The organism is Paenibacillus brevis, assembly GCF_018919145.1.
Classification (GTDB): Bacteria; Bacillota; Bacilli; order Paenibacillales; family Paenibacillaceae; genus Fontibacillus; species Fontibacillus brevis.
The window spans coordinates 346,030-403,700 of record NZ_JAHLQJ010000001.1; the positions used below are offsets into that span (position 1 = coordinate 346,030).

Sequence of the window (57,671 nt, forward strand, 5' to 3'; positions counted from 1 at the left end):
TTCCCGTCGATCTGCCCTTGCTCCAGGAACGTCGGAATGACATCCTCCTTATTGAAGGAGGAGTCCTGGGCAATAAACTCATCGATCTGCGCGAAGTATCCTTTGCTTGCCCAATCATGGTTCGATGACAAGACGGCTGCGGGGACTTTGCCCGACGCAATAGCCGCTTGCAGCTTTTGCTCCGTCTCAGGATAACTCGCCTGGACGATCGGCTTCACAATAACCTCATTCTGCGATGCATTAAATTTATCGATCAATAATTGCATATTCTCACCCAGCGTGCCGCCGAGCCCGTACCAGAACTCGATCGTTACCGGTACCTTAGCAGAGGTAATGCCGCCATTCTCAGCGGTGCCCGTTGCATTCTCATTGCCGCTTCCATTCGATCCCCCGTTTGATCCACAGGCCGTGATCAGCAGCAACGCGATGATCAGGACTGCAAAGCTGTTCCTCCGCGATCGTCTCTTGCGCGTATCCTCAAGAATTGTCTGAATTTTCGCCGTTTCATTCTTTTTCAACCGGATGACCTCCTTGAAATTGAATATCTTCTTTAAGCTTTGCAGCTACCCTTTGTTCACGCTTTGTGCGTTGCTCACCCCCTTGATAATCCATTTCTGCGCGGCGAAGAACAAGATCACCAGCGGAATGATGGTGAATGTGCTCGCAGCCATAATTAGCGGCCACTTCATTCCATAAGCTCCCCCTTCAACAAAGAAGCTTCTAAGGCCCGCCGATACAAGCTGCAGGTCGGGATTCTTCGTGATCAGCATCGGCCAGAAATAGTTATTGTATTGTCCGATGAAGGACAGCAGTGTCATAACAATCAAGGTCGAGCGGGAAAGCGGTATCATAATAGCCCATAAGATGCGCAAGTGTCCGCTTCCATCGATCTTCGCCGCTTCGAGCAATTCCTTCGGTATCTGCTGGAATGCTTGCCTTAAGAGGAAAATCCCAAAAATCGTGATCGAATTGGATAAAATCAAGCCTGTGTAGCTATCCAGCAGCCCCATTCGGGACAGGATGACATACCCTGATAAATAAGTGGAGGACACCGGAAGCATATAAGTGACCATGATGACCGCCATAAGCACGTGTTTCAGCGCGAAGCGCATATGGGTTAACGCGTAGCTCATCATGGATGAATTGATCAGCTGAATGATAACGACAGCGGCAGCCACGAATACACTATTGAATAAATATAAGCCGAAGGGCGCCGCTTGCCAGGCTTCCAAAAAGTTGCCCCACTTCGCCTCCGCCGGCCATAAGACTGGCGGCACGCTCCAGATTTCGTCATTGGTCTTAAGGGAGCTGCTGAACATCCAGAAAAAGGGGAAGGCCATCATTATGCTTATAAATCCGACCGTGATGTACAGCAATACATGGGAAGGCCATGATTTGATGCGATGTAGCATAGATGTTCACCTCCATTCGTTTTATAAATAGTGGATACGGCGTCTGGAGACATAGAGCGACACCAAGGAGATCATAGCGAGCAACAGGATAAGGACAATGGCTACGGCAGACGCCTCGCCGATTTCGAACCTCTCGAAAGCGGATTCATAAAAGAGATACAGCAAGGTTCTCGTAGATCCCGACGGTCCTCCTTGCGTCAGTACATTGATCTGATCGTAGGCCTGGATAGAGTCTATCGTCGTAATCAGGAACAGGAAAAAGGTGGTGGGAGAAATGAGCGGCAGCGTGATATGCATCAACCTTTGACGCCGATTCGCCCCTTCGATCATCGCCGCTTCATGCAGAGATTCCGGAATATTCTGAAGGGCTACCAAGTAGAACATCATCGTCCAGCCCAGCCCTTTCCAGATGGTAACGATCAAAATGGAAATCAAGGCGGTATCCGGGCTTTTGGTCCACTCCAGCCCTCCTGCCCCGAACCATCCGAGTATAGCGTTGGCGAGTCCCACCCTCGGTTCATAGATCCACGACCATACGATGGATACAGCAACCGTCGGCGTAACCCATGGAAGAAATATTACTGTCCGGAAAAAGGCCATCCCCCTAAGCTTCCGGTTGAGCAGCAATGCAAGGAACAGCCCGCCGACAAGACTTGGCAGAACATTGCCGAGCGCAAATAAGCAAGTCGTCGTCAGAGCTTGATAAAATTTTGCATCGGTCAGAAGACGGCTGTAGTTCTCCCAGCCAACAAAAGTCTTCACCGGATTCATGAAATCCCAATCCACAAAGCTCAAGTACACAACATAAACCATCGGAGCAAGCCAGAAGATTACATAGGGCACTAACGCAGGCAGGATAAATAAATAAGCCTGAGGCTCACCCAACTTTCTCAAATTCATAGTCTCCCCCCTAATCTTTATAGTCCCAAAATACCTACAAGTAAGATGCCGGCGAAGATGATGCCGGCCGATACGATGCGCAAAACCCCCTTTCCTTCCTTCAGGAACAGCACTCCTATCAAGGTGCCGAATACGGTTCCAATCTCCCGCAGCGGAGCAACGTATATCAATGGCGACATACTCATGGCAAATAAGAACAATAAATACGACCCCGGCGAAAGTATCGAGCCCGCCGCAAGCAATTTTCCGTGCTCCTTAAGCTCTTTTCCCCATCGCACTTCGCTGAAGCGGATCGAGGGAACCAGCCCCAGCATAAATCCGATGTTAGATATCTCCAGAAGCAAAGTCGGCGAGAAATACTGGAGATTCACTTTGTCCACCATCACATAAGACATCGTGCAGATTCCCACGGCTACGGTATAAAAAAGCACCATTCTTGGGACATCCAATCCGTGCTTTCTCAACGAGAGGCCGCTTGTCAGAAAGAATCCGATGGCGATCAGTCCGAGCCCCAGCCATCCCCATCCCGTCAACTGCTCGTTCAAGAGAAGGACCCCGGACAAGGGCAGCAGAAATGTCGATATTCCCCTCATCATGGGGTATACCTGGGACAGGTCTCCATAGGTTAAGGACTTGGACAAGAAATGAGCGTATCCCGCCTGAATAAGCAAGGACAGGAATAGCAGCAGATAGCCCTGCCAAGGCGGACGTGCAGCAACCATTTCTTTAATGAAGCCCGGTAAGAGCACCAATGTGGCGGGAACATAAATCATAAACAGGAACAACTGCTTATTCTCGCTCTGCTTTGCCAGCGTGTTCCATACCGCGTGTGCCATGCCAGAGCCCAGTACCAATAAAACCGCAAGTGAAATCATTTCATTCTCTCCCTACAAACACAACATTTAACACATAAACACTTACAAACACACATTTTTACTTGATTTCGATATTAGCATGAGACTTTCCCGCTGTCAATTTAAATGTGAACAAAAAAAGAACCTTTTTCAAAGGTTCTTTTTGCTCTAAATTTTAGCCGCAATCGATGGTGACTCCGGCCTGCCTATATTTCTCAATGACATCCCGGCCTGCCCCGCAATCGGTCACAATCCGGTCGATCTTATCCAGTCCGCATACCTTCGTAAGCGAAACCGTATCCAACTTGCTGCTGTCTGCGAGCACGATGACCTTCTGCGAACGCTCCAGCATTTTCTTCTTTAATTGAATCTCTCCTATACCGTAATCCGTCAAACCTTCGGCCAAGGATATGCCGCTCACACTCATAAAAAAAAGATCGGCATGGAACTGGGAGACGAACGATTCGGCAAAATCGCCGACCACGCAATGCTCCGAGTTGCGAACCACTCCCCCGATAAAGATAATCGAGAATTGGGGCTTCCCCATAAGGAGCGATGCGATCGGAAAGGAATTGGTTACGATCGTCAACCGGTCAAAGCGAGCCATTAATGCTTTCGCGAATTCGGTATTGGTGGTGCTTACGTCCAAGAACAATGACTGGCCTTCCTCGACGAAGCGGAGGGCGGTCTGGGCCAGTTCGCGTTTCTCTTGAAGCTGCTTCATCTCCCGCACCGTGAAAGGGAGCTCCTTCTGATAATCCGACACAGGCAAGGTTGCCCCGCCATGCACCCTTTTTAAGAAACCTTCCTGCTCCAGGTATTCCAGATCCCTTCGAATCGTTTCGAAGGAGACCCCGAACCTCTGAATTAATTCGGTTGTCCTGACCGACTGGACCTCATGAATCAATTGAATGATTTGTTGATGCCGATCATGTACGAGCATTCCTTATTCCCCCAATAATTCAACCACAGTACTAGTCATTTACTAATACAGGATACCATAAAAGACACAAAAACACACATCCAGGAACTATTACTGAGCAATGAACTTCTGTCCAGGCGAAAAAGACCGACTTCTCCGGAAGCAAGAAATCAGCCTTTATCCATAATGTGATCGTTACAAAGAAAGCTTCCGCCTGGATCGCAGCCACCTTCTTGTGCCCGGTTGAAGTGCAGCGGCGAAGAGACTCTGCAGTAGTTGACCTCCCTACTGGATATCCCTCCGGTTATCGGCCTCTGCTTCCAGTTCAATTCCCTGGTCCGAGCATACCTTCAATCGGAATATCTGCTCCGGCAGCGACCATAATCCTGATTTGTCCCTATAGCTGGGAACGGTCCCACATGTCACTCATGTTACAAGGCAATCATCAAGGCGGTATCATCAGCATGTTAATCTTCTGTAAAGGGTATGGAGTACAGGTAAAGGGGGTGTAATCTCCCATTCCCTCCCAGCCTCCCCTTCTGATACAATGGGAAAAGATGTAAGACATATGACATATAACAGGAGATATGCGGAGGAAATGATCATGCGAAATCGTTATGCGGCTCTGGTGTGGCTGTGTCTTATCCCCTTTTTGTTATCAGCTTGCACGGAGCATTACAAGACAGATTACATTCGAAAGTTTGATGATTATCTCGATTATTCGCTGGGTGACTACAAGGTCGTCGAGAAGGAACAGGTCGAGTGGAGAGCAGATCCTCTGCCTTTAAGGGGGACCGGATATCGGTGGGTTCTTGCTTTCACAGATGATCGGGGTATGGAGAGAAAATTTGAATTCCTCAATTACGGATACACCAAAGGCGGGGATGCAGCCAATTTCGGCTACGCAGTCAGGGATTATGCCGCCGAGCTAGGTCAAGAGCAAATTGTGTCGGAGATATTGCTTGCCCACTTTCAGCCGGAGGAGATCGGATGGGATGCCTACAAGACAAATTCATCGCATCTGTCTGTGGCCGTGCTCGATGAGTATATTCCGCAAGACAGTGAGTATTATGCCCGTTTTGTCGACCGCAAAAAGGGAATCTCCTTAAAGTCTGTGACCCCGGAACAGTTGGTGAATGACTGGGACATTCTTTATGAAATTGAATTCTTCACTTCTCTGGAAGATGAGGTGCAAATGAAACAGCTTATAGCTAAAGCTGAGGACGTATTACGGGACTATGCAAAATACGTCAATAACTACGAGCTTCTTCCGGTGGAAATAAACGGTGAAGAGACAAGCGACGGATACTATGGGACCTATGATCGGGAGACGGATACCTTCACCTGGATTACCATGGCGGAATACCTGGAATCATTAAGATATATCGATGGTCATTTGAAGGAAGTTGGAAAAGTGATCGTCAATGGCAAGGAATATGTGGTCCGGAAAGTTTACAAGGACGAGGGCTTCACTGGGTTTGCCAACAATGTGAGCTATTCCGCAGCAACCGGAGAGTATCATGTGGACCGATTCGAGCATATTCTGACCTTGCTTGGTTATGAGGTCTCTTTTCTCGGTGAAGGAACTTATGAGTGGAAGTCAGGAGCGGATACTTACCGTGTCCGAAAATATGGAGACTGGACGCTCAAAAAGAACGGAGGGGATAACCTTCTGCAGTACTCTGCCCATGAAAACGGCGGCCTGTCCCAGTCTGACCTTGAAATGGTGAGCAATGCCACCGTGTATATGGATGAGGAGCAAGAGGCGCTGATCGTCACAGGGAAATGACGGGAGCAGACGGAAGGGGACAGGTGGGGAATACAATCAAAAAAGGCTGTAGATCCTGTTCCATACCGAACGGTGTCTACAGCCTTTAGCGTACTGTTGCTAGGTCGCTTCAAGCTTCACTTCATCTTAAAACAAGCTGTGTCTAAGATTCTTCGTTTCTATTTATTCTACAGCCGCTCCAGAAAGGAAATCGCCATCGAGGCGATCCGCGCATGTCCCTGCGGGTTAGGATGAAGGCCGTCCTCCGTGAAGGCCGGAAGCGTCAGTCTGTTCAGTCCGCTCTCCGCATACAAGTCCAGCACAGGCAACGCATAACTGCGGCCCAGGCGGCGCACCGCCTCCGCATAGTCGTCCAGCCGATGTCCCAGACCATTGGGATGATCGATGCCATATCCATCCTTATTACGCTGCAGTGGGGTCCACAAATTCAGGCGGCAGGCGGGATTCTGAGACAAAATATGCTCGATCAGCGTCCTGTAGGCTCCGGTAAATGTTAGCGAGTCCGGGTCCTTCGCATCCTGTTCCCCGAGCGGCTTATCCAGGCGATAGTCATTCGTGCCTGCGAAAATCGTGATGCAGTCCAGCCCGGGGTCGATCTTGCGTCCGATATTCACTGTAGCCCCTTCATCTGTGGGGCCCCCTGCAGCCATCGGACATCCTCCGCGGCCGTAATTGCGCACGGCACTAAAGCCCAGTACAGCACTGACCAGCGGCTGATAGCCGTTCGCCGCAGTAATGCTGTCGCCCAAGGTCCCCCAGCTTCGCCCCTGCCATTTCATCGCGTCTTCTCCTCCGCGGCATCTGCAATGGAACTTCCTTCGTTATGGGCTTCGCCCAGCCAGGCGCCCTGTTCTAGCAGGATGCTCTGCAGCTCCGCTACGGAAATGCTCCGCGAACCGGCGCCCGGAGAACGAAGAGCCAATGCTGCGGCTGTACCCGCAGCCTGACCCATGGCGAAGCAGTTCGGCATCACCCGGAGCGAGCCTTGCACCGCGCGGTCGGAGGAAGCGGCTCTTCCCGGCACCCACAGGTTATCGATGCCAAGCGGAAGCAGAACACGGTAAGGCACGCCATGAGACTCTCCTGGTTTCAAGTGCGTGAAGGTCATATTGCTCTTGCTGGTAGCCAGGTGGATATCGATATAATAGGCGTTTCGGGCAATATCATCAGGGAAAGAGCGGGCGTTCACGAAATCCTCTACCGTCAGCACATAGTCTCCCTGAATGCGCCGTGTCTCCCGAATTCCAAGCTGCTCGCCGCTTGCCACAAGATGCGCCCGCTCAAATCCCGGCACCGAGCGCCGGAAAAATTCCAGCTGCCGCTGAATCAGCCTGCGCCCTTCGATTGCTCCGCGCGTCAAATCCTCGGCTTGGGTGCCGTCGACGCCGAATACATGGCCGAAATTGACGCCGACCAATTCGTCGTCAATCCAGGCGAACCCCGATACAGAAGCGCGTCCCTCAGGCAGCTGCCCCTCGGCAATTCCCCGTTCTACCGTTTTGTGCAATTGCCCGGTGTCCCCGGACTCCTTCAAGTACTGCAGAAATTTAGGCCGGTCCACCTTAGACAGCAAATAGCACATGCTTCCCGGTTGAAGCTCGCCGGCATCTCCGCCTTTCTGAAAAGGAACTCCCGCCATAGCGGCTACGTCGGCATCTCCCGTGGCATCGATAACGTATTTGCACCGGACCATCGAACGGCCCGATTTATTGACGATGGCAATCCCCTCGATACGCCGCCCATCCTCGGACCGCAGCACATCATAGATAAAGGTATGGAAGAGCGGCTGCACCCCCGCCTCCAGAATGGCGTCGTCATAAACCCGCTTAAGCACCTCGGGGTCGATAGGAACCCAATCCAGCGTCTGCTCATATTCCTTACGGAAATCTTCGCTGCATGACTGCTTCATCCGTTCCATCAGCTCAAGGCCGATGCCGCGAATGATCGGCTTTTCCTTATCCGTAAATGGGCAGAAAGCAGGGACAAGCGCCACGGTCCCCATCCCTCCTAGGAAACCCCTCTGTTCGATCAACAACGTGCTCGCCCCGTTCGATGCTGCGCTAATGGCAGCCCCAATACCGGACGGGCCTCCCCCGACAACAACGACATCCACATCATACGAGACCGGGATACGCGATTCCGGCAGCATTACCTCTCCAACACTCATATCCGACTCCTCCTGTCTATTTCCCGTTATTCTCCAGACAAAGTCTAACCAAATCATCTATATGGGCTGTTGCCAGGCACTCCCACGTGTCTGCCGCTCCATAATAAATTTTGACTTCCCCCGAATCCTCCAGAATCATCCCGCCCGGAAAAATCACATCATTGCGGAAGCCCCCGGCAGTTTCATAAGATGCCTCTGGAGCGATAAGCGGCGAATGAGACATACCGATGATTTTCCCCGGATCCTCCAGATCCAGCAGCATAATGCCTGCAGTATAGCGCTTCTTCCAGCTCTCCTCCCAGCCGTTCTTGCCGCGGGAAGGATCCAGATCCACGGCATGGAAAGTGGTTAGCCAGCCTCTGTCCGTCTTGACGGGCGGCGCCCCGGGGCCTACCTTGTCATTGGCAAAGGGAACCTGCTCCACGCCCAGCACCAATCGGGATCCTCCCCAGTATTTCAGGTCCGGCGAATCGCTCATCCACATATCGAAGCGGTCTCTCCCGCCCCGGCTGTACACCGGGAAGGGGCGTTCCAGGCGGACATAATTGCCGCTGATTTTCTCCGGAAAAAGAACCATATTGCGGTTATCCGGGACCGAGAGGCTGAGGACATCGAACTTGCGAAAATCCTCCGTTGCGGCAATACCGCCTCGAAGCCCATGCTTCGTATCGACGGCAAAGCACATATGGCATTTCCCGTCGATGACGGTCAACCTGGGGTCATATACCCGGGTCACTTCTTCGTCTTGCCAGCTCCAGCAAGGCTCCGGCTGGACTTCCCAGCGGATGCCGTCATCGCTGAAGGCGAGTCCCAGATTGGTCGTGCTATGCGGCTCGATCGTGCCCTGCTCCTCATTACCATAGTCATTCCGGAAGACCATAACATACTTGCCTTCATACTTAGCCACACCGGCATTAAATACCATGGCCGGGCCATACGGCACATCCTTCGGCCCCAGGATCGGATTGTCCGGATGCCGGACAATGACGGGACTGGATGCCAGGGATCCGATAATCGGTTCATTCATAAAGCTTCTACTCCCTCTCTGTAGGTTGCTGTACATACAGGGTAACGTATCTACCCTCTCTACGTAACCTTTTTAATTCAACGTATGATCAGCCCTTGATGGAGCCGGCTGTGACCTGCATGAATGATTTGTTCGCAAGCAGATAGACCAGCAGCATCGGCAGCATCGACAAGCACGCACCGGCCATCATCAGATTGGTCTGCATGGCTGCCGAGGAGCCGTACCTCAGGTTGGCCAATCCTACAGTCAGCGTCTGCAGATGAGGATCAGTCAAGGTGAATACCAGGGGCAGGATATACTCATTCCAGGCATGCCGGAAAGCGAACAGCCCCGACACCCCGAGCCCCGGCGCAAGCAGGGGAATAATGATTCGGAAGAAGGTACGGATGAAGCCTGAGCCATCCATCATCGCCGCTTCGTCGAGCTCGCGGGGAATCGACTTGTAGAACCCCGACAGAATAAAAAAGGTGCTGGCATGCCCGCTGATCAGGATCAGGATGACGCCCCATAGCGATGAATTCAGCCCCAGCAAGACCATCAGGTCAAATTGGGGTCTCAGCACGATGGCTCCCATCGATATGAACATCATTGAAGCCTGAAGCCCGACGAAGAGAGCCTTTCCGGGAAAGCTTCTCCGGTCGACCACATACGCAGCCATGGCTGCCACAAGGAGCGTGCCGACGGTCGAGGTGACGCTCATAAACAAACTGTTCCAGGTGTAACGGGCGAAATTGCTTTGCTGCCAAGCCTCCGCATAGTTTGCGAACTGCCATTTCGAAGGGATCAGGTTCCCGCCGCTCATCAGTTCCGCATTGGTCATCATAGATCCGGTAAATGTCATTAAAAGCGGGAACAAGGTAAACACGACGATCGCCAGCAAGAATGCCCACATAATCGCTCTTCCGGCAAATCTTCCCGGACGAAGCTTATCGCGAAGGCCATGCACCGGTTGTCTGACTGTAGGTACTGCTTCATTCTTCATCGCTGCATGCCTCCTAATACACCTTGTTCATTTTTTTGCTCATATATTGATAAATCAGAGTAATTCCTCCAACGATCAGCGCCGTGACGAAACCTACGGCACTTCCGTAACCGAACTGCTGCTCTACCGGCGTGCCTGAGGTTGCCATCGGGAACAGAAGCTTGTAAAGATACAGATACATGACCTCCGTCTTGCCGATCGGACCGCCCTCCGTCATGACCATGATGCTCTCGTAGCCCTTCAATGCCGCAATGATGGCCAGCATGATGATTACCTGCATCACCGGTCCCAGCATGGGCAGCGTGATATAACGGAAGCGATGTACCGGCCCTGCGCCGTCGATAGAAGCACTCTCGTATAAGTCCTTCGGGATGCTCTGCAGTCCGGCCAGAAAGAGCAGCATATAATTACCGATGGCCCCCCAGGTTGCGACCAGAATCACGGTGAGCATCGCATGCTTGGGTCCGAGCCACTCGAACGGCTGTCCGATGATGTGATACTTCATCAGCAGTTGATTGACCATCCCGTTGTAGGAATTAAAAATCAGATAAAATACCACCGAAATCACAGCCGTACTGATGACTGTCGGCATGAAGAATACGGCACGGAGCAGATTTCGGCCGCGCAGCTTGCCGTTCAGGATCACCGCCAGCAGGAGCGATAAAGGTACGGTGAGCAAAAGCTTGCCTCCCGCAAAGACGAAGGTATTTTTTACGGACGCCCAAAAGGCCTGATCCCTGAACAATCTGGCAAAGTTATCGAGCCCCACGAAGACCTCTTGCCCATACCCCGGATAATCGTAAAACATATACCGCAGTACCCATACTAGCGGGTACACACCTAGTGCCAAGGTCAATATGACGCTAGGGAATAATAGCAGGGAATTCTCCTGCAGCCGTTTCCACTGTGACATCTCCCTATCCCCCGTTCTTGAATAAACAAAGGGCTTTCGTTCAACCAACGAAAGCCCTTTGTATTCCTGTATTATTTGGCTTTCAGCTGTGACGGGTCAAAGGATGGATCCGGGCTGACCTTCACGTCGCCCTTTTCTACGGCCTTAGACAGTGCGTCATTATAGCGCGCGTTCAGATCAGATACCACCGCCTGAAGATCTCCGCCATCCAGCATGTATTTGAAGAATGCATCGCCATAGTTGGCTCCTTCAGGCGTGATGTTCGGCGTTACCGGCCAGAGCGAATCATGTTCGCCTACCAGGAAGCCTTCCATGCCGGGAGTATCCGGGTTTGTAGCCTTTTCTGCAATGGAAGGAACAATCGAAATTCCGAATCCCTTCTCATGGTAAGTCGTCAGAACGTCATCAGCATACATGTACTCCATGAATTTCCATGCCGCATCTTTATTGGACGATTTATCATTGATGCCGATCCAGGTTCCGGCAGACACGATTTCGGACGTACCGACCTGCTTGCCCTCCAGCGTTGGTGCCAGAGCTCCGGCCCAGTTAATGGTCGTAGGGAATTGATCCTTATATACCCCTGGCTCCGTCGAGAAGGAGAGGTACATGCCGATCTTGCCTGCGGCAAATTGAGCGCGCAGCGGATCGATATCAAGCGTTTCCGCCCCCGGAAGAATGCTGCCATCGTCATGCATTTGCTTGAAATATTCAATCACCTGGCTATACGGACCGAAGTCAAACTGTCCTGTCTTCAGATCAAAGCCCAAGCCTTGATAGCCGCTGAGCGATAAAATTTCGCGGACCGAACGCTCGAAGGCGCTTTTCGGATTTTTGAAGTTGAGCGCAAACCCGTAAATGCCTTCTTTCTTGCCGTAATCCGTAATCTTTTTGGCGGCGTCCACCATATCCTGCAAGGATGCCGGAGGCTCCGAAATGCCCGCCTTTTCAAACAAATCTTGATTGTACACAAGGCGAAGCGTCAGGCCGGAGTTAGGAAGACTGTACACTTGGCCATCGAACCGGTTAACGCCGTCCATCAGCAAGCCGTCAAACTTGGATTTCATTTCATCCGTCAAATAGCTGTCCAACGGGGCCAAGTAACCCTTTTTCATAAACATTTCCGTGTTGGCGCTCTTGAGTCTGAGAATATCCGGCGCTTTATTGCTGGCGAAGGCAATATCAACGCTCTGATTATAGTTTTCCGACAAGACGGTTAGCTCGACAGAAATATTATCCTGATTGGTCGAGTTAAAGTTTTCGATCAATTCCTTAATATACTCCTGGTCATGACGATCGTCCGTCCAATAAGTAAGGACCTTCTTCTCACCGGGTTGTTCGGCTCCTTGCGTCTGCTGTTCATTTCCTGTTGCCGGCTTCTCATTGGCGGTCTTGTCCGTGTTTCCGCCGCCGCAGGCTGCCGTACCAAGAGCCAGAACAGCCACCATGCCAAGTCCAAGCACTTTTTTAAAGTTCATATTCATTCCCCCTTCTTTCTTGGCGAAATCTGCTGTTTACGAATTCATTATAAGACGGCGCAAAAAAAGGAGAGTGCGGCAATTTCACTCTCCAGGGTGGTAATTCTACTGTCCTGATTCGGGAGATACGGCTGGCTTGGACTCATAGCTTTCGCGGAATTCCGACGGCGTCTTTCCCGTAAGCTTCTTGAAGGTTTCGCTGAAATACCGCCGATCCTCATAACCTACGGCCGATGCCGCGTCTTGCACAGACATGCCGTCAAGGATCAGCTTCTTGGCCTTGTTGATCCGCTCACTCGCGAGATATTGGGTCAACGTCATGCCGGTCACCCGTTTGAACAGGCTCGAGTAATAGCTTGGGCTCAAATGCACGTAAGCGGCGCATTCGCTTACAGATAGGCTCCGATCAAGCTGGCTTGTGATAAACTTCAGCGATGTATATATCATTTCCTCTCCCTCTGACAACGAATGGCTCTTGACCAGTTCTGCTCCGCCTTTGCACAGCTTCAGGATTTGCTGCTCCAGAACGGCGAGCTTCGTCCCCGCCATGGCCCGCTCGGCTTTGAACCGATCTATCAGCGGCTGGACCTCCTGCTGCGGCACCAGCTCATACAGCATTCTTATGATGGATGCAACAAGTTCCTCATACAGGCTGAGCGAATAATCCGGGTTCGGCTGGGGAACGACGCTTTGCAGCTTCTTGGACATCTCGGACAAGAGCGATGCGGCCAGTTCCCCGTTGCCTGAACGCAGAACCAACAGCAGCTCCTTCTGATGCTCGAGCAGAATCGGCTCCTGCCGGTCTGTCTTGGGAAGATTGCCATAGCCGATGGCTCCGTTGCCCTCGGTGAACAAATGATAGGCCAGCGCGGTCTCTGCCTGGCGATAGGCATCGGGAAGCTGATGAACCTCATCGACCCCATCCCCGATGCCTACAGATACCGTAAACTTGGTGAAGCGCTCGATGTTCTGGCAACAGCGCTCTCCGATCTCCTCCGCCGTAAACAGTGTTGAAGCGTTGAGCACGGCGGCAAACCGGTGGTCGCCGTCCCGGAACACCATGCACTTCGTGTGCTTGCTGATCGTCTCCTCCACGATATTTTGCAGCGAGAACCGGATCAATTCTACCTCGTGAATCGGCAGATCGGAGATTCTCTCTTCAAAATCATCGATTTTGAACAGCATGACCGTGAATCCGCGCGAAGCGAGATCGATCTTCAGAAACTCCCAGCGTTTGGCGGCCTGACTCCAGCCCGTCCGATGATGGATTAGCAGGGAGAAGTATTCCTGCCGAAGCAGCGGCATGCTTTCTCTAAGCTTTCGCTCCATCTCCTTCTGGCTGAAGTACTCCGAGCGTTCCGTCAGAACTTGCTCCTTGGCCCGGAGAGCCGCTTGCGTGATCTCCGTCTCCGAGAAGGGCTTCAATATGAAATCGAAGGCTCCCAGCTTGACGGCCTTCTGTGCATAATCAAAGTCCGAATAACCGGTCATCAGGATCACCTTGCAAGCCAGCTGCAGCTCCAGAAGCGACTGCATCATCATCAAGCCATCCATCCGTGGCATTCGAATGTCGGTAATGACGATATCCGGCTTGCTGCATTTAATAAGTTCCAGGCCTTCCGCCCCGTTTGACGACGCGCCTGCCAGCGTGATGCCATAGACATCCCAATCGATCGCCGTCAAGCCATCAACCACACTTTTGATATCATCAATAATGACCAAATTGATCCTTTGTTCAAAATTCATGCGGATTCTCTCCTTTCCACGGGAACACGATGCTAACGGCGGTGCCTTCCCCCGGCTCGCTGACAACCTCAAGCCGGGCTTCGTCTCCGTAGCCAAGGCTTAGCCGGCTAATCAGATTGCCGATTGCATAACCTTGATCCGAACTTTGGCTGCACAGCAGCCTGACTGCGTCTTCCTCCATGCCGCACCCGTTATCGCTGACCCGAAGGCTCCAGGTGCCGGAGACGGGATCGACATCCGCTTCGATCAGGATGCGTCCGCCGGACTCCATGCTTTCGAATCCGTGAAGAATGCTGTTCTCCACGAGGGGTTGAAGCAATATACGCGGTACCGGCTGCTGGAGCAGTCCGGGCTCGGCAATCCGGATCTCATATTCAAACAGGTTTTCATAACAGTTGCTCTGCAATTTCAAATACTGGACGACATGCTGAATTTCCTTCTCCAGCGTCGTCATTTCCTGCCCTTTATTCAAGCCGAGCTGAAACAGTCTCGACAGCGACATCACCATCTCCTGGGATTCCTCCACCCGCTTCAGGTTCAGCTTCCAATAGATCGTATTCAAGGTGTTATAGAGAAAATGGGGATCCATCTGAGCGGACAACGATTTGATCTCGGCTGAGCGCTTGCTGGCTTCCGCCAGCTTTACCTCCTCGATCAGAAGGACGATTTGATCGAGCATCCGGTTGAACCGAAAGCCGACCTGGGCCAGCTCATCCTCATTCCGGCTGTGGAACCGGGCCGTAAGATCGTTGATCTCCACTCTTTTCATCACAAGCAAAAGTCCCTGCAAGGGGGTAAGCAAATAGCGGGTAAACCATCCCGATATGACCAGGGTAACGATGAAGCTGATCGCCGTGATCAGCAGAATGGTCCATTTGACACTTCTTAATTCTCTAAGTACATTGGCCTTCGATTGAATTGCGACTACCGTCCAGTCATTAATCTGCAGCCCCGCATAATTGAGCAGGTAATCGTTCCCGCCTAGCTTAAAGGTCGTATATCCCGACGGTTCGCTCTCCAGCAGACTGGACGTCAAGCCCGTTGCCGCCGTTTGCTGAATGAGCGGGTTCGCTTCGTCGTACACCAGACTTTCGCCCGCATTCAGAAGGAAGCGAAGGGAACCGCCCTCGGCGGTCGGACCGACCACCTTTCGCAGGCCATTTTCACGGATGTTCACCACGACATAGACATCCCGGATCGGATACTCCGCAATGGGCTGGAGAACCAATGAAATCACGCGCTGATTCCCCGAAAATATCGGATCCTCGTGCCCTTCGATCCATATATTCCGTTTCTCTTTGATAATCTGCTGATAGAGCTGCGTCTCCGTAAACACGGTCGAGTGATTCCGGTTCATGGAGAGGGGGTAAAACTCCCCGATCGGGGTGGAAATGTAAATGGACTGAATTAAGGGCTCCGCAATGCGTGCCTGAGAAAATACGTTATCCATTTTCGTCATATGCGTAAAGTAGGCTTGATCATTTCCTATAGAGGCATCCTTCAGCATGCTTTGAAACGAATCGCTGATCATAAAGGTCATCATGACCAGCATCAGCTGATTCAGTCTTTCATCTACAATCTGCGCAGATTTCACGACCGTATCCTGCGTCAGCTTCAGCGCCTTGTCTTCCAGAATACCTGCGGTCGTCCTATACGAGAAGAGACCGGTAATAAGAATCGACACAACGGAAACCAGGAGAAAGGTTACCTTCAGCTTATTTCGAAATGAGAGCCGGTTCATACTTATCATCGAGTTCACCTTCACTCTTGTATAAATAATATCTTTCTATGATACCCTCTCTCATTCGCAAGTGAAAGCGTTTTCTCTAAGATACTGATCTTCCCGTTATATTAGGGCCTTAAGGATATAGCTGTTTTACAGCCTAACGAGCATTACTGTCTGTAAAATCGTTTGTTTTGGAAATAGTGTTGTTTTCGGGAAGTTCCAAAATCTGTGCTTGCAGGAGAAATTGGAGTTTGTCGGAATTGTCGTTACAGCGCGGGCTTGCTAAGGTAACGGCATAGATAACGGGACGCTGGTCCAATCGGCGGGCTCGCGGTCTCGATGAGAGGAGGTGCGCTGGGGTCACATTTATAAACTTCTTCAAACGGTTTTCGCAGTCTTTCATTATTCTTCCTTAGCGGGGTTGGAGGCAGTGCAATCTGTCTTTTTATCCCCAATTCGGAAAGCGCTCTCAAAAACTTTTAAGTTCAGTTTAACAAAGGAGTGCATGTGGATGGTTAACCAAATGCAAAGATTTGCAAAGAGGTGGATATGTCTTGCTATTCGAGGGGGGAAACACGCATGAGTAAACTGTTGAAATCGCTGATGGCGTTCGTGCTCTTGGTAGGATCATGGGGCAGTATGTCAGCGAATGTCGTTCGTGCTGCAGATCGCAGCACGCTGAGTATGGATCAAACGGTTGTTGAGCTCGGGCAGCCGTTAACCATCCATTATACGGGAGCTCAAGGAAATAAGGATTGGATCGGTATTTACCTCAAAAGCGAAACGCCTAAAAAAGGGACCAACGCTTGGAAATGGGATTATGTGAATGACCTTCCCGACGGTACGATAACCCTTACAGACAGCAGTGAGGGGCGAAAGGAATTCCCAATGCTAAAAGATTTGGCGCCGGGCGAATACTACCTCGCCTACTTACTTAATGACGGTTATACGGAGAATGCCGACCGCTTCTACTTCCAGATCGCCGACAAGGAAGTCACACAGTTGAAGGCGACTCCTGAAACGGTTGCGTTAAAGCTAAATCCGCAAGAGGACAGCGCACAGCTGCAGGTTGAAGCTACGTATAGCACGAATGAAACCGAGGATGTAACAGCGGCTGCTGATATCCAGTATGTCAGCAGCCTGCCGCAAGTGGCAACGGTGACCTCTACCGGATTGGTAAAGGCCGTATCAGCGGGGACCGCTGAGATAACCGTTACGCTCAAAGGGAAATCGACAACGGCTGAGGTCACGGTAACTTCGACGACGCCGGGCCCCGATCCCAAACCGGAAATCGAGCTGACAGTGATGAGCTTGAACCTTTGGGCGGGGGATGCCATTAAAAAGAACGGCAAAGACAGTGTCGTCAATTTCCTCGAGAACTTAATCCGGACGGCAGACGCAGATGTGATAGGCATTCAGGAATCCAACGATGCCATCGTAACTCAGGTAGCTGCATCGTTAGGATACTATGTCAGCATGAAGGCGAGCCCAAATGTTAGCCTCATGAGCAAATATCCGATTCTCGATGTCGATAAGGAAAAAGATTACTATCTGGTTGAAGTGGACCCGGGCAGAGCCGTGGCGATTAGCAATGTGCATTTGTCGTCTTCCCCCTACGGTCCTTACAGCATCGCTGATGGCAAAACCGTAGAGAGTGTCCTTGCCGATGAAAACCTCAAGCATATGGCCGAGATGCGCAACCCGTTCAGCAAGCTGCCTGCGCTTGCCGCTCAAGGGATGCCCGTCTTTCTGACAGGAGACTTCAATGTGCCGTCGCACCTGGATTGGACGGAGGCAACGAAAAACCGCTATTTCGATAAAGTGGTGGAATGGCCGGTATCGAAGAAGCTGGAAGAATTGGGCATGGCCGATTCCTATCGGTCCATACATCCTGATCCGGCCGCAACGCCGGGCATCACTTGGGCCGTCGAGGGCACCGAGTGGAGAACGCCGGAGGTATACGATCGGATTGATTACGTGTATACCGGAGGCCCAGCTACAACGCTGGAAAGCAAATTGATCGGAGAAAAGGCGGTCAAAGGCGGCCCGTCATCCTATGCGGACATCCAATTGGATACTTATTTATCCGATCATCGTGCTGTCGTGTCCAAGTTCAGTGTACAGCCGCGCAGTTACGCGGACCTGAATCTGCCGTCAGCCCCCAAGACCAATTACAGCAGCACGCTGAGTATGGACCAAACGGTTGTGGAACGCGGGCAGCCGTTAACCATCCATTATACAGGGGCTCAAGGGAATAAGGATTGGATCGGTATTTACCTCAAGAGCGAAACGCCCAAAAAGGGAACGAACGCTTGGAAATGGGATTATGTGAATGACCTTCCCGACGGTACGGTAACCCTTACAGACAACAGTGAGGGGCGAAAGGAATTTCCAAGCCTAAAGGATTTGGCGCCGGGTGAATATTACCTTGCCTATTTACTTAACGACGGTTATACGGAAAATGCTGACCGCTTCTACTTCCAAATCGTCGACAAGGTTAGTACTCCTCAAGAGATCAGCGATATGAGAGCAATGAAAAGCCGGATGGTTGCTTACTACATCTCGAGAGATATCATAAACGACGGAACGAACGGCCGGGTCGAATGGACCTTCAAATCACAAGCCGGCACTTACTTATCCAGTCAAAATCCGGATGGCAGCTGGGGAGATGTCGATTACAAGAGTACAGCCTCCAGCGCCAATGGGAGAGCATGGTCACCCTACCTTGCATTAGATCGAATGCAGTCGATGGCTCAAGCGTTTGCGGATCCGAATGATCCATACTATCGTAGTCCAGCAATGCTGGAAGGTATTCAAAAGGCATTGGACCATTGGTTCACGGTGAAGCCGACTTCCACCAACTGGTGGGAAACCGGAATCGGCAAGCAATTAAGGCTAGAGAAAATTGCGCTGTTATGCGAAGGCTATTTAACTGAAACGCAAGCCTCCAATATTATAGCGACGTTAGATAGCAAAGCTAACACCGGTGATGGAGCCAACTCGTCCTGGTACAACCAGAATTATATGTACCGAGGCTTATTGCTCGAAAATGCGGATATCGTTCGGAACGCCGTAAATGCATTTAACATCCTGGCGGATGTGACGACGACCGTGACGGGAATCCAGTCTGACATGTCTTTCTTCATGCATGGCAAAACGAATTATACGACGGGCTACGGAAGAAGCTTCGCCAGAGATATGTCATTCTGGGCGTACATTACCTCCGGCACCGTGTTCCCGTACAGCAAGGTTGCAATTGATTCGTTATCGTCGTACATTTTGGACGGCACAAGATATCTCGTGAGAGGTGATGTCGCCGATCTGGGTATGGGGATGAATGGACCCGACTGGCCAAGTTATTCCAGCGCGGCTTTGACCTTCTATGAAGATCCGTTGGAATGGATGTTGACGGCCAATCCGTCGAGGGCGGCGGAGTTTGCGAGTTTTCTGGATAATATTCGCAGCGTCGGAACAAGCACAAGCAACGGATTGAGCGCCAACAATATGACGCAGTGGCAGACGCTAGTCTCCTCCCATATGCGAGATGACTATGGAATTACGGTCAAGATGTCTTCAAGCACGGTCAAGGGAGGCGAATGGAGAACGATAAATCCTAGCGGGTACAACCTGTTGTACTGGACGCCGCAAGGAGCCACTGCCATTCAAAGAACCGGCGATGAATACAGGCCTGTCTACCAGTTGATGGATTGGGCCCACGTTCCGGGCACGACGGCCCCTTACGTGCTCACGAAGGACGGGAATTTCAACAATCCCAAAACCTTTGTAGGCGGCGTAACAGATGAACGTTACGGAGCGACCGCATTTGATTTCAACAAGCTGAGCACAAGCGGAAAGAAGGGTTACTTCTTCTTCGATGATGAAATGGTAGCGCTTGGTGCGGGAATCACCTCGACGAATGCAGCTCCTATTCACACGACATTGAACCAAAGTCAAGCGGTAGGCGAAGTTCTCGTAGACGGCAATCCGATCGCAGACGGAACGAAGCAAATCAATGGACACTGGGCATATAACGATCAAATCGGCTATGTATTCCCGAATTCAACGACCTTTCAAGTAAATCTGGAGACGAAGACCGGAAGCTGGAGCGATGTGGTTACGGGAAGCTCGACGGATCAGATCACCAAACCGATTTTTTCCATTTGGCTTGATCATGGCGTAAAGCCCGCAAACGCCTCCTATCAGTATATTGTATTACCAAATAAAAACTCTGGTGAGGTCAGCAACTACGCGAGCAACATCCCGGTAACCATTCTCTCGAATACATCTTCCATCCAGGCCGTCCGGCATAATACGCTGGAAATCGCGGAATTGCTGTTTTATAAACCCGGAACGGTAAAGTTGAGAGACGGCTTGACGGTCACTGTAGATCAACCGGCCATGGTTATCGTCGACGAATCCGCAGCACCTGTCCGGATTTCAGTCTCCAATCCCGAGACACCGGGGATTACTGTGAACGTGACGCTCGAGCGAGACGGAGGGAAAACTACGACAAGCTACAAGCTTGGCAAGGATACGTTCACAGGCCGAAGCATGACTTTGGATGAGAAGGCTTCCATCGACGACAGAGAATTCGATCTCGCTTACGATAAAGGTGCGATCGCTTCATCCAGTAAAAATAATCATGCTTCCTCGAATGCTACGGATATATACAGAACATCGTATTGGAATTCATCCAATTCGGATAATGAATGGATTTATGTGGATTTGCAAAATCAATATTTGATCAATAAAGTTAGGCTCAATTGGGAAATGGCTTACGGAAAAAGCTACAAAATTCAAGTATCGAACGATGCAAATACCTGGACGGATGTATACTCGACGACAACGGGCAACGGAGGAATCGAGGATATTTCGTTCAATCCGGTCAGTGCCCGGTACGTTCGGATGCAGGGCATTCAACAGGGCAACGGAAACGGCTACTCGCTTTACGAATTTAAAGTGTATGAAGATCTACCGCTCAATCTTGCAGAAGGCAAGTCGGTAGTGGCAAGCTCGACCAGAGCTGCGGACGTGGCCCCCGGCAATGCAGTCGACGGCATATTGAGTACCCGTTGGGGTTCCAACTACTCCGACTCGGAGTGGATCTACGTCGATCTTGGTTCCAGCCAATCCATCGAGAAAGTGGATCTGCATTGGGAAACAGCATTTGGCAAGGAGTACCAAATTCGGGTGTCCGATGACGCTAAGAATTGGACCACCGTGTATAGCACCGCCACCGGAGCAGGCGGCATCGATAAAATCGCCTTCACGCCGGTAAATGCAAGGTATGTTCAGATGTATGGCATCAAAAGAGGGAGCACCTACGGCTACTCACTCTGGGAGTTCAAAGTATATCCTTCGGCTGTTACTGCTCCGGATGCTCCTGCCGATGTGCAAGCCGTCGGTCATGACGGGTCCGCCGAGGTAAGCTTTACCGCGCCGGTTTATAACGGCGGAAGCGAAATTACCGGCTATAAGGTAACTGCGTGGGCAGACGGGAAAGCTGTTACGACAGCGGAAGGTCCGGATAGCCCCATTACCGTCACCGGTTTGACAAACGGTACAGCGTATACCTTTACGGTAATAGCAAGGAACTCCAAATGGGAGTCGGTCTCATCCGCACCGTCGAATCAAGTGATTCCATCGTCGGGTGAAGCATCTGTTCCGGCAGCTCCTGCGAATTTAACGGCAGCTCCTGGCGACCAATCCGTAACTCTAAGATGGAACGCCTCAGCAGAAAGCGTCAGCTATTCCGTGTACCAATATGAAGGCATGGCGGCGCCGGCCGATCCGGGCAACTGGCAGCTGGTTCAATCCAGCGTAACGGAAGCCACGTATACAGTAACCGGATTGGCGAACGGAACGAATTATACCTTTGCGGTGAAAGCCGTAGATGCGAGAGGCGTGAGCGACTTCTCCAATACCGTGACGGCGACGCCGAACTCGGCATCGTCGGAGGTTCCGGCAGCACCGCTCCATCTTGCCGCCGCGGCGGGAGACCGGAAAGTCTCGCTGAGATGGGATTCAGTAACTGAAGCGGATAGCTATATCGTTTACAAGTATGCCGGGCTCGCGGCTCCGGTTGATCCGGCCGATTGGGTGCAAGTGCAGGCGAACATCACGGAGACCGCCTACACAGTAACCGGTCTGACGAATGGCACACGCTACGCGTTCTCAGTGAGAGCCGCGGGTGCGGGAGGCGTAAGCGACTTCTCCCATGCCGTGACGGCGACACCGCTGAATCCGCAACCGGAAACGCCGAATAACCCCTATCCGGAGACACCGGCTGGCGGCAACAACACAGGTAATGGGAATAATACTTCCATCATCAAATCGGCTAACGGCACGATTCTTATTCCGAACGGACGGGCCGGCGAGGTCAGCCTTGATGAAGAGGTTATCATTACGATAGGCACAGGGTCGGCAGAGCAAGAGCTTCGCATCGTGATCGAGAAGCTGCTCAATACGGCAAACCTCGTATTCAATAAAGAAACGCTTATCAGCAACGTCTTTGAATTGACGAAGAATATGACCGGCAACTTCAAGAAGCCGATCGTCATCTCGATGAAGTTCGATCCGTCTCTCGTAGGAGACCATCAAAGAGCCGCTATTTTCTACTATGACGAGGCTAGAAAGGTATGGATTGAAATCGGCGGCATCGTGAACGGCGATCGAATTACAGCCGAGGTGGATCACTTCACCAAGTTTGCGGTCATGGCTGTAGGCGAGAAGAAGAACGAAAGCGGAGAACCGAATACGCCGACGCCTTCGTTCACAGACATTGCGGAACATTGGGCGAAGAACGCCATCCTGAGCGCGGCGGGCATGAAGCTTGTCAGCGGCTATCCGGACGGAACGTTCAAGCCGAATGCCGCCATTACCCGCGCCGAATTTACGGTCATGCTGGCCAAGACGCTTAAGCTGGAAGGAGCAGGTTCAGCGGCTGCGTTTACGGACGAGGCCAAAATCGGCGGATGGGCGAAGCAAGATATCGCAAACGCGGTTGAAGCAGGCATTGTGAGCGGGTACGCTGATGGCAGCTTCCGGCCCGATATGCGCATTACCCGGGCGGAAATGGCAGCGATGATTGCAAGAACGCTTAAGCTGTCTATTGAAGAAGGCACAGCTTCCGGCTTCGCGGATGACAAGGACATTCCGCAATGGGCGAAGGGCGCAATCGAGGCGGTTCGCAAGCTGGGCATCGTCAGCGGCCGAGGCGACAATAAGTTTGTCCCGAACGGTACTGCGACCCGGGCGGAAGCCGTAACCCTATTGGTTCGGACATTAGAATAACGGCAATTAGTTAACAACAGGCACAGCGCAGGAACGACTTCGTTCCTCATGCTGTGCCTGTCCCATTTTCTCAGTTATCGTTAAATGGACTGAATTAAGAGTCCGCGATGCATGCATCACTTGGAAATATCCAAAAAACCTTCCCCGAATACATCCCGCACATCATGAATAGTGAGAAACGCGGCGGTATCGATGGATCTGACAATCTTCTTCAGTGTGGATACCTCCTGCTTGCTGATGACGATGTACAATACTTCCTTCGGGTTTTTCGTATAGTAGCCATGACCCGACAGGACCGTAACGCCGCGGTCCATCTGTGTAATGACCATCTCTGCGATATAATCCTGCTTCTCCGAGATGATCGTTACCGCCTTTTTAGGATTCAGTCCTTCGATCATGAAGTCCATCACCTTCGTGCCCACATACAAAATAATGATCGTCAGCATCAGCTTCTCCGCACCAATGATGAAATAGGAGGAGAAGGCCACGATCAGATCAAAAAACAACAATGCGTAACTGATCTTCCAATCGAGGTATTTATTCGCAATCCGGGCCAAAATGACGGTTCCCGCCGTCGTCCCCCCTACACGCACGATCAAGCCGATCCCCACCCCGACCATCACGCCGGCAAAAATGGCATTGATCATCGGCTCCTGGGAATCGATCGTCCAGCTCTCCGTAATATGCAGGAACAACGAGTTGAACGCCACGGCAATCACCGTATAAATCGTTGTTTGACGATCCAGGAATCTGTAACCCACAATCAGCAGCAAGCCGTTGAGCACAATGTTGACGATGGAAGGCGACCACTGGAACAGGTAGTACAGAATAATCGTGACCCCTGTTACGCCTCCTTCTCCGAACTCGTTCGGAATGATAAACAGGTTGACGGCCAGCGCGAACAAGAAGGCCCCCAATATAATGAACGCGATATCCGCGATTCTCTTCTTCATCTTGATCCTATTCCTTTCTTCAGCAACTTCACAACCAGCTTATCGTATCTACTTCCCCCTATAAATGTCAATATGACTTTAACACTTTACTTCGCTATCCAATTCACTAGAAAAAGCGGATTGCAGCAGGAGAAGACGGTAAGCGCTTTTATGCGGGAGAGGGAATGCGTAATAAATGTCGAATGTACTAGTCAATCTCTAAAGCGTAAAGGAGGCTTCGACTTGAAGAAAAAATGGTTTTATCGCATGCTTCTGTCCTATTCGCCGATCCTGATGTTCCTTGTGCTCGTCCTCATTTTGTTATTCTACGTAAAATGGACATCGGAGACGAAGATCCGCCTCCAGAATACCAATGAGCTCTTTGCCTCACATGTGTCCAGCGTTCTGGATTCGTCCATGAAGTCGATCGAGGAGTTTGTACTCCAGCAGATGCTGACGGACGAGAAGATTACCGAATACATGAACAGCACGGCGCCTACTCCGCCCTTCGCCATGTTCGAGCTGACGGAGCGCCTGACCGATATTCGCACCTTGTTCCCGCTAACTGGAGATATATACATATACAAAATATCAAGCGAAGAAATCATCTCCAACTTTGGCTTGCTCAAGCCGAAGGATACGTTCGCCGATGAGGACTTTCTAACGGGGGCGATAGAAAACCCGGAAGAGAAGAAATGGTCTTCACCCAGGGCGTACCGTCTCTACCAAGCGAACGCGGTTACGAATGTCGTCACGTTAGTGAAACCTCTGCCGATTACATCGGTTGTTCCTAAGGGCTACGTTGTTGTCAATGTCCAGCTGTCATCCATTCAGCAAGCACTGCAGACGGTCATCTCCGATGCCTCGGGATATCTGGAGCTTAGCGATGACGGAGGCGCCTCCCTATTTCGAGAGAATACGCCGCCTCAATCGAAGTGGGGTATCAGCACGATCCGCTCCGATTATACAGGGTGGAATCTCTCTGTCGGCATTCCGGAGTCCGAGCAGAAGCTGATGTCGGTCTTCATGGATGGCTGGACGCTACCGGCGCTCATGACGATCCTGCTAAGCATCATCGTGCTGACGTACGTGACCCACCGCAACTACAAGCCGATCGAAGAAATCATGATCCGCATTGACCACTACGCGCTGAGGAGAAGCCTGCAGCTCGGAAAAGGCGGCAAGCATAACGAGTTTCAGTTTATTTCCACTGCGCTTGATAATTTGATGGAGAAGTCCAATGAATACGAAGCAAAACATAAGGACGATCTTATTATTCGAAAAAGATATTGGTTTCACGAGCTGCTTACGGGCAGCTTCTCATTGTCGGATGCAGAGTGGGAGCGCGAGGCGGCCGAGCTGGGCATCCCGCATTCGTTCGCATCGAGCATCGTGCTGGTGGTCATGCTTGACAATCGCGAGCAATTCAGCGGTGCCTACAATCAGCGCGACCAGACGTTATTCAAATTCGTCGTACAAGGCGTGCTGGAGGAGATTTGTCGTAATTACGAGGTTGCAGTCTGGTCAGAGTGGAAGGAAGCGGATCAGCTTTGCTCGATCATTTACTTCCGGGATTCGAGCAATGAAGCCAAGATTCTGGATATAGCTGACAAGCTTAAGGAGTGGGTGGCGGCTAATCTGCAGTTCACGGTATCGCTGTATATCGGTACGACCGTAAGCGAGATGGACGATATTAGAGGGTCATACCGGGAAGCGATGCAAGCCGGTCAATACCGGGCGTTGCACGGTTATAGCCGTATCTACGCGGCGTCCGACTGGAAGCTGAACGTACAAGGCGATCTTTACGCCCACCTGCACATGGCGAAAGGGGTCGTGAAACTGCTGCGCGGTGCAGATCCAGCGTGGAACGGCCAGTTCGAACGGCTGTTCGAAGGCATTAGAAGGGATGGGCTTTCGCACGAGCAGACGGCGGAGGTTGTTAATTATATGTTCTACTCGCTGAAGAAAGAGATGAACGACATGCCGGAGGAAATGATGGCGGTATGGGTGGAGCCGCTCCGGCGCTATACCCCATCCATGATACTGGCGAAGGAGTTGATCGATGATATTCAGCGCGGTATGGCCGAGCTGCTGCACCTGCTTGCAGAGTCGCTGCATGAGTGGCGCGACCGCCAGCCGCAATTTACGATAGTGGAGCAAATCGTTTCTTACCTGCAGAGCAATTACGGCAATCCCGATATCTCCCTTGATCATCTGGGCGAAGAGTTCGGACTTGCGCCGCGCGTCGTCAGCAAGCTGTTCAAGGCCGGCACCGGCGAGAGATTCGTCGACTATGTGATGAATCTCCGAATGACGGAGGCAAAGCGGCTGCTGACGAAGACGGATCTGCCCGTTCAGACGATCGGTGAGCAGGTGGGCTACATGCAGGTTATCTCGTTTATTCGAACGTTCAAGAAGAACGAGGGAACGCCGCCGGGCGAATATCGCAAGCAGTATGCCGGGGATTATGATACATAGCCCCTGCCTTCCCGGCACCGATATGCGGAATTTGAAGATTGCATTTCAGAGGACGGTTGATAGCAACCGTCCTCTTTGCTTTCTTCAATTTGGTATTAGCTTAATATAATCAAGGGCCAGAAAGTATCCGGAACTCAAGTCATTCTTACCTGCAACATTAAACTTGAAAGATTTATTGCCCGCAGAGCTAAAAGTTATATTGGCCACATTGAGTTCCGCATAGCTCAATGAGCCTGCATATAAATCCTGAACCGGGCCGTGATTTGCAGCGTTTACCGACATCTGGAACTGCCCCCTGCCGGGCCCCTTTTTCACACCAACCCTTACGCTATAGCTGCGCGCCTCGGGCACATTTACGGTGTATGTCACATAGTCATTGACTGCATCGGCCTCCAGCATAGCCCCATATCCACCGCTCAGATTGGGGTCCGGACCGGATCCTTCTCCGAACAGGAGGTGTTTGTCGCCCGAGGTTGCGCTTACATTTATGTTTTCTGTTTCATATTGACTGCTTTCCACTGAAATATTATCGAATTTTGCAGCCGAATTATAGGTCCTGACTCCTATCTTGCCTCCGACATAGCTTGAATCCGTGATGCTAATCTTAGATGCAGCCATATCGTCCACATAAACCTTAATGGATGCGTCTTGCGCAACAATTTTAATATGGTACTTTGTATTAGCTGTTAAGCTCATAGAAGCAGTGGCAAGCGATGTCCAATTGTTGTTGGCTTTTCCGATAACCACCCTCTGATTGGGAACATCGAGACCCGCAAAGTAACCCTGGTAAGCATCGGCACCCGTTCCGGGATTGGATACCCTGAATACGAGGCCCGCATTGCCGGTGGAGCCAGGCGTCACATCAGCTTCATAAATCATATTGGAGAAATTGGTATCCAGAAGAGCCTTGGCTCCCGGATTCGAAGCCACATTATACTGGCCCGCTGATACCGTCCATGTACCGCCATGTTTGGTCCACCCTACATCATCACCATCATTAAAGTTATCTCCTACTGCCATTTCGACAGGTATAATACTGTTGTCTGCATTAAACCCAAATTTATCATATGACAATACGCGAGCATCCCAATCCGGATTATTCAGATAACGTTTATGGTAAAAAATGTACCAATCCTCTGAGTCAGGCGACTTCACAATCCCGTTATGACCAGGTCCATATGCGGTTGTAGAATCAGAATGCAGCATAATCCCTTTTGGCACAAACGGCCCTGTTACAGAGCTGGAGGTTGCATACATGACTTTATAAGTTGAATCTACCCATACACCGGCGGAATAAGTCATATAGTATATCCCGTTTCTCTTGAACACTTTAGGTCCCTCAAAAAAGTCATTATTGCCCGTTTTGGCGGGCGTAACTTTCTTATAGACGGTTCCGTCAGGCCATGTTCCAAGCGACTTCATGTCAGCGTTAAGCTTGACAACATTAGCCTCGCCCCAGCTGCCATAATACATATACGCCTGGCCGTCATCATCAATAAATACGTCTTGATCCATAGGGCCTGCACCATTTCTTACAACATTAATAAGCGGCGCACCAATCGCATCGGTATATGGCCCTTGGGGATTGTCAGCCACTGCGACGCCTATTCCGCCTAATTGGCCATCGCCATTGATCGCGTTTGCAGCAAAATAAATGTAATACTTCCCATTGCGATAAGCCCCGCTCGGCGCCCACAATGCATGCTGCAGCCACGATATATTGGCAGAGCTTATTACATTTGAGTACTTTGTCCAGTTGACCAGATCTGTCGAAGAGAAGATGTCTATGGATTTTGCACCAGTGCTGGAAGGCTCGCCGACTTGGCTCGGGCGAGTCGGGTACACCCAATAGGTTCCATTAAAATTCTGTACATCAGGGTCTGCGTAATAGCCTTCCACAAATTGCGGACCAGAGTGAATTGGAACAGGAGCGGCATAAGTTAATCCCGGCAAAGCTACAAACAAGCAAATGGCCATTGAAACGCGAAACAGTACCAAACTAAACTTCTTGCCTTTTCCCACGTGTTAACCTCCTTATGATGAGACGGATAATTTAACTTCACCATAAATGTAGAGCAGTTGATCAAAAACTATCAATTTCCAATTTTCCCATGATTAACAATAAGGTAAATGCTGAAAGATATCATCTCAATCGTGACAAAAAAGTTTATAGGCGAAAACTGTTTATTGCAATCGTTCCTTCATCTCAGCTGCGATCCGTTTATTCGTCTCATTACATGCCTGCCCAAATGCCGTCCCTGCCGGGAGAAACGGCCCCTTTACGCTCGCCGCCACACCGTAATGATTATTCGGCGAAAAATGAAAATTGATCCGCGTCGTCCGGATGGCCTATATTCAAAATGTGCTTGAGGCCATCCTGCAGGAAGCAGCACAGCAATGCTAGTCCCGTTCTAGCCCAAACTTCAGTACTGATCAGGAGGTGATTCCCATCAGCCGCATTTGGAGGCGAAATTTGCCCCTCTACCTGATGTTCATTCCCATTGTTGCTTTCTTTATCATTTTTAAATACGTACCGATCGGCGGAGTGATCATTGCATTCAAAAAGTATAATTTGATGGATGGGATTCTCCATAGTCCGTGGGTCGGATTCGATAATTTCCGTCTCCTGTTCAGCACACCCACGACGGTTCAGATTATCCGCAATACGTTGATGCTAAGTCTCATGTCGATCATCATCGGCTTTCCGTTCCCGATTATTCTCGCAATCCTATTGAATGAGGTACGCCTCATGTGGTTCAAGCGGCTGGTGCAAACGCTGGTTTACCTTCCCCACTTTTTCTCATGGATTATCGTAAGCGGAATTATCGTAACGATCTTTTCTCAGCAGAACGGCATTGTAAGCGGATGGTGGGAGAGCATTACCGGCCATACGTATCCCTTTTTGTATCGCGAAGGCTCCTGGCTGGCCATTTTCGTTGGCTCCGGCGTCTGGAAGGAAGCGGGCTTCAGCGCCATTATTTATCTGGCGGCCCTAACTAATATCGACCCGACGCTGTATGAAGCAGCTAGTATAGACGGCGCTTCCAAGTGGAAGCAGATTCGTCATGTGACGCTGCCGGGATTGCAGGTGACCATTGTACTCATGTTGATATTGGCCATGGGCCGGGTCATGGAAGTGGGTTTCGACCAAATCTATATGCTGCAAAATTCTACCGTTTTAGGCGTATCGGAAGTAATCAGCACCTATATTTACAAGGTTGGATTGATGGGGTCGCAGTTTAGCCTGACTGCAGCCATCGGATTGTTCGAGTCGCTGGTTGCCTTGATCCTGGTTCTCATCACCAATACCATTGCCAGGAGGTTTGGGAATGGATTATGGTAACAAGGAGGTGGCCGTAGGGTGAAGCCTTCAATAGGAGAGCGTGTCTATTTGGTCGGCGTATATCTGGTGTTGTCCGCCGTTGCCCTGTTATGCCTGCTGCCGCTGGTGCATATTGCTTCGCTGTCGGCCAGCTCGCTTCAAGCCGTCTCGGCCGGGCGCGTCACGCTGTTCCCGGTAGATATGTCGTTATCGGCCTACACGCAGCTGTTCGAGAGTACCCCTATTCTATCCTCACTCTCGAATAGCGTGATTATTACGGTCGTCGGAGTAGCGCTCAGCATGGTGTTTACCATCCTTGCCGCGTACCCGCTCACACGATCCTATTTTTTGGGCCGTCGGGTGTTTATGTTTGGCATTGTGTTTACCATGCTGTTTAACGGGGGATTGATCCCGACTTATTTGACCATCAGGAATCTTGAGCTGATCAATACCTATTGGTCCTTATGGCTGCCGGGACTCGTAAGCGTATTCAATTTGCTGGTTCTGCGGACGTTCATCGAGAATATTCCCGGCGAAATTGACGAAGCTTCCCGGATAGACGGTTGCGGAGAATGGCGTTATCTTCTCCAGGTTGTCCTGCCGCTGTCGATGCCGGTTCTCGCCACGTTAGCCTTATTTTATGGCGTTGGGTATTGGAATTCCTTCTTCAGCGTCCTGATGTACATCAATGATCCTGCAAAATACAACATCGCGGTCCTAGTCCAACAGATGATTCAGAGCCAGATGATGCTTGCGCAGATGAATGGATTGGAATCGTCCGAGCAGTTAATTTTGTCACCGGAAATGGTGAATTCGGCAGCCATTATCATCATGGTGGTGCCTATGCTGGTCATTTATCCGTTTTTGCAAAAGTATTTTGTCAAAGGTGTCATGATCGGTGCCGTTAAAGGATAACTATCCAAAATTAGGGGGACAAGCAAAATGAAAAAGAGAATCGCAAAGCTGGCTTTGGTGCTGGCGGGCATTATAGCTTGTACAGCCATGGTGGCAGCCTGCTCCAATACGAAGGAAGAGGGCGGAAGTGCCGCAACCGGAACATCGGCGCCAGCGCCCAATGAGAAGCCGTCTCTCTCTATTTCCATCTATGACAGAGGCAATGTGCCTCAGGAGATGGGAACCATTGATAATAACCGCTGGACCAAATGGCTGAACGAGAACGGACCCGTCAACGGGAAATACGTTCCAATCCCGCGCGGCGAGTCCGTGCAGAAGTTAAACCTGCTGTTTGCTTCCGGAGATGCGCCGGACGTTGTATTCGAATTCGACACTGGCTTCCGCAATCAGATGTACCAGCAAAAGATGATCATGCCTGTGGATGAACTAATCGAGGAAAGCAGTACCGATTATAAGCAACTGCTGGAGAAGTACCCGGAAATCAAGAAGGCAGCTGTCAAGCCGGACGGAAAAATGTACGAATTCGGACGGGTTTCGCCGCTTGTCGGCTTTCAGTCGCTGTTCATTCGCAAGGACTGGCTGGATAAGTTGGGGCTTCAAGTGCCGCAAACCGCAGAAGAACTGTTTGAGGTGGCCAAAGCCTTTACCGAGCAAGATCCCGACGGCAATGGGGTGAAGGATACTTTCGGCATCGCTCTGAGCGGTGAAACGGGCGGCACCATCAACACGATGTTCCGCAACGTTACTTGGGTGGTGGATAACGGCAAGCTGGTGCGGGGCTGGGAACAGGAGAATGCTGCGAATGCCTTTAAGAAAAGGCTGTACGACGCCGGACTGGTCGATAAGGATTTTCTTGCCGACAAGAACGGACAGAAGGCCCAGCAGGACTGGAACAACGGCAAAATCGGCATCTTCGTGGGCCGAACGATCGATTTAGTTAACTTCAACCAATATTATGAACAGTTGAAGACTAACGTTCCGGGCGCCGAGGTGCAGGCGATCAAACTGCCGAAGTCCGAATTTGGCCAGTTCGCCATCGGCGTCAATAATCCGGTACAGATGACCACGATTATCAATGCCAGAACTAAAGACCCGAAAGCGGCTATGGCGTATATCGATTTCATGGCATCACGTACTGCTGGCGAGATACTTCGTTTTGGCGAAGAAGGGGTCGATTCGGTCAAAGGAACGAATGGATGCTTGCAACCGATGAATGCCGAGGAGTTCAATAAACATGTGTCATGGAATATCGACTTCCAGTTGCTGCTCTCCCGAATTGAAGTGGGAGCTTGCACAGATATCCAAAGCCAGCTGGATCCTTCGAAGCCCCTGGAACAGGATTTCCTGAGGCTCATCAAGGAAAATAATGAGGCCAACCTGAGTGCCGATGTAGAATTTGCGCCCATCACCCACGGTGAACACATGCCGACTCTGCCAGAGGACCTCAACATCATTAATACCAATGTGTCGAAGATCGCGGACATTTACAGCAAGGCCATTGTATCTGGTTCTTCTTACACCATCGAGCAAGCTTACAAGGATGCGCAAGCCCTTTGGAACAGTTCCGGAGGCGACAAGCTGGAGGCTTTCTATGCCGATTGGTATAGCAATAACTCGGAGAATGCGTTTATGGCAAAGGATATGTGGAAATTCGTTAAAAATTAAGTTGCTGTTCAAGGGGAGGCAGAACATGACCATGTTATTTGCGGATACAGACCAGGGACGATCTTTTGCCAAGGATCCGGCCGTTGTCAAATTGAATGGCGTCTATTACATGTATTACACTATGGCGCCTCCTGTATCAGACAAATCGAATACAGGCTGGGGGATAGGAAGAGGAATTGGAATAGCTCGAAGCGGCAACCTTCTGGATTGGGAGAAAATTAGTGAGATTATGCCCGAACAGGATTGCGAGCGAAACGGCATATGCGCGCCGGGAGCTATCGTACTGGGCGGCAAGGTCCACCTGTTTTACCAAACGTACGGAAACGAAGCCAAGGATGCGATTTGCCACGCCGTGTCTGGCGACGGGGTACACTTCGTGAAGGACGACTCCAACCCGGTGTTCTCCCCGACAGGCGAGTGGAATAACGGAAGAGCGATTGACGCCGATGTCATCGTATGGGACGGCCGGCTGTTTATGTACTTCGCTACCCGAGACCCGAAAGGGAAAATCCAGATGCAGGGTGTAGCGATCGCGGAACTGGATTCCGGCTTCGGCCGAGGAGCTTGGAAGCAGGCCTGCGACGAATCCATCCTGAAACCCGAGCTCCCCTGGGAGCAAGAGTGCATTGAGGCAGCGGCGGTTTGCGAGCGGGAGGGCAAGCTGTTCATGTTCTATGGAGGAGCCTACAATAATTGCCCGCAGCAGATCGGCTGCGCGGTCAGCGAGGATGGGATACACTGGACGCGGCTGTCGGATGAGCCTTTTCTTCCAAACGGGGAGCCCGGTAGCTGGAACGAAAGTGAATCCGGTCATCCGTTCCTGTTCAAGGATGAGGATGCGCGCACGTACTTATTCTACCAGGGCAACAACGACATGGGCCGTTCCTGGTACTTGTCGATGACGGAGATCGGCTGGAAGGACGGATTGCCTTACGTGATGCAGGGAAATGCAGAGTGAACGAATGAAGTGAAAATATAAGGGCATGAGTCCGGTAATGTACCGGACTCATGCCCTCTATGCAGTTTAAAGGTAATCTTTAACCAATTTATTTCTCACTCAGGTCATGGTGACTCGTTCGATCCTGCCGTTACCGATCACCATGCGATCAATACACAATTGGCGATGACCCGGCTCCGTATCCCCGATAATTCTGCGGTGATACACAATAAGCCATTCGTCTTCCTCTTGCAGATGCAAGTAACCATGATGGCCCGGGCCATCCGCAATCGGCTCCTGACGCTCCAGAATCGTGCCCTGATTCTCAAATGGACCCAGCGGGTTATCGCTTACGCCATACGCTACGCGATAGGTTCCGTTCGTCCAGCCGCCCATGGACCACATCAAGTAGTAGAGTCCGTCCTTCTTGATCATGCAAGGACCCTCCACATATCCCTCCGGTGTGATGGAGCGAAGAATCTCATTGCCATCGTCCGTCAAGGGGACGAATCCGGTCATCTCGTCATTCATCCGTCCCACGTTGCAATGTCCCCATCCGCCGTAATACAGATAGACCGTTCCGTCCTCGTCTTTGAACAGATGCGCATCGATCGGCTGGGCCTTGTGAATGAACTTATCTACAAGCGGCTTGCCCAAGTAGCCTCGGTACGGACCCTCCGGGCGGTCCGCAACCGCGATCTCCAGGCCGCCGATCTCCTCGTCCGATTGAATATCGTTCGAGGCGAATACGAGATAGTATTTTCCCTTGTGCTCGATATGGGTCGGCGCCCAGACCGCTCTCCAAATCCAAGGGAAGTCCGCCATTTCGATAATGCCTTCATGCTTCTCCCAATCGATCAGGTTATCGGAACTGAAGGCGTCCAGATTCATCTGCATCGTATATTCCGTGAAGGAACGGGTTGCGTAAATCCAGTGCTTCCCCTCATAGGTTCTCGCTTCAGGGTCTGCGTACCAACCGGGGATGATCGGATTTTTAATGTTCAATGAGAATTCTCCCTTCTGTGCTGCGGACTATTCAGGACTAAACATAATAATTGCAGTTACTAGTACTTATACAGCCGCTCCTCTTCCTTCTCCCGGATCCAGACCTGCATAAAGCCCGGCTCCCGGTTGTCCCAGGCATAATAAGGAACGAACCGGCACGGCTCACCGTTTCCATCCGTGCCTCGCAGCGTAGTAACGCCACCCAGCAGATCCTCCCGATGCTCGACCCGAAGCTTCCCATAGGCAGAAAATGTCATTTCATCGTAGCTCAGTCCGGGATGATCCTGCTGCTCGATGCAGTATACCACCGGACCCCGCTGTATGGCGATCCGGCCTTTGTCGGCTTGCACTTCCTCGCGTGCGCGAATCAGCTCGACAGGCATATCAAGCTCAAGAAGAATCGTATCGCCTTCGGACCAATGCCGCTCAATCGAGAGATATCCGCGTTCTTCTAATGCTTCTACGCCGGATATCCATTCTCCTCCTATCCGGACGCGATAGCCCCTGCACCAGCCGGGCACGCGCATTTGAACGGTAAACACACCGCTTGTCTCCGGGGATACCTCCAGCTCGACCGTCCCGCTCCATGGAAAGGAAGTACGCTGTTTCAATTGGACAGCGGTTCCGTTCTCCAGCTTAAGTTCCGCTTCACCTTGAATATATTGATTGACTACGATCCCTTTGGCTGTACGGGCATAGACATATTGTCCAATTGAAGGGAGAAAGCGGGCCAGATTCGTGGGGCAGCAGGAGGTATCGAACCAAGGCACACGATGATGATCCCCCTTCGAGGCGAGCGGATTCACATAGAAGAACCGGTCCCCCGTTAAGGAAATACCCGCCAGCGCGCCGTTATACATTTCACGCTCGACCACATCCGCATACTTTCCTTCCCCGAACAACAGATTCATGCGGTGGTTCCAGAACACCATGGCGATGGCTGCGCAGGTCTCGCAATAAGCGGACTCATTCGGCAGATCAAAGTCTTCCGTGAACCCTTCATTATGATGGGACGGTCCAATTCCTCCAGTCACGTACATATTGCGCTCCACCGTATGAGACCAGACACGCTGCAAGGCGCCTAGATAGGCAGGGTCTCCCGAGACATGCACGGCATCGGCCATGCCGGAATACAGATACATGGCGCGAACAGCATGCCCTGTCACTTTCTCGATCTCCCGGACCGGAACATCGTCCTGACAGTAGGCAGGCCCCCACTCCGGCTTATCCCAGATCGCGCCCACACCATGCCCATGGCCCCGTTCTTCCATCAGCCAGTAGGCCAGTTTCCAATAGCGCTCTTCCCCCGTCGCCCGGTAGAGCTTGATCAGCGCCAGCTCGATTTCCTCATGCCCTTCCACCCAATGCCGCTTGTCCGGGCCGAAGGTGCGGTCATAATGGTCAGCCAGCCGGCAGGCAACATCCAGCAGCTGCCGTTTGCCGGTCGCTTCGTGATAAGCTACCGCGGCTTCGATCAGATGCCCGCCGTTGTACATTTCATGCTTCTCCATATCGCTCCACTTACTCTCCGGAGCAACCAGCGTATAGTACGTGGTGAGATAGCCGTCAGGCTCCTGCGCCGCCGCAATAAGCTCGATGATCCGGTCGGCTTCCCCTTCCAGCGCTGCATCCCGCTCCAGCATCAGCGAATAAGCCACCCCTTCGAGCACCTTATACACATCGGAATCGTTGAAGTAGATGCCTTCGAACTCACCCTCGAGCAAGCCGCCGGCCTTGGCAAAATTATCGATCCGGCCCGTCTCCTCACATTTTGCCAAGCAGGTTGGCAGCGTCACCTTCTTCAAGCCTTCCAGCCGCGGCCGCCAGAACATATCCGTCATTTTCACCTTCGTAAAAGGCACTTCATGCCAGTTGCGCAGCTCCGATTGCTGTGCCTTCGTCATTGTGCATTCCCCTCGCTTTCCTTATCCCTTCAGTCCCGTCAGCGTAATGCCTTCCAGGAAATAGCGCTGTCCGATCAAAAATACGACTACACATGGCAATACAACCACCGCCGAGGCTGCCATAAGCAAATCCCATTGCGCATTATAAGTGCCTTGAAACATTTGCAGACCTAGAGCCAGTGTAAACAGCCGATCGCTCTTCAAGTAAATCAAAGGCCCCATAAAGTCATTCCAGGAGCCCAAAAAGCTGAACAAGGCAACGACAATAAGCGCGGAACGGCTGAGCGGAAAAATAATTTTCAAATAAATCTTAAAATAAGAGGCTCCGTCCACGAATGCCGCCTCGTCGAAATCGCGCGGAATCGTTAAATAGAACTGTCTGAGCAGAAAGATATTAAAAATTCCCCCTCCGAAGTAAGCCGGTACGATCAGCGGATAGAGGGTGTCATAGAAGCCGAGCTCCTTCCATCCAAGAAAGCTGGGAATCATCGTTACCGCAAACGGAAGCATCATGCTGGTCATCAGAATCGCGAAGACGGTATCCCGGCCCTTCCATCGGATCCGCGAGAAGCCAAAGGCAGCAATGCTGCTTGTCGCGACCGTTCCGATCAATACGCCGAAGACGATAATGATCGTATTCTTAAAGAACACGTCAAACGGCAGGACGGTCAGCGCCTTGTGGAAATTGTCCCAATGAAACGGCTTCGGAATCCACTCGGGCGGCATCGTAAAGATTTGCGACAGGTCCATCAGCGAACTGCGTATGAGCCAGATAAACGGAACAATGAACATAACCGAAATCAGTACAAGAGCTGTATAACCTGCGGCCATCGCAAGCTTCGAGGTTCTCATGGGCGCTCCCCTCCTTCATAGTAGACCCAGGACTTGGAGGTTCTAAAGATGATATAAGTAAACACCATAATAATGATGAATAAAATCCATGCCAGTGCAGAGGCGTAGCCCATTTCGGTATCCCTGAAGCCAGTTCTCCAAAGGTAGAACACATAGAACAAGCTTCGGTTGTTCGGTCCGCCCTGGGTTAAAATATACGCTTCATTAAAGACCTGGAAGGAGCCGATGATGGTCATGATCGTATTGAAAAACAACGTAGGCGTCACCATGGGTATGGTGATTTGGCGAAGCTTGCTGTACCAGCCTCCTCCGTCCACTTCGATTGCTTCGTAATAGGACTGGGGAATGCCCGACAGACCCGCCAGAAAAATAATGACTGTGCTTCCGATTCCCCACAGCGTAGTCAGCACGACGGAAGGAATAACGCTGCCCTCCGCATATAGCCAATTGCTTGTCGGCAGATGCAGCCAGCTCAGCATGGAGTTCAATAATCCGAGATCCGGATTCATCAGCCACATCCAGATCATGGCCGACGCGATGGCCGGCACGATGCTCGGAAGGTAGATAATCGTCCGAAATATCGATCTTCCCTTCACGTTCATATTAAGTAATAAGGCTATAGCGAAAGATATAATGATAACCGCGGGCACCCGAAGAATCACAAAATAGAAGGTAACCCCTAAAGATTGATAGAACAGCTCATCCTCCCCAGAGAACAACCTCGCATAGTTGCTGAATCCGACAAAAGAAGTTTGATCTTTGAATACGTTGAAATCCGTTAAGCTCAGGACCAAGCTTGCAATCATCGGTCCCAAGGTGAAAATAACAAATCCGAGTATAGCCGGCGCCGTGAATAACAGTCCGTACCACAGTCCCTTTCGCATTTCTGCCTCCCATCCCGAAGCTGCCGACTAAGAAGACGACGGTCCGCAAGCAGAACGTCGCCTTCCCGTCACAGCATTCGTTGCATCCACAGGGGATTGACTACTTGATGTCCCGACGCCCTTGAACTTGTTCTTGTGCCTTGGCGGCGATTGAATCCATCGCTTCCTGCGCCGTCTGCTGGCCAAGCCATACTTTATCCAAGGCAGGATTGACGATATCCATAATCTTGTTGAAGTTCTTCACATAGCCGGTAGGCGTCTGATGGCCCTTCGTCAGGATGACTTCGACGATGGCGTCATTATAGCCCGAAGGCCGTGCATCCAGGTTCTCGGTCCATTTGGCAAGCATATCCGAATCGGTGTACCAATTCTTGTATGACGGCATCCAGGTGCCGCTCGTAATCATCTCGATCGAGGCCTCAGGATCGATCAAGGCCTTCATCAGCTCCCAGGCTTCTTCCGGGTGCTTCGTGGACTTGAACATCGAGAACATACCGCAGACGACGGTCGTTACCGGTTCTTTCAGAACAGGCATGACCCCTACGTTGAAGTTGAAATTCGACTGTGCCAGTCCAGCGGTTGCCCATTGCCCGTCAATCGCCATAGCGACCTTCTTCGTCTGGAGCGCCACGTTGGTTGCCGGAATATTCTTTGCCTGCACAGGGGAAGGCGACACATGATGCACGTTCATCATGTCCGATATTTTCTGCAGCGCTTCTACCGCAGCCGGCTGATTTAGAGCGAAGCTCTTGCCGTCCTCCGAGACGAAGTCTCCGCCATTGGAGTAAATGAAATTGCTGTACACGCCCCACCAAGTCGAGACGCTGACCCCGTACTGCTTAATATTCTTAGGGTCAAAGTTCGGATCATCGGCCGTTCTCCCCTTCGAATCGACAGTCAGCTTCTTGGCCACCTCGATGAACTCATCCCAGGTCCAGGCTTCGGACAGCTTGCTAGGAGGAGGCTCGATTCCGGCGTCCTTGAAAATGTCCTCATTGTAGAACAAGCCGAAGGATTCCGGTCCGGGTCCGATACCGATCACATTGCCCGGCTCCAGTGAATATATAATGTTCGGAACAAGACTGTCCACGTTGATAAATTCATCTTTATCGAGGAACTCTTGGAGATTATAGAACTTCCCTTGCTCTGCGAGTGGAAAAGCGATACTGGCCGATTCCATCATCGCGATATCCGGCACGTCGTTACCCGCTACCATCGTCGTCAATTTCGTGTCATAATCAGCGGCGATATGCTGCAGATCGACCTTAATATTCGGGAATTTTTCTTCAAAACGCTTAATGCCGAATTTGTAGGCCGCGACTTCTTCCGGCGAACCCCATACGGTCATGCGCAGTGTGATGTTCTCCTTCGAACCGGCTTCGCCGGATGATCCCGAAGGCGAGGATGAGTCGCTGTTCGCGCCCGGCTTGCCGCAAGCGGTCATGACGGTAACGAACACAAGTACCAAAGCGACGAGGACCAAGACCGACTTCTTTTGTCGTTTCATTTTCTGAACCCCTCTCGATTACATCCTTGAATTCATAGCTGCAGTCTATGATGACTTGATTATAGATTCTAGGGTAGCGCTTACATAACCCGAAGGTCTTTGGAATGGTGGACTAATTTTGGGGATGCAGCGGAAGCCGGATCAAGACGCTTGTCCCCGACCCCGGTGCGGAGCTGATCGAGATGCCGTATTCCCCGCCATACATCAATTGGATCCGGGCTATCATGTTCTTGATGCCGATCGAAGAAGACTCCTGATACAAAATGGCATGTACCGTATCCTCGCTCATTCCCCGCCCATTATCGGCAATTTCGTAATGCCTGGTATCGTCTTCGATCCAGCCGCGAATCCGAATAACGCCCCCTGTCTCCATCTGATCGAAGCCGTGCAGGATCGCATTTTCAACAAAGGGCTGAAACAGCAGGCGCGGAACCTTATATTCATACAGCTGCGGGTCAATCTCATAGCTCACCGCAAACTTATCCTCAAACCGGGCCCCCATGATGTAAAAATAATTGCTCATCCACTCCGTCTCCTCCGACAAATGAACGGCTCCCCAGTCCTTTCTCGACGTGTAATGCAGCATATTGGATAAGCAGACGAGCATTTTGCTGAGCTCCTTCTGCCCGTTCTCGATGGCTGTCCAATTCATGACGTTCAGCGTATTGTACAGGAAATGCGGGTTCATCTGCATACTTAGCGCCTGAATCTCCGCCTCCTGCTCCCTCAGCTTAATCTCATAATTTTCCGTTACCAGAAGCCGGATTTGTTCATTCATGCGGTTGAAGCGGTGCAGCAAAATACCGAACTCGTCATTACTGTGATACGCGACCTGGGTCTGGAAGTCGCCTCCCCCTACGGAACGCATAGCGCCTAGCAGCTTCTTGATCGGATTTGTAATCCGGTCCGCCATAAAATAAGCAAACACCATGGCCAGGATGCCCATAACGACGACCATAAGCAAGCTCGACGTCCGGATGACCGGCACCAGGCTGCTCACCAGCGTCGATTCCGGCGTCCACACTACCGAGATCCAGCCGGTAACCGCCGAACGATCGAAGCAGACGATGACCGCCTCTCCATCGAGCGTCATTCTCAGTGTGCCGCTATTCTCCCGCTGCACCCGCTCCAGCCAGGGTTCTTTATATTGCTGCGCAACTTTCCCGGGATCGCTGCTCGCGACGACTTGGTAATCCGCATTCATCACCAAATAGCGGGAGTTTTCAGGAAAGCTGTCCTCATAGAGGGACCTTAAGGCTTCCAATTTGAAACTGATCGTGAGGACAGGTCGCTCCACCCCCGGAGCCATCTTTTCAAGTGTCGTGTTATTCAGATAGGAGAAGTCCAGATACCGGGTCGCAGAGAATAAATGGCGAAAATCCAGCTTGCCCCCCTGCAAATAAGGCTGATCAAACATGTCTACGAAATCATAGGTGGGATACCAGACGATTTTGCCCCCGGCCTCCTGTGCCTTGTGATACACATCGGATTGCGTAGGATCCCCTTGCGGCAGCATCTGTCCAAAGGTGAAATAGGATGTCCATAACTGATAAGCATAAACATCCTCGTTCAACGTGAAATATTTGCTCAGCACCGAAGAGACCTGGCGGTCCGCATCGAAAATATCCGCTTCGTTAGTGGGATCCAGATTACTGAATACGCGAAACAGGTCCTTATCTACGAAGAGGGCCAAGCTATTCTGCTCTATGATTCCCAGCTTCGTATCCATGAGCGCATTGTTCTTCTTCACGATCTCGTACACATTTCGCTGCGCCTGCTCTGTTACCACTTGCAGACTCGTCCGATAATACACAACTCCGAGCAAGATGAGCGGAACCGCGATCAGAAAAATATAGCTTGCCAAAATTCGCGAGCGAAAAGTTGTCTTCATTCCATACGCTTCCTTTCCGGAAGTGAAGTATGCTTATAGGCTTCTGGCGATATGCCGTGATGCTTCTTGAATACGCGGCAAAAATATTTTGTATCCTGATATCCGCATTCCGCGGAGATTTCATAAATTCTGAGCTTATTCTCCGCGAGCAATTCCTTGGCCCGGCCCATTCGGATAGCCGTGACATGCTCGGAGAAGGTCCTTCCCGTCTTATTCTTGATGAATGTGCTGAAATAGGACGGATTAAAGAAAAAGTGAGCCGCAGCCCGCTCGAGCGTTAAATCCTCCTTTATATGTTCCTGGATCCATCTCAAGCAATTGGCAACGATAATCTCGTTCTTGTCCTGCTGGGATTGCCTAAGCGCATGATGAACTTCCCTCAGGCTGAGCTCCAGCCGGTCCATGAGCTCTTCATACGATTCGCAGCCTTGGACAAGCGCCGAAGCCATCTGCGTAAGCTGCCTGCTTACTCTCTGATCCACAAGCTCGTGAATTCTGCTCTTGAGCTTAACGAGCAGAAGAGAAGCCTGTTCCTTGATCAGCGCAGGCTGTGCATGCCCGGCATCCGATAACCGCTCGAAGGCCGTCCTGCAGCGATCGATCGCAGGCTCGGGCTTATTGTCCAGCAGTGCTTCGAATAGCCTCTCCGAATCCACCGGGATCGGTTGACGGGAACTGCGCGGCTGATCATACAGGAACAGCCCCTCCCAACAGGCAAAGAAATTATGCTCATTGGCTTCCCGGGCCGCCCGATACGCTTGAGGTCCTTCGTCGGCGATTGACTCGCAATACGAGCTGACTCCTTGCGTCAACTGTCCGTTTCTGGACAGTTCTGCGGAGAGGGAGAGGGCGATTGAACGGATCAACGCCTCCAGGGACGGGGCTAACGGAAGCGTTCGAACAATCGTTACCGCGCGCAGTGTTTGATCCTGAAAGCCGCTTCGGGGAATCGTCAACGCCTTCCCCAGCTTCAACCAGCCTTGTTCCAGACATTGCAAATAGGCAAGCTCGCCGATATTCTCTTCGTCGGCCCCGGCGGTCCTTAGCTCGGAATAGATAACCAGTCCCCCGCCCTGCAGCCAGCCCATCTTGTCTATCTCCTCTTGCTCGTACAGCGTCAAGCTCCCGCTCAGCCAGGACAGATACAGCCTGCTGCGGTAAGCCGAGGAAGCAAGGGTCAGCCGTTGCTTCAATTCCTCCGCCTCCCTGCGCCTAAGCGACTCGATACTGAGCTGAAGCTCGATCCGGTCGAGTAAACGTTCCACGTTCTCGACTTCCACCGGCTTCAATAAATAATCATAAGCGCCATGGCGGATTGCCTTCTGCGCGTACTCAAACAAATTGTAAGCGGATACCATTACAACTTTAGTAATGATCCGTTCTTCTTTAAGCTTCTCCAGAAAGGCCAGTCCATCCATGCGGGGCATCCGGATATCCGTCAGGATTACTTGGGGGCAGTCCAGCCGGGCCTGCTCCAGCGCAGCGATGCCGTCCTTTGCAGCCGTGACCTCAGCATCCGGCCGCAATTGTTGAATTAGACTCATCATTCCTCTCAGGTGCCTTGGCTCATCATCTACGATCAGTATTTTCAACCGCTTAACCTCCCAGTCTGATTTATCTGTTCGTCGTTAATATATTAAGTTAAACTTTAAGCTTATATAAAAAAAACGCCTTCACATAAGTGGGGCGTATAGGTTCATTATATAATGCTGCATCCGGAATTCAACAGAGTATTAATGTTAGAAAGGTGGATTATTTTTGTTTGATATTCCTCGATCTTGCCTTCAAAGAGCAATCGGCAGTCAGCGAAATGCGGCAGCTCGCCCGGTTCGATCAGAGAAGGATCCTTGACATGATCCATCACCTTGCCTTCAATGAAGACAGAGGCTACAAACTGCGAGCAGAAGAAAGCATGCTCCCTCTTGGTCGGTGTATTAAGCATCACGCCAAATAATCCTATGAAATTGTAGCGGTACCGCTCTTGTTGAGCGGCAATACGCTGGACATACCGATACATTCTTTGGTATTGATCAGGAGTAACAGACAGCGCGTAGACGGCACATGCCGCCTCCTTAAAAAGCTCTGAATGAAGATCTTCCCGGACGAATCCTCCTATAAAGGGATTGTATGCGATTTTCCGCCCAAAACTGTATACCTCGGTCATTTCGGCATCAAATGCGACGGATGCATGATTATAAGGCTGTCCTGTGTAACACTTAATCAGCCTGGTCAGCACCGTCCCCGTATCCGATAGAAGAAGATATATGGTCCGTTCCTTAGTAGTCATCATACCCCGCTACTCCTCATCCTGATATTCCAGAATATCTCCGGGCTGGCATTCCAGCGCCTGACAAATCGCCTCCAGCGTAGAGAACCGGATCGCTTTCGCCTTGCCGTTCTTCAGAATAGAGAGGTTCGCCATGGTGATTCCAACCCGTTCCGACAGCTCTGTAACGCTCATCTTTCGCTTTGCCAACATTACGTCAAGATTAATTATGATCCCCATTGTCTTCACCTCAGACCGTTAAATCATTTTCGGATTTGATATCGATGGCATTTTTCAAGAGCTTCTGAAGCACTGCTGCAAAGACTGCGATTACAAATGAAGCAAAAATAATAATCATCCCCATGAGAATTAGTCCCGGAGCATCGTCCCTTTCGGCAATCAAATAGAGGAAGGGTTCGCTTACTGCATACAAGATACTGATGGCAGCGCCGCAATACTTGATCCATCTTAAAGCCCCTACCGACAGTTCCGAGAAAGCCTCGTTCTTGTCAATATAGCTTAACAGTCTATAGGCTTGAACCAGCGCCCAGAAATATGGAATGGCCGAGAGATACATGATGACTAAAAGGGGATATACCCAGGCAGCAGGATAAGTATCCGTCGCTTCCTTGACGATCGAAGGCAGCCCCCATGCACACAGGGCAAGAACCGGGAGGGCAATCAAAATAATAACAGCCTTCAAAAATAGCGTTTCGCGTTTCACAAAAAAGCACCTCGCTTGGTTATCGTTATCTATATAAGTTGAACTAATGATCTTTACGCTCTTAAGGCAACGTGTGAAGTGTTCTTACGATCGCTGTTGTTCACGGATTTCTTTGACTGAACTAAGCCATCATAGAGTAGAAATCCGCTCACAAAGGCGAACGCTATCGCTTCTTTAAGCACACTTCACACTTTTACCTTTCTGCGTAGCTAAATAAGTTGAACTTATATAGATTATACTAATTACTTATCGTTTTTCAATAAATAGTTATTTACTATCAATATGTATTAACTGGAAGCCTGTTGATTAAGCATATGCAAAGACGGACGCAAAAGAGCACCCGTCCAGCTAGCGTGAGAAGAGAGTCTCACTTTATCTAAATGCTCATCTTTTTAAAGAGTGCTTCGCCAACAATTCAGAGATCACTTCTAAGGAATGCACGCCTGTAGCAATATCTACGATAAACTCCACTGCAAATTGCCGTTCCATACGCAGATGGTACCCGTTCAGCATTAAGAACGATTTTGTAACCAGATAGGCTGTGCGTTTGTTGCCATTGCGGAAGCAATGATTTTTCACCAATGATTTCAGCAACGCCGCACCCATATCAAAAAATAAGGCCGGATAAGCACCTTTCCCGAAAATACTCTGCTGTGGCCGATGTATCGCGGATTCTAGCAGTCCATGATCCTCAACTCCTGCTTGATCTGCATCATTCATTCGATTCATCAAGAAGTAGTGTGCAGAGATCACTTCTTCCTTCGTAATAAAATGAATCATCTTATCGATTCCTCAGGTCTTCATTAACCTTTGGTTATTATTCACAAATAAAGGTTTTACGTTTTTGAAAACTATCTTATGATTAGATTGGGTTGGCAACCTTCACCTTTTTGTGAACGCGCGTTTATTGCCCTACCTATCATCCACTTTATAGGAGGAATGGTCATGCAATACGGTTACTTTGACGAGAAAAACAAGGAATATCTCATTACAAAACCGAATACGCCTGCCCCTTGGGCGAACTATCTCGGCTCGCCGGAATACGGCGCGATTATTTCAGGCAATGCCGGAGGATATAGCTTTGTAAAGTCCGGCGCCAACGGACGGCATATCCGCTATCATTTCAATTCGAAGGATGAGCCTGGACGCTATATTTATGTGCGGGATTTGGAGAACGGCGATTATTGGTCAGGCTCCTGGCAGCCGGTAGGCAAGGATCTGGAGCAGTACAAATCCGTATGCCATCATGGAACCGGATACACGAATATCGTTGCGGAATATGACAGCATCCGGACGGAAACCTTGTATTATGTGCCCATGAACAAAACCTATGAGGTATGGCGCATGAAGGTTCGCAATGACAGCCCCAAGCCCCGGAAGCTGGCGCTCTTTGGATTCGTCGAATTCACCAACAGCAACAACTACGAACAGGACACTGTAAATCTTCAATACACGCTGTTCACTTCGCGCACCTATTACAAGAACAATAAGATTCTGCAAGTCATCAATGAAAATACGCCAGAGGAGCAAAGCTGGAGATTCTTCGGTGCCGCCGGTGCAGAGGTAGCGGGCTACGATGGCGATCGGGATACCTTCCTCGGCGATTACCGCGGCTATGGCAACCCGGCCTCGGTGGAGAATGGCCAATGTGCCAATTCGCTGAACTATAACACCAACTCCTGTGGGGTGCTGCAGATTAATGTAGATTTGCAACCGGGAGAAGAGAAGGAGGTTGCCTTCCTCCTCGGTCAGTACGAAGAGCAGGGGGCATCTGAAATTCTTGGCCATTACAAGGATTTGTCTGTGGTGGATAAGGAGCTTGAAGAGCTGAAGACCTTCTGGCACAGCAAGCTTAACCGCTTTCAGGTTCAGACGCCAAGCAATAATTTGAATAACATGATCAATACCTGGAACGCTTACCAGTGCTTCATTACCTTCATCTGGTCCCGTGCGGCTTCCTTTCAATACTGTGGTCTGCGTAATGGACTTGGCTATCGGGATACCGTGCAGGATATTCAAGGCATCATTCATCTGGATCATGAGATGGCCCTCGAACGGCTGCGCCTGATGATCTCGGCTCAGGTCTCTAATGGCGGCGGTCTGCCGCTCGTGAAATTCGATCATAATCCGGGACATGAGGGCACACCGGACGATCCGGATTATGTGCGTGAGACAGGTCATCCTCACTATCGGGCCGATGATGCTCTGTGGTTGTTCCCAACCGTCATCAAGTATTTAAATGAAAGCGGAAATTGGGACTTCACGGACGAAGTGATTCCTTATTCGGATCGAGGCGAAGCTACGGTGTATGAGCATCTGCGCCAGGCGCTTCAATTCAGCCTGGATCGAATGGGCGCACACGGCATGCCGGTCGGACTTCATGCGGATTGGAACGATTGCCTGCGGCTTGGAGCTAAGGGAGAATCGCTGTTCGTCGCCTTCCAGCTGTACATGGCCTTTAAAGTGTTCATCGATATCGCGCAGAACAAGAACAAGCCTGAGGATGCAGCGTGGGCACAGGGTCTGCTCGAGGAGCTGGATGAGAACATTCAGAAGCATGCTTGGGAGAAGGATCAATTTGTCCGCGGCTTTACAGAGGATAACTATACGATCGGCTCCTGGGAGAACGATGAGGCAAAAATCTGGCTGAATCCGCAAAGCTGGGCCGTACTAAGCGGCGCTGCCCGTCCGGATCAAGCAAAGCTCGCCATGGACAAAGTGTATGAGAATCTGCGCACGGATTACGGAACCATGTTATTCTACCCGCCATTCCGGAAATACGGCTTGCCTGTAGCGCTGATGGCCTTGTTCAATGCCTCTACCAAGGAAAATGCCGGTATCTTCAGCCAGCCGCAAGGATGGCTCATTCTCGCTGAGACCATGATCGGCAACGGGGATCGTGCATTTGAATACTTCCTGGACTGCAGCCCGGCCAGCATGAATGATAAAGCTGAAATCCGCAAGCTGGAGCCTTATGTGCACGGACAGTTTGTAGAGTCCAAGGACAGTCCTTACCAAGGCCGGGCACATGTCCACTGGCTCACCGGCACCGCTTCAACGGTAATGGTCTCCCTGGTCGAAGGAATCATGGGGATTCAGCCGCAATTTGACGGCTTGCGCATCAACCCGTGCGTTCCTTCTGACTGGAGGGAGTTCTCCATGGTACGGGAATTCCGCGGCAAGAAGCTGAACATTCAGGTAGAGAACAAGAACGGTGTTGAGAAGGGAGTCTCTCACCTCATCATTAACGGCAAGGAAATTCAGGGTAATCTGATTCCGGTTGCCGAAATGAGGGACGACAATCAAGTGCAAGTCTTTATGGGATGATTTCGATACTATATAAATCTTATCTCCGCATTCGGATCATACCAAAGGGCACGCAGGTATTTTTTCGATAGAGTTCAGAAATCAAAGCGAGGGTGTCCCTCAATCATGATAGATGATTGAAGGACACCCTCTTTTCGTAGAAGTACACAAATGAATCATTGAGCACTATAAATATTACTTGCCCCAATACTGCTTGGCAATTCGTTGCCCTTGGTTGATTTTTGCCCATTGCTCAGCCTCTGTCAGTTCATTGCCGCCATCACAGGAGGCAAAGCCGCATTGATGGGACAGCAGCAGACGATCCTTGTCGATAATACCGGATGCCTCATCCAGCAAACGGAGAACACGCCCTTCATCATCCAGCGTATTCGTCTTGGAGGACAGCAGACCCAATACAATTTCCGTTTCCGGCTTGTCCTTGAACACCGCCAGCGCTTCTAGCGATCCAGCGCGCTCGTCGTCCCATTCCAGGAAGAATCGGTCATATTTAAGCTGCTTCAGGAACAAATTCGCAATTTTCACATAGGAGCCGCCGCCCATATTGCGGGAATCGTAGTTGCCGCGGCAGTTGTGTGTCCACATTTTCAAGCCCAGGCTATGTCCAAAATCGATGATGGCATTGTTAATATCAATAAACTCGGAAGCCAAAGCCTGTACTTCCTCTTGATTGATATTCTCCCCTGTATACGGAGAGTTCGGGTTGTCGTCGGCAAACAGCTCCCACAGACAGTCGTCGAATTGCAGGATTTGACCTCCGGCAGCGGCGAATTCCTCTACAAACTCCTCGTAAGCCTTGACGAGACCCGCCTTAAGCTCCTGTCTGTCCTTGTACACGGCATCCTTGCCGCCGATATTGTCCGACCAGGACAATTCGCCGAAAATATGCGACGGAGAAGGTACGCACAGCTTGGTTTCACGATCACCGGCAAGCGTTGTAAGCTTCTTGAATATCTCAATGAAATGATGGTTCTTCCCGCTCAATTCACCGGTAATCCGCAGACCAATATCCTTCCGGGTCTCATATTTCGAGCTGCCGTCCACATCGCGGAAAAAGTATCCATGATCGGCAATGTAACGGCTAACCCCTTGAAATCCCCAGACAAAATCAAGATGCCACATGGATTTGGAATATTCCCCATCCGTAATGACAGGCAAATCATGCTCAATTTGCTTTTGGACCACGTTCTCAATCGTCTTGCTCTCGCACTCTTGATAGCCTTCAAATTCCTTGTAGAAAGGATAGCTGATATCATCACGATGCTCGATTTGCGTCTTATATTTCAATAGCTCAGCTGGCCGCAGCAAGCTGCCGACGGTCTGGAATTTTTCACTCATCTGGATAGCCTCCCCGATCGATATTGTATGTTGTGTAAAATAGTAATAGTCTGATTGTAGCACTGAAGTGAAGGTACCGCATAATACACAAAAGACATATCCAGCTATAACCTGAAGCTATAGTTGAATATGTCTTTTATTAATATTGCTATAGCTCAAGCTGCAATATAAAGATCTACCTCTTGCCAGCAATACGATCAGCAAGCGCCGTTGCGGCGGTGTAGCCAGAGCTCCAGGCCCATTGCAAATTATAACCTCCGCAGTCTCCATCCACATCCATGACCTCGCCGGCAAAATATAGCCCAGGCACAAGCTTGGATTCCAGCGTTCCTTCTTGGAGGTCTCTCGTATCGATCCCGCCGGCTGTCGTCTGAGCGTTCGGGAAGCCGTTGGTATCAGTCACGATGAAGTCCCAACGCTTCATGAGGCCGCACAAGGCCTTCCTGGTTTTCCACGACATATCCTGGCATAGCAGGTTCTGATCCTTATCCATTCCCGCCTCTTTCAAAAGAACGGGGATCAGCTTCTTGTTCACGATGCCGATTAGAGAATTCGCTACCGTCCGGTGTCCGAACATTCCCCAATGCGTATCCAGAAAATCAACGACCTCTTCCTCTGTGCGGTCCGGCATCATATCAAGCGATAAGGTCACCCTCTCTCCTCTTCCCAGTTGATACGCTGCCTTTCGGCTTAACTGGAGAATCGGCGGGCCAGAGGCACCATAGTTCGTAAATAAAACCTCTCCATATTCACTGCGAATGACTTCTCCATTTACAATGATGTGCCCCCAGCCCTCGAATTTCACACCGGACAGTTCTGCCAGATAAGGGCTATCCAGCTTCAATTGAACGATTCCGGGTACAGGATCGATCAGGGTGTGTCCGAGACGCTGGGCCAATGTATAACCGGAGCCATCCGTTCCTGTCTTTGGAGCTGTAAGACCGCCTGTGCAAATGAATAGATAGTCGCTCGTATAGGTGACTTCTCCCTCAGTCTCTGTCTGGCACTGAATCGTGAACCTCCGATGCCCCTCCGATACGTTTACGTCCAATACTTTGGTCTTGAAGTATATCGGAACATTCCGATCCTCCAGCGCAATTTGGAAAACATTCAGTACGGAGGCGGCCTGAAGCGACATGGGATACATTCGGCCATTCTCGATGGCGATCAGCGGAAGGCCGAGTGTGCTAAAGAAATCAACGGTTTGGCGGACGCCGAATTGCTGCAGCACGGGCAGCGGAAATTCCGCTTGATTGCTATGATATTTGCTCGACAAATTAAACGCTTCGTCCGTGCCCGTCGCCGTGGATTTATTCGTAATGTTGCAGCGACCATTTCCGGTGGTTAACACCTTTTTTCCGAGCCGGTCATTGCTTTCGATGATTGCCGTATCGATCCCCAGATCTCGCGCGGTAACGGCGGCCATAAGACCAGAAGCGCCTGCACCGATAATAAGCAGCGTATGGTGCTTGGAAGATTGAGATTTATTCATAGGTGGTGAATACATTCCTTTTTTTCATTATTTTCATCTGAAAATGTGTTTCCCAAGCGCCATCGCGGCCGTATAGCCGGAGCTCCAGGCCCATTGCAGGTTGTAGCCGCCGAAGTCGCCATCGACGTCCATCACCTCTCCAGCCAAATAGAGCCCCGGCACGAGCTTGGATTCCAGCGTAGCCGCATCCAGTTCCTTCGTAGCAATGCCGCCGGCTGTCGTTTGCGCATGCTCGAAGCTTTGAGTTTCGGTCACTTTAAACTCCCAGCACTTCAATAGCTTATAAAAGATCTTCTTGGTCTTCCACGAGAGCTCCTGGCAAAGCAGGTTCGGCTCTTGATCGATCTTCGCTTCCTTCAGCAGGACGGAGATCAGCTTCTTGTGTAAAAAGCCGGTGAAGGATTCCGCAACCGTCCGGTGTGCGAAGGTTGTCCAGTTCCTCTCCAGAAATTCGACCACCTCTTCCTCCGTGCGGTTCGGCATCAGATCAATCTGCACGGTCACGGAGTCTCCCTTCGCCAGATGAACGGCTGCCTTCCGGCCAAGCTGTAGAACCGGAGGTCCGGAGAAGCCGTAATCCGTAAAATGAATTTCGCCGGTCTCGCTGCGGGCGACCTTACCGTTCACAAGAATGTGAGCTCGTCCTTGGAGCTTGATGCCGGACAGCGACTTCTGGTAAGGGTATTTCACCTTCAATTGCACAATGGCCGGCACAGGCTTGACCAAGGAGTGTCCCATTTTTTGAGCAAGCGTATACCCTGACCCATCCGTTCCTGCATTCTGGCCTGTAAGGCCGCCCGTACAGAGAAATAGATAATCACTGGTATAGACAACTTGTTCCTCTGTCTCGGTTCGGCATGTCATCTTGAATCGTGGATGATCGCCCGATACAGTGACGTCCAGCACCTTGCTGTTCAGGTATACCGGAATGCTCCGCTCCTCCAGAGCCAGCTCGAAAATATCCACTACAGATGCAGCCTGCATCGACATCGGGTACATAAGGCCCTCTTTCAAGCTTGTAAGCGGCAGCCCGAGCACATGAAAAAAATCAATCGTCTGACGGATCCCGAATTGCTGCAGCACGGGCCGTGGAAATTCGGGCTGGCTGCCGTAATACTTGCGTGATAAAGCAACCCCCGCATCGTCCGTCCCCGTCGCAGTGGAATCGTTTGTAATATTGCAGCGGCCGTCGCCCGTCATGGAGATCTTCTTGCCAATCCTGTCGTTGCCCTCTAATATTGCGGTATCTATACCCAGGTCCCGCGCAGTAACGGCAGCCATGAGTCCTGATGCTCCTGCACCGATAATAATCAGCGTATGGTGCACGGAGTCCTGATAATCGTACATAGTTTTTCGATGCATCCTTTGTCCAATTGATTTATATAGCAAATGTGAATTTTCTGATAAAAATAATGCGCTATTTCTAATTATAGCATAAGTGCAACCTTCGCTTAATCCTGGCAAAGGGCCCCTGAATACGCCTCGTTACAAGTAATACCCCAAATAGCAAAAATCCACAACCTCATGCGGTTATGGATTTACACAACGCTTATAATGTGACGGTTCCCTTTGCTGTGCTTTGTTTAGAGCTTCTTCTGATCAGGGCAAGTATTAGCTAAAATAGGCAGCATTTTCTCGCCTTTTTCCATAAGGGAATTACATTGGCTACAAATCGGCTGAATCAAAAAAACGAAATTGTCTCTTACCCACCCATTGCACTTATCATTGGTGCATGACCATATCGTGGTCATTTCCTCAGGAAGATCCATCATCGGCCTTTTTCGTGAATAGTACAAGCAGCATCCCTCTTTCTTATATGGAGTAATGAAGCTTAAAAAAAAGACCCCAAACACGATGTTTGGGGCCTCTTCAGAGAAATCTTACAGTTTTACAACATTCTCGGCTTGTGGACCGCGGTTGCCTTGTACTACGTTAAATTCAACGCGTTGACCTTCGTCCAACGATTTGAAGCCTTCGCCAGTAATCGCGCTGAAGTGCACGAATACGTCGTCTCCGCCCTCAACCTCGATAAAACCAAAACCTTTGTCTGCATTAAACCATTTTACTGTACCTTTTTGCATGATTCATTACCTCCATATTTTCATATTTATATGATGTTCAAAATTTCAAAAAAAATCACATATTGTACAAGGTTAAAAATCAAAATCATAACCCTCTACAATATGTGAGTTCAGATCGAAATTCCAACAATCTAACTATAACACAACCAACTTTGAATTACCAGTACCCATTTTTTGTTTTTACCGGAGCCGCTTTGCGATTAATTTACATACACACAGTATGTATGTTAAAATGAGCCTACACTGATTAAAAAGGAGAGATTTGATAATGATACCTACCAGCTTCTACCCAGTTATTTTAACAGAGAAGGTTGCCTTAAGTTCAACATTTTACTCGACATATTTTGGATTTGAAAAGGTATATGAAGCCGACTGGTACGTGAGCCTTAAGTTGGCTACCGGTAAGGTTTCTTATGAATTAGCTCTCTTGGATGCATCACATCCTACCATCCCCCTTATTTATCAAAAAAGGGTTCAGGGCCTGATTCTTAATTTTGAAGTAGCTGATGTGGATTCAGAGTATATGAGACTTATTCAAAATGAGAAGCTGCCCTTGCAGCTCGATATTCGCAATGAAGAATTTGGACAGAGGCATTTCATAACCAGCGATCCTAATGGCGTGTTACTTGATATTATACAAATTATCCCTCCTTCAGAAACAGAGAGTGCCAAATATGCAGATAAGATATGGTTAAGTAATAGCAACGGTGAGATGGAATGAGTGCTGCGGTACAATTGAAACATTATTTTGCCGGGGAGTTGGCTGTTCGGCTTTCCAGTTTGATCGGTCCCCTCTACTCTGCTTTCCCAACAGAAGTTTTCGTTGAATCTGTAGCAAAAGAGGTGGAATCGCTTGAGCTGAAAGGAAGAGTGGCTGTAATTGCTGATAAATTGAGGCAGGCTTTACCCTCTGACTATCCTGCAGCACTGAACATTTTATTAAACATTCTTGGCCCTGAGAATGAAACTGAAGAGGGAATGTTCAACAACGGTTATTTTCTGATGCCTATTGCCTATTTTGTAGAAAAGTATGGATTAGAGCACTTCGAGATTTCCATGCAAGCTATGTATGAGATCACGAAAAGACATACATCAGAATATGCCATCCGTCCTTATCTTGAAGTTCACTTAGAAGATACCATAAATCAGCTTAGACAATGGTCGCAGGATGCTAACCCTCATGTCCGCCGTTTAGTCAGTGAAGGAACCCGTCCGCGTCTTCCCTGGGCTAGACGAATTCAAGCAATCAAGGGAGACCCTGCTAATAACCTTGCCTTATTGGAACCCTTATGGCATGATCCTTCCTTCTATGTGAGAAAATCTGTAGCTAACCATTTGAATGATTTAACAAAGGACTACAGGGAGACTACACTTAAGTGGTTAAATGATCGGTTGGTAAATAAGGGTAAGCATCGCGCCTGGATGATTCGTCATTCATTACGATCATTAACGAAATCAGGAGACCCTATGGCAATAGCCATTCTGGAGAAGTTATGAAGAAAATCTGATTAACGAAATGAAAGATCGAGACAGGAGACAGCTGTTTATGAGAAAAAATAAAGAAGAAACCAATGAAACCATTGACAGGCTGATAGATGTTGCCAGAGTTTTTTTCACCAAGCACGGGTATGCAGACTCCGCTTTGGAGGATATTGCCGCAGAGGCAGAGCTAACACGCGGGGCCCTCTATCATCATTTTAAGAATAAAAAAGGTCTCTTTCATGTTGTTCTGGAGAGGGTTCAAAAAGAAGTTGCAGAACGAATCGAGTCGGAAGCAGCAAAAAGTGAGGATGTATGGGAACAGCTGCTCCTTGGATGTCTTGCATTCGTAGCTGCAGCGGTTGAGCCTCAGAACAAGCGAATTATGCTGGTGGACGGGCCCGCTGTACTGGGGTGGGAGACTTGGCGGACGATGGACCAGCATAACTCCATGCGTTTACTGCGTGGACAACTGCAAATCATGGAGAAGCAAGGATGCCTCAAGCAGGGGTCGATTGAAGCAATGACTCATTGTCTATCTGGCGCCTTAAATGAATTAGCGCTCTGGATAGCGCAAATGCCGGACTTTGAACAGACATTGGTAGACACCAGAATCATCATCTCCAATATGCTGAATGGTTTTAAGCTAAGCTGAGTTAATATTGAAATTTTTATATTAATTCTTTATAATTCCGAGTGAACTAAGTGAAGCTAGACCTTATTTTATGTGAAGGAGATTTATCCATGTGGAAAGAATTTAAGGCCTTTGCACTGAAAGGCAATGTACTTGACCTTGCCGTCGGGGTTATTATCGGTGCTGCATTTGGAAAAATAGTAACCTCCCTAGTCGAGGACTTAATCATGCCGATCATCGGTTTGCTTATTGGAGGTGTCGACCTCAATGGACTTCACTTCAAATACGGTGAGGCAGTCTTAAATTATGGAACCTTTCTTCAGACGGTCATAGACTTCTTAATCGTTGCGGTTTCCATTTTCCTATTCATAAAATTAATCACTAAATTGAAGAAGAAAGAAGAAAATAAGCCGACCGCGCCGCCTGCCCCTTCCAATGAGGAAGTGCTGCTGGCAGAGATAAGAGATTTGTTGAAGCGGCAAAACGGGTAAAAGCGGTTCACCATGAGCATCTACGGAAAAAGACACTGGCTAAATAAGTCAGTGTCTTTTCGTGCTATTATGAAGGCCAACCAATGCTTCTTAAGAAAACTATCAGTAACCTGCAGGCGGCTCAATTGTTTTGCGCAATCTCTCCTGCGCCAATGATTCATTGCATTAACTGATCAATTAGCCGCTTTAGCCCCTCTTTATCAGCAGCATACGTCCGAACATCTTCTCCTAACGACTGGGTAACCTGCTCCCGAGTGAATGTAATGAAGGTCTGCTGTCCTGCATTCTCTGAAATTCTGTAGGTGATGCTATCGACATTATCAATCAGGCTCAGAAGCAACACCGCATTGTTGTAGAAAATACTGCTGTTAGCCTCTGTCTCTGTATACGTATCATTAGCAAGATAGCGGTAGGTCACACCATAAGGCTGCGAACTCGTCTGCAATTCCAGGCCGTTAATATCTAACCCTAATGGTTCTGGCATGCCCCCGATTAGTCCGCCGACCTTCATGTGATTGCCGACATATAGCGTTTTATTGTCCATCAGCTTATCGAGATCATATCCGTGATAGCTTTGCTTCTGTACAGACGGCGGCGCTATTTCTAAGGGCCTTGGGTTCGTAGCGCAGCCGGCAATTACCGCCCCAACAACCACCAAGAGGCATGCTGCACCCCAAGCGGGGAGCTTACGATACGCCAGTACATTTTTAATTCTAGCCTTAACATGATGTTCTCCAAAAGCAAGCGGACTGCCCGGAAGTAATCCCTTATTGTTGGTGGAAACCGATAACAGCGTTATCGCATAACAGCCTTTACTACTGTTTCCGAGCCTGCTTACAACCCGTTCATCACAGGACATCTCCATATCCCTGCTCATCTGGGTGTAGGACAGCCACATAATTGGATTAAACCAGTGGATGACGAGCAGCAGATAGGCAAACGGTTTGATCCAGTAGTCCCGTCTCTGAATATGCGTTTCTTCATGCATGACAACATAAGACATCTCTTGACTGGACAGGCCAGTTGGCACGATAATTCTGGGTCTAATAAAGCCGCATACAAATGGCGTATCGGTCTGGTCTGTCTCATAAATATTGTCCCTTATAAGAGTTGCCGTTCGGACTCTCGCCAGCGTGCGCAAATATGCCGCGATGCTGTATACCAGCAGCACTACCACGCCTGCCAGCCAAACAATTGCACAGATTGACAATAGGAACTGCATGGGACTAGCATTATTCACAGGTGTCACAGCAGGAATTGCAAAGCTTAGAACGCTGCTTATTTTTTCAATGCCGGTATCGATAGCAGGTGTTTTCATCAAGGCTGCCACTTCCGGTAAAAATGCCATGTAGCCTGTATTTGACACGGGCTCCGGCTGCACAAATTTCAGCAAGCTGAATTCCGAAGCAAGACTTATAGGGAGCGTTAGCCTCACCGCAATAGCTAGCCATAGTATATAGGAAAATATTTTCGGAGCACGCTTCAGCAGAAGACGAGTAACAAAAACGGCAATGGCCACATAGCTTGCTGCAATACTCATATTTAAGACGACTAGAAATAGCTTCGTCATTGTGTGGCCTCCTCAATAATCCGCTTCAGTTCCTCCGCCTCCTTCTCAGACAGCTTCTTGTCTCCCAAGAACGCCGTTAAAAACTGCGGCAGCGATCCGCCAAAGGCCTTGGCGACAACCGTCCGACTCTCATACTTTTGCGCATCTTCCTTCTTAACGACAGCCGTTACAAGCGTCTCCTCGTTGCTGAGAATGCCGCGTTGGCACAGCTTCCTCAGCACTGTATAGGTCGTCGACTTCTTCCAGCCAAGTATTGTCTGGCTTAGCTTCACAAGCTCTGTGGAATTAATCGGCTCATGCTCCCAGACGAGGCAGGCAAATTTGTATTCAGCATCAAACAGCTTATATGGTTCCATGACAGTATCCCTCCATAGGTTTATTGAAATAAACCTTCTTTAAGAGAGTTTATTCCAATAAACCTATTGTGTCAACCAAGGAAGAATACAACGTAAGTTTCTTTATCCGGTCAGCCTTGCCCATCAACGTAAAAAGACACTGACCTCATTCGGTCAGTGTCTTTTTGTCGCTGTGCGTCGTATCGTCCTTTCAACTCTCCTTAAGCAAGCCACGCCTTCTCTTGTGCGGGTTTATTGTCTTCAAACTCCCCATAGCTTGGCTGAACAGGCGCAAAGAACTGGGCCTCAACAGGCTCTGGCGACGGCTGCAGATAGGACTCGTCCACATACATGATTCTACGCTGAACTTGCATGAGCCCATTTACCACGCGAAGTGCGATCAAGAAGAGCACAAGCCCAAAGCCTACGTATAGCA

46 protein-coding genes (2 of these 46 only partly in view) are annotated in these 57,671 nt (G+C 50.2%); 12 read left to right on the plus strand and 34 right to left on the minus strand.

The features are described from left to right. The 5 genes from KQJ23_RS01510 to KQJ23_RS01530 form a co-directional block, all read right to left on the minus strand. Positions 1 to 518, minus strand: partial view of an ABC transporter substrate-binding protein gene (locus KQJ23_RS01510; RefSeq protein WP_430522271.1) — the 5' portion only. Its footprint begins 877 nt before the window's first position; 518 of the gene's 1,395 nt are visible here — the first part of the coding sequence; its start codon is at positions 516 to 518; the stop codon falls past the left edge of the window. A gap of 45 nt (positions 519 to 563) precedes the next feature. Then, on the minus strand, positions 564 to 1,412 hold the full coding sequence (locus KQJ23_RS01515) for a carbohydrate ABC transporter permease (protein ID WP_216476887.1): 849 nt from the start codon (positions 1,410 to 1,412) through the stop codon (positions 564 to 566). Between the two features lie 21 nt (positions 1,413 to 1,433). After that, entirely contained in the window at positions 1,434 to 2,312 is an 879-nt protein-coding gene (locus KQJ23_RS01520; protein WP_216476890.1) for a carbohydrate ABC transporter permease, read from the minus strand. Between the two features lie 17 nt (positions 2,313 to 2,329). Further along, positions 2,330 to 3,187 carry a DMT family transporter gene (locus tag KQJ23_RS01525; RefSeq protein WP_216476892.1) on the minus strand — a complete coding sequence of 286 codons (858 nt, stop codon included), beginning with the start codon at positions 3,185 to 3,187 and terminating at the stop codon, positions 2,330 to 2,332. 154 nt (positions 3,188 to 3,341) lie between these two features. Next, complete coding sequence (locus KQJ23_RS01530; RefSeq protein WP_216476893.1) at positions 3,342 to 4,109, minus strand: DeoR/GlpR family DNA-binding transcription regulator; 768 nt, start codon at positions 4,107 to 4,109, stop codon at positions 3,342 to 3,344. 583 nt (positions 4,110 to 4,692) lie between these two features. On the opposite strand from KQJ23_RS01530, the gene KQJ23_RS01535 reads away from it, so the two are divergent. Further along, positions 4,693 to 5,877: a hypothetical protein gene (locus KQJ23_RS01535; protein ID WP_216476895.1), complete on the plus strand. Its 1,185-nt coding sequence runs from the start codon at positions 4,693 to 4,695 to the stop codon at positions 5,875 to 5,877. 167 nt (positions 5,878 to 6,044) lie between these two features. Here the strand turns inward: KQJ23_RS01535 and KQJ23_RS01540 are convergent, their stop codons facing one another. The 8 genes from KQJ23_RS01540 to KQJ23_RS01575 all read right to left on the minus strand — a co-directional run bounded on the left by KQJ23_RS01540 (position 6,045) and on the right by KQJ23_RS01575 (position 15,940). After that, the gene (locus KQJ23_RS01540; RefSeq protein ID WP_216476897.1) at positions 6,045 to 6,656 is read right to left on the minus strand and encodes an SGNH/GDSL hydrolase family protein; all 612 of its coding nucleotides are present in this window, start codon (positions 6,654 to 6,656) and stop codon (positions 6,045 to 6,047) included. Then, positions 6,653 to 8,044 (minus strand): FAD-dependent oxidoreductase, encoded by a 1,392-nt coding sequence (locus KQJ23_RS01545; protein ID WP_216476898.1) that lies wholly within the window; start codon positions 8,042 to 8,044, stop codon positions 6,653 to 6,655. Before KQJ23_RS01545 ends, KQJ23_RS01540 begins: the two co-directional genes overlap by 4 nt. A 16-nt stretch (positions 8,045 to 8,060) precedes the next feature. Continuing rightward, positions 8,061 to 9,071, minus strand: coding sequence for a glycoside hydrolase family 130 protein (locus tag KQJ23_RS01550; protein ID WP_216476900.1), 1,011 nt, complete (start codon positions 9,069 to 9,071; stop codon positions 8,061 to 8,063). 88 nt (positions 9,072 to 9,159) lie between these two features. After that, positions 9,160 to 9,963 (minus strand): carbohydrate ABC transporter permease, encoded by an 804-nt coding sequence (locus KQJ23_RS01555; protein WP_249529447.1) that lies wholly within the window; start codon positions 9,961 to 9,963, stop codon positions 9,160 to 9,162. Between the two features lie 103 nt (positions 9,964 to 10,066). Continuing rightward, the gene (locus KQJ23_RS01560) at positions 10,067 to 10,966 is read right to left on the minus strand and encodes a carbohydrate ABC transporter permease (RefSeq protein ID WP_216476906.1); all 900 of its coding nucleotides are present in this window, start codon (positions 10,964 to 10,966) and stop codon (positions 10,067 to 10,069) included. A gap of 71 nt (positions 10,967 to 11,037) precedes the next feature. Continuing rightward, positions 11,038 to 12,444: an ABC transporter substrate-binding protein gene (locus KQJ23_RS01565; RefSeq protein WP_216476907.1), complete on the minus strand. Its 1,407-nt coding sequence runs from the start codon at positions 12,442 to 12,444 to the stop codon at positions 11,038 to 11,040. A gap of 105 nt (positions 12,445 to 12,549) precedes the next feature. Then, positions 12,550 to 14,190: a response regulator gene (locus KQJ23_RS01570; RefSeq protein ID WP_216476909.1), complete on the minus strand. Its 1,641-nt coding sequence runs from the start codon at positions 14,188 to 14,190 to the stop codon at positions 12,550 to 12,552. Further along, positions 14,180 to 15,940, minus strand: coding sequence for a cache domain-containing sensor histidine kinase (locus KQJ23_RS01575; RefSeq protein WP_216477050.1), 1,761 nt, complete (start codon positions 15,938 to 15,940; stop codon positions 14,180 to 14,182). Before KQJ23_RS01575 ends, KQJ23_RS01570 begins: the two co-directional genes overlap by 11 nt. A 555-nt stretch (positions 15,941 to 16,495) precedes the next feature. Between KQJ23_RS01575 and KQJ23_RS01580 the strand changes: the two genes are divergently transcribed. Then, positions 16,496 to 23,209 (plus strand): polysaccharide lyase family 8 super-sandwich domain-containing protein, encoded by a 6,714-nt coding sequence (locus KQJ23_RS01580; RefSeq protein ID WP_216476911.1) that lies wholly within the window; start codon positions 16,496 to 16,498, stop codon positions 23,207 to 23,209. A 116-nt stretch (positions 23,210 to 23,325) separates the two neighbouring features. Here KQJ23_RS01580 and KQJ23_RS01585 read toward each other — a convergent pair whose 3' ends face one another. Beyond that, entirely contained in the window at positions 23,326 to 24,162 is an 837-nt protein-coding gene (locus KQJ23_RS01585; protein ID WP_216476912.1) for a YitT family protein, read from the minus strand. Between the two features lie 222 nt (positions 24,163 to 24,384). On the opposite strand from KQJ23_RS01585, the gene KQJ23_RS01590 reads away from it, so the two are divergent. Beyond that, positions 24,385 to 26,619 (plus strand): helix-turn-helix domain-containing protein, encoded by a 2,235-nt coding sequence (locus tag KQJ23_RS01590; protein WP_216476913.1) that lies wholly within the window; start codon positions 24,385 to 24,387, stop codon positions 26,617 to 26,619. A gap of 84 nt (positions 26,620 to 26,703) precedes the next feature. Here KQJ23_RS01590 and KQJ23_RS01595 read toward each other — a convergent pair whose 3' ends face one another. Continuing rightward, positions 26,704 to 28,641 carry a family 43 glycosylhydrolase gene (locus KQJ23_RS01595; RefSeq protein ID WP_216476914.1) on the minus strand — a complete coding sequence of 646 codons (1,938 nt, stop codon included), beginning with the start codon at positions 28,639 to 28,641 and terminating at the stop codon, positions 26,704 to 26,706. 466 nt (positions 28,642 to 29,107) lie between these two features. On the opposite strand from KQJ23_RS01595, the gene KQJ23_RS01600 reads away from it, so the two are divergent. The 4 genes from KQJ23_RS01600 to KQJ23_RS01615 are packed head-to-tail and all read left to right on the plus strand — an operon-like array spanning position 29,108 to position 33,479. Beyond that, on the plus strand, positions 29,108 to 29,962 hold the full coding sequence (locus KQJ23_RS01600) for an ABC transporter permease (protein ID WP_216476916.1): 855 nt from the start codon (positions 29,108 to 29,110) through the stop codon (positions 29,960 to 29,962). 18 nt (positions 29,963 to 29,980) lie between these two features. After that, positions 29,981 to 30,856 carry a carbohydrate ABC transporter permease gene (locus KQJ23_RS01605; RefSeq protein ID WP_216476917.1) on the plus strand — a complete coding sequence of 292 codons (876 nt, stop codon included), beginning with the start codon at positions 29,981 to 29,983 and terminating at the stop codon, positions 30,854 to 30,856. Positions 30,857 to 30,883: 27 nt separating this feature from the next. After that, the gene (locus KQJ23_RS01610; RefSeq protein ID WP_216476919.1) at positions 30,884 to 32,521 is read left to right on the plus strand and encodes an extracellular solute-binding protein; all 1,638 of its coding nucleotides are present in this window, start codon (positions 30,884 to 30,886) and stop codon (positions 32,519 to 32,521) included. Between the two features lie 25 nt (positions 32,522 to 32,546). Further along, the gene (locus tag KQJ23_RS01615) at positions 32,547 to 33,479 is read left to right on the plus strand and encodes a family 43 glycosylhydrolase (protein ID WP_216476920.1); all 933 of its coding nucleotides are present in this window, start codon (positions 32,547 to 32,549) and stop codon (positions 33,477 to 33,479) included. A 99-nt stretch (positions 33,480 to 33,578) separates the two neighbouring features. Here KQJ23_RS01615 and KQJ23_RS01620 read toward each other — a convergent pair whose 3' ends face one another. From KQJ23_RS01620 to KQJ23_RS01670, 11 genes are all read right to left on the minus strand, one after another. Next, positions 33,579 to 34,463 (minus strand): glycoside hydrolase family 43 protein, encoded by an 885-nt coding sequence (locus KQJ23_RS01620; protein WP_216476922.1) that lies wholly within the window; start codon positions 34,461 to 34,463, stop codon positions 33,579 to 33,581. Between the two features lie 59 nt (positions 34,464 to 34,522). Continuing rightward, positions 34,523 to 36,367, minus strand: a complete 1,845-nt coding sequence (locus KQJ23_RS01625; protein WP_216476923.1) for a glycoside hydrolase family 127 protein — start codon at positions 36,365 to 36,367, stop codon at positions 34,523 to 34,525. A gap of 21 nt (positions 36,368 to 36,388) precedes the next feature. Continuing rightward, positions 36,389 to 37,219 carry a carbohydrate ABC transporter permease gene (locus KQJ23_RS01630; RefSeq protein ID WP_216476924.1) on the minus strand — a complete coding sequence of 277 codons (831 nt, stop codon included), beginning with the start codon at positions 37,217 to 37,219 and terminating at the stop codon, positions 36,389 to 36,391. Further along, entirely contained in the window at positions 37,216 to 38,103 is an 888-nt protein-coding gene (locus tag KQJ23_RS01635; protein ID WP_216476926.1) for a carbohydrate ABC transporter permease, read from the minus strand. Before KQJ23_RS01635 ends, KQJ23_RS01630 begins: the two co-directional genes overlap by 4 nt. A gap of 100 nt (positions 38,104 to 38,203) precedes the next feature. Then, positions 38,204 to 39,610, minus strand: a complete 1,407-nt coding sequence (locus tag KQJ23_RS01640; RefSeq protein WP_216476927.1) for an ABC transporter substrate-binding protein — start codon at positions 39,608 to 39,610, stop codon at positions 38,204 to 38,206. A gap of 112 nt (positions 39,611 to 39,722) precedes the next feature. Continuing rightward, positions 39,723 to 41,501: a cache domain-containing sensor histidine kinase gene (locus tag KQJ23_RS01645; RefSeq protein ID WP_216476929.1), complete on the minus strand. Its 1,779-nt coding sequence runs from the start codon at positions 41,499 to 41,501 to the stop codon at positions 39,723 to 39,725. After that, positions 41,498 to 43,093 carry a response regulator gene (locus KQJ23_RS01650; protein WP_216476930.1) on the minus strand — a complete coding sequence of 532 codons (1,596 nt, stop codon included), beginning with the start codon at positions 43,091 to 43,093 and terminating at the stop codon, positions 41,498 to 41,500. Before KQJ23_RS01650 ends, KQJ23_RS01645 begins: the two co-directional genes overlap by 4 nt. Before the next feature lie 107 nt (positions 43,094 to 43,200). Continuing rightward, a complete protein-coding gene (locus KQJ23_RS01655; RefSeq protein ID WP_216476931.1) occupies positions 43,201 to 43,791 on the minus strand; it encodes a hypothetical protein in 591 nt (196 codons plus the stop codon). A gap of 6 nt (positions 43,792 to 43,797) precedes the next feature. Next, positions 43,798 to 44,007, minus strand: a complete 210-nt coding sequence (locus KQJ23_RS01660) for a helix-turn-helix domain-containing protein (protein ID WP_216476932.1) — start codon at positions 44,005 to 44,007, stop codon at positions 43,798 to 43,800. 10 nt (positions 44,008 to 44,017) lie between these two features. Continuing rightward, the gene (locus KQJ23_RS01665; protein ID WP_216476933.1) at positions 44,018 to 44,491 is read right to left on the minus strand and encodes a DUF2975 domain-containing protein; all 474 of its coding nucleotides are present in this window, start codon (positions 44,489 to 44,491) and stop codon (positions 44,018 to 44,020) included. A 384-nt stretch (positions 44,492 to 44,875) separates the two neighbouring features. Then, positions 44,876 to 45,271: a type II toxin-antitoxin system death-on-curing family toxin gene (locus tag KQJ23_RS01670; RefSeq protein WP_216476934.1), complete on the minus strand. Its 396-nt coding sequence runs from the start codon at positions 45,269 to 45,271 to the stop codon at positions 44,876 to 44,878. A gap of 165 nt (positions 45,272 to 45,436) precedes the next feature. On the opposite strand from KQJ23_RS01670, the gene KQJ23_RS01675 reads away from it, so the two are divergent. Further along, positions 45,437 to 47,818, plus strand: a complete 2,382-nt coding sequence (locus KQJ23_RS01675; RefSeq protein ID WP_216476935.1) for a glycoside hydrolase family 94 protein — start codon at positions 45,437 to 45,439, stop codon at positions 47,816 to 47,818. A 174-nt stretch (positions 47,819 to 47,992) separates the two neighbouring features. Here KQJ23_RS01675 and KQJ23_RS01680 read toward each other — a convergent pair whose 3' ends face one another. The 5 genes from KQJ23_RS01680 to KQJ23_RS01700 all read right to left on the minus strand — a co-directional run bounded on the left by KQJ23_RS01680 (position 47,993) and on the right by KQJ23_RS01700 (position 52,726). After that, the gene (locus tag KQJ23_RS01680) at positions 47,993 to 49,153 is read right to left on the minus strand and encodes a cobalamin-independent methionine synthase II family protein (protein ID WP_216476936.1); all 1,161 of its coding nucleotides are present in this window, start codon (positions 49,151 to 49,153) and stop codon (positions 47,993 to 47,995) included. 175 nt (positions 49,154 to 49,328) lie between these two features. After that, the gene (locus tag KQJ23_RS01685) at positions 49,329 to 50,645 is read right to left on the minus strand and encodes a BaiN/RdsA family NAD(P)/FAD-dependent oxidoreductase (RefSeq protein ID WP_216476937.1); all 1,317 of its coding nucleotides are present in this window, start codon (positions 50,643 to 50,645) and stop codon (positions 49,329 to 49,331) included. A gap of 33 nt (positions 50,646 to 50,678) precedes the next feature. Continuing rightward, positions 50,679 to 51,992 carry a BaiN/RdsA family NAD(P)/FAD-dependent oxidoreductase gene (locus KQJ23_RS01690; RefSeq protein WP_216476938.1) on the minus strand — a complete coding sequence of 438 codons (1,314 nt, stop codon included), beginning with the start codon at positions 51,990 to 51,992 and terminating at the stop codon, positions 50,679 to 50,681. A 236-nt stretch (positions 51,993 to 52,228) separates the two neighbouring features. Next, a complete protein-coding gene (locus KQJ23_RS01695) occupies positions 52,229 to 52,498 on the minus strand; it encodes a cold-shock protein (RefSeq protein WP_430522272.1) in 270 nt (89 codons plus the stop codon). Positions 52,499 to 52,525: 27 nt separating this feature from the next. Continuing rightward, positions 52,526 to 52,726: a cold-shock protein gene (locus KQJ23_RS01700; RefSeq protein WP_044480604.1), complete on the minus strand. Its 201-nt coding sequence runs from the start codon at positions 52,724 to 52,726 to the stop codon at positions 52,526 to 52,528. A 268-nt stretch (positions 52,727 to 52,994) separates the two neighbouring features. On the opposite strand from KQJ23_RS01700, the gene KQJ23_RS01705 reads away from it, so the two are divergent. The 4 genes from KQJ23_RS01705 to mscL all read left to right on the plus strand — a co-directional run bounded on the left by KQJ23_RS01705 (position 52,995) and on the right by mscL (position 55,330). Further along, entirely contained in the window at positions 52,995 to 53,447 is a 453-nt protein-coding gene (locus KQJ23_RS01705; protein WP_216476940.1) for a VOC family protein, read from the plus strand. Then, a complete protein-coding gene (locus tag KQJ23_RS01710) occupies positions 53,444 to 54,223 on the plus strand; it encodes a DNA alkylation repair protein (RefSeq protein ID WP_216476941.1) in 780 nt (259 codons plus the stop codon). The genes KQJ23_RS01705 and KQJ23_RS01710 overlap by 4 nt, the downstream gene beginning before the upstream one ends. A gap of 49 nt (positions 54,224 to 54,272) precedes the next feature. Continuing rightward, entirely contained in the window at positions 54,273 to 54,860 is a 588-nt protein-coding gene (locus KQJ23_RS01715; RefSeq protein WP_216476942.1) for a TetR/AcrR family transcriptional regulator, read from the plus strand. 89 nt (positions 54,861 to 54,949) lie between these two features. Further along, positions 54,950 to 55,330 carry a large conductance mechanosensitive channel protein MscL gene (mscL, locus tag KQJ23_RS01720; protein WP_216476943.1) on the plus strand — a complete coding sequence of 127 codons (381 nt, stop codon included), beginning with the start codon at positions 54,950 to 54,952 and terminating at the stop codon, positions 55,328 to 55,330. Positions 55,331 to 55,487: 157 nt separating this feature from the next. Here the strand turns inward: mscL and KQJ23_RS01725 are convergent, their stop codons facing one another. The 3 genes from KQJ23_RS01725 to KQJ23_RS01735 all read right to left on the minus strand — a co-directional run. Beyond that, positions 55,488 to 56,900, minus strand: a complete 1,413-nt coding sequence (locus KQJ23_RS01725) for a M56 family metallopeptidase (protein WP_216476944.1) — start codon at positions 56,898 to 56,900, stop codon at positions 55,488 to 55,490. Next, positions 56,897 to 57,256: a BlaI/MecI/CopY family transcriptional regulator gene (locus tag KQJ23_RS01730; protein ID WP_216476945.1), complete on the minus strand. Its 360-nt coding sequence runs from the start codon at positions 57,254 to 57,256 to the stop codon at positions 56,897 to 56,899. Before KQJ23_RS01730 ends, KQJ23_RS01725 begins: the two co-directional genes overlap by 4 nt. A 200-nt stretch (positions 57,257 to 57,456) precedes the next feature. Then, positions 57,457 to 57,671, minus strand: partial view of a sensor domain-containing protein gene (locus KQJ23_RS01735; RefSeq protein WP_249529418.1) — the 3' portion only. The gene runs 568 nt beyond the window's last position; the window shows 215 of its 783 coding nt (coding positions 569-783); the start codon falls outside the window, past its right edge; its stop codon occupies positions 57,457 to 57,459.

Bases quoted from the DNA above. Each gene is read 5' to 3' on its own strand.
- KQJ23_RS01585 (WP_216476912.1), bottom strand. From the start codon at position 24,162: ATGAAGAAGAGAATCGCGGATATCGCGTTCATTATATTGGGGGCCTTC.
- KQJ23_RS01555 (WP_249529447.1), bottom strand. From the start codon at position 9,963: ATGTGGGCATTCTTGCTGGCGATCGTCGTGTTTACCTTGTTCCCGCTT.
- KQJ23_RS01685 (WP_216476937.1), bottom strand. From the start codon at position 50,645: ATGAATAAATCTCAATCTTCCAAGCACCATACGCTGCTTATTATCGGT.
- KQJ23_RS01530 (WP_216476893.1), bottom strand. From the start codon at position 4,109: ATGCTCGTACATGATCGGCATCAACAAATCATTCAATTGATTCATGAG.
- KQJ23_RS01690 (WP_216476938.1), bottom strand. From the start codon at position 51,992: ATGTACGATTATCAGGACTCCGTGCACCATACGCTGATTATTATCGGT.
- KQJ23_RS01540 (WP_216476897.1), bottom strand. From the start codon at position 6,656: ATGAAATGGCAGGGGCGAAGCTGGGGGACCTTGGGCGACAGCATTACT.
- KQJ23_RS01615 (WP_216476920.1), top strand. From the start codon at position 32,547: ATGACCATGTTATTTGCGGATACAGACCAGGGACGATCTTTTGCCAAG.
- KQJ23_RS01675 (WP_216476935.1), top strand. From the start codon at position 45,437: ATGCAATACGGTTACTTTGACGAGAAAAACAAGGAATATCTCATTACA.
- mscL (WP_216476943.1), top strand. From the start codon at position 54,950: ATGTGGAAAGAATTTAAGGCCTTTGCACTGAAAGGCAATGTACTTGAC.
- KQJ23_RS01545 (WP_216476898.1), bottom strand. From the start codon at position 8,044: ATGAGTGTTGGAGAGGTAATGCTGCCGGAATCGCGTATCCCGGTCTCG.
- KQJ23_RS01535 (WP_216476895.1), top strand. From the start codon at position 4,693: ATGCGAAATCGTTATGCGGCTCTGGTGTGGCTGTGTCTTATCCCCTTT.
- KQJ23_RS01725 (WP_216476944.1), bottom strand. From the start codon at position 56,900: ATGACGAAGCTATTTCTAGTCGTCTTAAATATGAGTATTGCAGCAAGC.
- KQJ23_RS01525 (WP_216476892.1), bottom strand. From the start codon at position 3,187: ATGATTTCACTTGCGGTTTTATTGGTACTGGGCTCTGGCATGGCACAC.
- KQJ23_RS01710 (WP_216476941.1), top strand. From the start codon at position 53,444: ATGAGTGCTGCGGTACAATTGAAACATTATTTTGCCGGGGAGTTGGCT.
- KQJ23_RS01635 (WP_216476926.1), bottom strand. From the start codon at position 38,103: ATGCGAAAGGGACTGTGGTACGGACTGTTATTCACGGCGCCGGCTATA.
- KQJ23_RS01630 (WP_216476924.1), bottom strand. From the start codon at position 37,219: ATGAGAACCTCGAAGCTTGCGATGGCCGCAGGTTATACAGCTCTTGTA.
- KQJ23_RS01700 (WP_044480604.1), bottom strand. From the start codon at position 52,726: ATGCAAAAAGGTACAGTAAAATGGTTTAATGCAGACAAAGGTTTTGGT.
- KQJ23_RS01655 (WP_216476931.1), bottom strand. From the start codon at position 43,791: ATGATGACTACTAAGGAACGGACCATATATCTTCTTCTATCGGATACG.
- KQJ23_RS01570 (WP_216476909.1), bottom strand. From the start codon at position 14,190: ATGAATTTTGAACAAAGGATCAATTTGGTCATTATTGATGATATCAAA.
- KQJ23_RS01645 (WP_216476929.1), bottom strand. From the start codon at position 41,501: ATGAAGACAACTTTTCGCTCGCGAATTTTGGCAAGCTATATTTTTCTG.
- KQJ23_RS01660 (WP_216476932.1), bottom strand. From the start codon at position 44,007: ATGGGGATCATAATTAATCTTGACGTAATGTTGGCAAAGCGAAAGATG.
- KQJ23_RS01640 (WP_216476927.1), bottom strand. From the start codon at position 39,610: ATGAAACGACAAAAGAAGTCGGTCTTGGTCCTCGTCGCTTTGGTACTT.
- KQJ23_RS01705 (WP_216476940.1), top strand. From the start codon at position 52,995: ATGATACCTACCAGCTTCTACCCAGTTATTTTAACAGAGAAGGTTGCC.
- KQJ23_RS01715 (WP_216476942.1), top strand. From the start codon at position 54,273: ATGAGAAAAAATAAAGAAGAAACCAATGAAACCATTGACAGGCTGATA.
- KQJ23_RS01575 (WP_216477050.1), bottom strand. From the start codon at position 15,940: ATGATAAGTATGAACCGGCTCTCATTTCGAAATAAGCTGAAGGTAACC.
- KQJ23_RS01580 (WP_216476911.1), top strand. From the start codon at position 16,496: ATGAGTAAACTGTTGAAATCGCTGATGGCGTTCGTGCTCTTGGTAGGA.
- KQJ23_RS01680 (WP_216476936.1), bottom strand. From the start codon at position 49,153: ATGAGTGAAAAATTCCAGACCGTCGGCAGCTTGCTGCGGCCAGCTGAG.
- KQJ23_RS01670 (WP_216476934.1), bottom strand. From the start codon at position 45,271: ATGATTCATTTTATTACGAAGGAAGAAGTGATCTCTGCACACTACTTC.
- KQJ23_RS01600 (WP_216476916.1), top strand. From the start codon at position 29,108: ATGTTCATTCCCATTGTTGCTTTCTTTATCATTTTTAAATACGTACCG.
- KQJ23_RS01625 (WP_216476923.1), bottom strand. From the start codon at position 36,367: ATGACGAAGGCACAGCAATCGGAGCTGCGCAACTGGCATGAAGTGCCT.
- KQJ23_RS01560 (WP_216476906.1), bottom strand. From the start codon at position 10,966: ATGTCACAGTGGAAACGGCTGCAGGAGAATTCCCTGCTATTATTCCCT.
- KQJ23_RS01730 (WP_216476945.1), bottom strand. From the start codon at position 57,256: ATGGAACCATATAAGCTGTTTGATGCTGAATACAAATTTGCCTGCCTC.
- KQJ23_RS01520 (WP_216476890.1), bottom strand. From the start codon at position 2,312: ATGAATTTGAGAAAGTTGGGTGAGCCTCAGGCTTATTTATTTATCCTG.
- KQJ23_RS01610 (WP_216476919.1), top strand. From the start codon at position 30,884: ATGAAAAAGAGAATCGCAAAGCTGGCTTTGGTGCTGGCGGGCATTATA.
- KQJ23_RS01565 (WP_216476907.1), bottom strand. From the start codon at position 12,444: ATGAACTTTAAAAAAGTGCTTGGACTTGGCATGGTGGCTGTTCTGGCT.
- KQJ23_RS01550 (WP_216476900.1), bottom strand. From the start codon at position 9,071: ATGAATGAACCGATTATCGGATCCCTGGCATCCAGTCCCGTCATTGTC.
- KQJ23_RS01515 (WP_216476887.1), bottom strand. From the start codon at position 1,412: ATGCTACATCGCATCAAATCATGGCCTTCCCATGTATTGCTGTACATC.